General features: G+C 41.4%; 55 protein-coding genes and 1 pseudogene (1 of these 56 only partly in view). 22 read left to right on the top strand and 34 right to left on the bottom strand.

The window, feature by feature from the left end:
• The 7 genes from L4C44_RS16795 to L4C44_RS16765 form a co-directional block, all read right to left on the bottom strand.
• On the bottom strand, positions 1 to 57 hold the 5' end (the start) of the coding sequence (locus L4C44_RS16795) for a lipopolysaccharide biosynthesis protein (RefSeq protein ID WP_428805412.1). Its footprint begins 1386 nt before the window's first position; the window shows 57 of its 1443 coding nt (coding positions 1-57); it begins with the start codon at positions 55 to 57; the stop codon falls past the left edge of the window.
• A 3-nt stretch (positions 58 to 60) separates the two neighbouring features.
• A complete protein-coding gene (gene rfbA / locus L4C44_RS16790; RefSeq protein WP_428805411.1) occupies positions 61 to 936 on the bottom strand; it encodes a glucose-1-phosphate thymidylyltransferase RfbA in 876 nt (291 codons plus the stop codon).
• Positions 936 to 2033, bottom strand: a complete 1098-nt coding sequence (gene rfbB / locus L4C44_RS16785) for a dTDP-glucose 4,6-dehydratase (RefSeq protein ID WP_428805410.1) — start codon at positions 2031 to 2033, stop codon at positions 936 to 938. The genes rfbA and rfbB overlap by 1 nt, the downstream gene beginning before the upstream one ends.
• Positions 2033 to 3295 carry a UDP-N-acetyl-D-mannosamine dehydrogenase gene (gene wecC / locus L4C44_RS16780; RefSeq protein ID WP_428805409.1) on the bottom strand — a complete coding sequence of 421 codons (1263 nt, stop codon included), beginning with the start codon at positions 3293 to 3295 and terminating at the stop codon, positions 2033 to 2035. Before wecC ends, rfbB begins: the two co-directional genes overlap by 1 nt.
• Positions 3296 to 3316: 21 nt before the next feature.
• Positions 3317 to 4441 (bottom strand): non-hydrolyzing UDP-N-acetylglucosamine 2-epimerase, encoded by a 1125-nt coding sequence (wecB, locus tag L4C44_RS16775; RefSeq protein WP_428805408.1) that lies wholly within the window; start codon positions 4439 to 4441, stop codon positions 3317 to 3319.
• Positions 4442 to 4840: 399 nt separating this feature from the next.
• Positions 4841 to 5161: a hypothetical protein gene (locus L4C44_RS16770; RefSeq protein WP_086971904.1), complete on the bottom strand. Its 321-nt coding sequence runs from the start codon at positions 5159 to 5161 to the stop codon at positions 4841 to 4843.
• 134 nt (positions 5162 to 5295) lie between these two features.
• Positions 5296 to 6369: a helix-turn-helix domain-containing protein gene (locus tag L4C44_RS16765; RefSeq protein WP_428805407.1), complete on the bottom strand. Its 1074-nt coding sequence runs from the start codon at positions 6367 to 6369 to the stop codon at positions 5296 to 5298.
• 286 nt (positions 6370 to 6655) lie between these two features.
• On the opposite strand from L4C44_RS16765, the gene L4C44_RS16760 reads away from it, so the two are divergent.
• The 3 genes from L4C44_RS16760 to L4C44_RS16750 all read left to right on the top strand — a co-directional run bounded on the left by L4C44_RS16760 (position 6656) and on the right by L4C44_RS16750 (position 8286).
• Entirely contained in the window at positions 6656 to 7129 is a 474-nt protein-coding gene (locus L4C44_RS16760) for a hypothetical protein (protein WP_428805406.1), read from the top strand.
• A gap of 53 nt (positions 7130 to 7182) precedes the next feature.
• Complete coding sequence (locus tag L4C44_RS16755; protein WP_428805442.1) at positions 7183 to 7686, top strand: N-acetylmuramoyl-L-alanine amidase; 504 nt, start codon at positions 7183 to 7185, stop codon at positions 7684 to 7686.
• A gap of 264 nt (positions 7687 to 7950) precedes the next feature.
• Positions 7951 to 8286: a hypothetical protein gene (locus L4C44_RS16750; RefSeq protein WP_016784030.1), complete on the top strand. Its 336-nt coding sequence runs from the start codon at positions 7951 to 7953 to the stop codon at positions 8284 to 8286.
• Between the two features lie 590 nt (positions 8287 to 8876).
• Here L4C44_RS16750 and L4C44_RS16745 read toward each other — a convergent pair.
• From L4C44_RS16745 to L4C44_RS16720, 6 genes are all read right to left on the bottom strand, one after another.
• Positions 8877 to 11048: a polysaccharide biosynthesis tyrosine autokinase gene (locus tag L4C44_RS16745; RefSeq protein ID WP_428805405.1), complete on the bottom strand. Its 2172-nt coding sequence runs from the start codon at positions 11046 to 11048 to the stop codon at positions 8877 to 8879.
• A 218-nt stretch (positions 11049 to 11266) separates the two neighbouring features.
• Positions 11267 to 11707: a low molecular weight protein-tyrosine-phosphatase gene (locus L4C44_RS16740; protein ID WP_055320062.1), complete on the bottom strand. Its 441-nt coding sequence runs from the start codon at positions 11705 to 11707 to the stop codon at positions 11267 to 11269.
• A 152-nt stretch (positions 11708 to 11859) separates the two neighbouring features.
• Entirely contained in the window at positions 11860 to 12993 is a 1134-nt protein-coding gene (locus tag L4C44_RS16735; protein ID WP_123311747.1) for a polysaccharide export protein, read from the bottom strand.
• Positions 12994 to 13475: 482 nt separating this feature from the next.
• On the bottom strand, positions 13476 to 15593 hold the full coding sequence (locus L4C44_RS16730; RefSeq protein ID WP_428805404.1) for a YjbH domain-containing protein: 2118 nt from the start codon (positions 15591 to 15593) through the stop codon (positions 13476 to 13478).
• Between the two features lie 133 nt (positions 15594 to 15726).
• Positions 15727 to 16626, bottom strand: coding sequence for a serine/threonine protein kinase (locus L4C44_RS16725; protein WP_428805403.1), 900 nt, complete (start codon positions 16624 to 16626; stop codon positions 15727 to 15729).
• Between the two features lie 19 nt (positions 16627 to 16645).
• Entirely contained in the window at positions 16646 to 17188 is a 543-nt protein-coding gene (locus L4C44_RS16720; RefSeq protein WP_048663159.1) for an outer membrane beta-barrel protein, read from the bottom strand.
• Positions 17189 to 18269: 1081 nt separating this feature from the next.
• Between L4C44_RS16720 and L4C44_RS16715 the strand changes: the two genes are divergently transcribed.
• The 3 genes from L4C44_RS16715 (at position 18270) to L4C44_RS16705 (ending at position 21439) form a co-directional block, all read left to right on the top strand.
• Positions 18270 to 19190 (top strand): IS5 family transposase, encoded by a 921-nt coding sequence (locus tag L4C44_RS16715; RefSeq protein ID WP_428805402.1) that lies wholly within the window; start codon positions 18270 to 18272, stop codon positions 19188 to 19190.
• Between the two features lie 190 nt (positions 19191 to 19380).
• On the top strand, positions 19381 to 20613 hold the full coding sequence (locus L4C44_RS16710; RefSeq protein ID WP_428805401.1) for a sugar transferase: 1233 nt from the start codon (positions 19381 to 19383) through the stop codon (positions 20611 to 20613).
• A 1-nt stretch (position 20614) separates the two neighbouring features.
• Positions 20615 to 21439 carry a glycosyltransferase gene (locus L4C44_RS16705; RefSeq protein WP_428805400.1) on the top strand — a complete coding sequence of 275 codons (825 nt, stop codon included), beginning with the start codon at positions 20615 to 20617 and terminating at the stop codon, positions 21437 to 21439.
• A 169-nt stretch (positions 21440 to 21608) separates the two neighbouring features.
• On the opposite strand, the gene L4C44_RS16700 is transcribed toward L4C44_RS16705, so the two are convergent.
• Genes L4C44_RS16700 through L4C44_RS16675 form a run of 6 tightly spaced genes read right to left on the bottom strand, consistent with a single transcriptional unit; the run spans position 21609 to position 26982 of the window.
• The gene (locus L4C44_RS16700; protein ID WP_428805399.1) at positions 21609 to 22526 is read right to left on the bottom strand and encodes a glycosyltransferase family A protein; all 918 of its coding nucleotides are present in this window, start codon (positions 22524 to 22526) and stop codon (positions 21609 to 21611) included.
• A 7-nt stretch (positions 22527 to 22533) separates the two neighbouring features.
• Entirely contained in the window at positions 22534 to 22995 is a 462-nt protein-coding gene (locus tag L4C44_RS16695) for an acyltransferase (protein ID WP_428805398.1), read from the bottom strand.
• 37 nt (positions 22996 to 23032) lie between these two features.
• The gene (locus tag L4C44_RS16690) at positions 23033 to 24121 is read right to left on the bottom strand and encodes an EpsG family protein (RefSeq protein ID WP_428805441.1); all 1089 of its coding nucleotides are present in this window, start codon (positions 24119 to 24121) and stop codon (positions 23033 to 23035) included.
• Positions 24122 to 24148: 27 nt separating this feature from the next.
• The gene (locus L4C44_RS16685; protein WP_428805397.1) at positions 24149 to 25198 is read right to left on the bottom strand and encodes a glycosyltransferase; all 1050 of its coding nucleotides are present in this window, start codon (positions 25196 to 25198) and stop codon (positions 24149 to 24151) included.
• Positions 25199 to 25210: 12 nt separating this feature from the next.
• Positions 25211 to 25675, bottom strand: a complete 465-nt coding sequence (locus L4C44_RS16680; RefSeq protein WP_428805396.1) for a serine O-acetyltransferase — start codon at positions 25673 to 25675, stop codon at positions 25211 to 25213.
• Positions 25672 to 26982 carry a lipopolysaccharide biosynthesis protein gene (locus L4C44_RS16675; RefSeq protein ID WP_428805395.1) on the bottom strand — a complete coding sequence of 437 codons (1311 nt, stop codon included), beginning with the start codon at positions 26980 to 26982 and terminating at the stop codon, positions 25672 to 25674. Before L4C44_RS16675 ends, L4C44_RS16680 begins: the two co-directional genes overlap by 4 nt.
• 389 nt (positions 26983 to 27371) lie before the next feature.
• On the opposite strand from L4C44_RS16675, the pseudogene L4C44_RS16670 reads away from it, so the two are divergent.
• From L4C44_RS16670 to L4C44_RS16645, 6 genes and pseudogenes are all read left to right on the top strand, one after another.
• Positions 27372 to 28292: pseudogene (locus L4C44_RS16670) on the top strand (IS5 family transposase).
• A gap of 913 nt (positions 28293 to 29205) precedes the next feature.
• On the top strand, positions 29206 to 29640 hold the full coding sequence (locus L4C44_RS16665; protein WP_048612491.1) for a rhodanese-like domain-containing protein: 435 nt from the start codon (positions 29206 to 29208) through the stop codon (positions 29638 to 29640).
• A gap of 98 nt (positions 29641 to 29738) precedes the next feature.
• Positions 29739 to 30206 carry a protein-export chaperone SecB gene (secB, locus tag L4C44_RS16660; RefSeq protein WP_009847959.1) on the top strand — a complete coding sequence of 156 codons (468 nt, stop codon included), beginning with the start codon at positions 29739 to 29741 and terminating at the stop codon, positions 30204 to 30206.
• A 178-nt stretch (positions 30207 to 30384) separates the two neighbouring features.
• Positions 30385 to 31449 (top strand): NAD(P)H-dependent glycerol-3-phosphate dehydrogenase, encoded by a 1065-nt coding sequence (gene gpsA, locus L4C44_RS16655; protein ID WP_123311729.1) that lies wholly within the window; start codon positions 30385 to 30387, stop codon positions 31447 to 31449.
• 250 nt (positions 31450 to 31699) lie between these two features.
• A complete protein-coding gene (gene cysE, locus L4C44_RS16650) occupies positions 31700 to 32521 on the top strand; it encodes a serine O-acetyltransferase (RefSeq protein ID WP_009847961.1) in 822 nt (273 codons plus the stop codon).
• Between the two features lie 178 nt (positions 32522 to 32699).
• Positions 32700 to 33851: a murein hydrolase activator EnvC family protein gene (locus L4C44_RS16645; RefSeq protein ID WP_428805394.1), complete on the top strand. Its 1152-nt coding sequence runs from the start codon at positions 32700 to 32702 to the stop codon at positions 33849 to 33851.
• A 260-nt stretch (positions 33852 to 34111) separates the two neighbouring features.
• On the opposite strand, the gene L4C44_RS16640 is transcribed toward L4C44_RS16645, so the two are convergent.
• Together L4C44_RS16640 and L4C44_RS16635 are read right to left on the bottom strand one after the other, a co-directional pair.
• Complete coding sequence (locus tag L4C44_RS16640) at positions 34112 to 34750, bottom strand: TetR/AcrR family transcriptional regulator (protein ID WP_428805393.1); 639 nt, start codon at positions 34748 to 34750, stop codon at positions 34112 to 34114.
• A gap of 108 nt (positions 34751 to 34858) precedes the next feature.
• Positions 34859 to 36022, bottom strand: coding sequence for a nucleotide sugar dehydrogenase (locus L4C44_RS16635; RefSeq protein WP_428805392.1), 1164 nt, complete (start codon positions 36020 to 36022; stop codon positions 34859 to 34861).
• Between the two features lie 152 nt (positions 36023 to 36174).
• On the opposite strand from L4C44_RS16635, the gene rfaD reads away from it, so the two are divergent.
• The 5 genes from rfaD (at position 36175) to L4C44_RS16610 (ending at position 41270) form a co-directional block, all read left to right on the top strand.
• Positions 36175 to 37116: an ADP-glyceromanno-heptose 6-epimerase gene (gene rfaD / locus L4C44_RS16630; protein ID WP_428805391.1), complete on the top strand. Its 942-nt coding sequence runs from the start codon at positions 36175 to 36177 to the stop codon at positions 37114 to 37116.
• Between the two features lie 140 nt (positions 37117 to 37256).
• Positions 37257 to 38213: a lauroyl-Kdo(2)-lipid IV(A) myristoyltransferase gene (gene lpxM / locus L4C44_RS16625; RefSeq protein ID WP_428805390.1), complete on the top strand. Its 957-nt coding sequence runs from the start codon at positions 37257 to 37259 to the stop codon at positions 38211 to 38213.
• Positions 38214 to 38228: 15 nt separating this feature from the next.
• A complete protein-coding gene (locus tag L4C44_RS16620; protein WP_428805389.1) occupies positions 38229 to 39422 on the top strand; it encodes an O-antigen ligase family protein in 1194 nt (397 codons plus the stop codon).
• Positions 39415 to 40167, top strand: coding sequence for a glycosyltransferase family 25 protein (locus tag L4C44_RS16615; RefSeq protein ID WP_428805388.1), 753 nt, complete (start codon positions 39415 to 39417; stop codon positions 40165 to 40167). The genes L4C44_RS16620 and L4C44_RS16615 overlap by 8 nt, the downstream gene beginning before the upstream one ends.
• Entirely contained in the window at positions 40164 to 41270 is a 1107-nt protein-coding gene (locus tag L4C44_RS16610) for a polysialyltransferase family glycosyltransferase (protein WP_428805387.1), read from the top strand. The genes L4C44_RS16615 and L4C44_RS16610 overlap by 4 nt, the downstream gene beginning before the upstream one ends.
• Positions 41271 to 41274: 4 nt before the next feature.
• On the opposite strand, the gene pseI is transcribed toward L4C44_RS16610, so the two are convergent.
• The 9 genes from pseI to L4C44_RS16565 all read right to left on the bottom strand — a co-directional run bounded on the left by pseI (position 41275) and on the right by L4C44_RS16565 (position 49807).
• Positions 41275 to 42324: a pseudaminic acid synthase gene (gene pseI, locus L4C44_RS16605; RefSeq protein ID WP_081230179.1), complete on the bottom strand. Its 1050-nt coding sequence runs from the start codon at positions 42322 to 42324 to the stop codon at positions 41275 to 41277.
• Positions 42317 to 42874: a UDP-4-amino-4,6-dideoxy-N-acetyl-beta-L-altrosamine N-acetyltransferase gene (gene pseH, locus L4C44_RS16600; RefSeq protein WP_081230180.1), complete on the bottom strand. Its 558-nt coding sequence runs from the start codon at positions 42872 to 42874 to the stop codon at positions 42317 to 42319. Before pseH ends, pseI begins: the two co-directional genes overlap by 8 nt.
• Positions 42855 to 43925 carry a UDP-2,4-diacetamido-2,4,6-trideoxy-beta-L-altropyranose hydrolase gene (gene pseG / locus L4C44_RS16595; protein ID WP_146492006.1) on the bottom strand — a complete coding sequence of 357 codons (1071 nt, stop codon included), beginning with the start codon at positions 43923 to 43925 and terminating at the stop codon, positions 42855 to 42857. Before pseG ends, pseH begins: the two co-directional genes overlap by 20 nt.
• Before the next feature lie 3 nt (positions 43926 to 43928).
• Complete coding sequence (gene pseF, locus L4C44_RS16590; RefSeq protein ID WP_081230182.1) at positions 43929 to 44618, bottom strand: pseudaminic acid cytidylyltransferase; 690 nt, start codon at positions 44616 to 44618, stop codon at positions 43929 to 43931.
• Complete coding sequence (pseC, locus tag L4C44_RS16585) at positions 44618 to 45793, bottom strand: UDP-4-amino-4,6-dideoxy-N-acetyl-beta-L-altrosamine transaminase (protein ID WP_146492005.1); 1176 nt, start codon at positions 45791 to 45793, stop codon at positions 44618 to 44620. The genes pseF and pseC overlap by 1 nt, the downstream gene beginning before the upstream one ends.
• A complete protein-coding gene (pseB, locus tag L4C44_RS16580) occupies positions 45790 to 46803 on the bottom strand; it encodes a UDP-N-acetylglucosamine 4,6-dehydratase (inverting) (protein WP_017630612.1) in 1014 nt (337 codons plus the stop codon). Before pseB ends, pseC begins: the two co-directional genes overlap by 4 nt.
• Positions 46804 to 46884: 81 nt before the next feature.
• Complete coding sequence (locus L4C44_RS16575; RefSeq protein WP_146492004.1) at positions 46885 to 47964, bottom strand: glycosyltransferase family 4 protein; 1080 nt, start codon at positions 47962 to 47964, stop codon at positions 46885 to 46887.
• A 10-nt stretch (positions 47965 to 47974) separates the two neighbouring features.
• The gene (locus L4C44_RS16570; RefSeq protein ID WP_285953037.1) at positions 47975 to 48766 is read right to left on the bottom strand and encodes a glycosyltransferase family 2 protein; all 792 of its coding nucleotides are present in this window, start codon (positions 48764 to 48766) and stop codon (positions 47975 to 47977) included.
• Positions 48767 to 48775: 9 nt separating this feature from the next.
• Positions 48776 to 49807 carry a UDP-N-acetylglucosamine 2-epimerase gene (locus tag L4C44_RS16565; RefSeq protein WP_327785098.1) on the bottom strand — a complete coding sequence of 344 codons (1032 nt, stop codon included), beginning with the start codon at positions 49805 to 49807 and terminating at the stop codon, positions 48776 to 48778.
• A 132-nt stretch (positions 49808 to 49939) separates the two neighbouring features.
• Here L4C44_RS16565 and waaA point away from each other — a divergent pair, with 132 nt between their 5' ends.
• Both waaA and L4C44_RS16555 read left to right on the top strand, forming a co-directional pair.
• Complete coding sequence (gene waaA, locus L4C44_RS16560; protein WP_428805386.1) at positions 49940 to 51217, top strand: lipid IV(A) 3-deoxy-D-manno-octulosonic acid transferase; 1278 nt, start codon at positions 49940 to 49942, stop codon at positions 51215 to 51217.
• Between the two features lie 65 nt (positions 51218 to 51282).
• Positions 51283 to 51762 (top strand): acyltransferase, encoded by a 480-nt coding sequence (locus tag L4C44_RS16555; RefSeq protein WP_240698005.1) that lies wholly within the window; start codon positions 51283 to 51285, stop codon positions 51760 to 51762.
• Positions 51763 to 51764: 2 nt separating this feature from the next.
• On the opposite strand, the gene L4C44_RS16550 is transcribed toward L4C44_RS16555, so the two are convergent.
• Positions 51765 to 52484 carry a 3-deoxy-D-manno-octulosonic acid kinase gene (locus L4C44_RS16550; protein ID WP_327785034.1) on the bottom strand — a complete coding sequence of 240 codons (720 nt, stop codon included), beginning with the start codon at positions 52482 to 52484 and terminating at the stop codon, positions 51765 to 51767.
• Positions 52485 to 52579: 95 nt separating this feature from the next.
• Between L4C44_RS16550 and L4C44_RS16545 the strand changes: the two genes are divergently transcribed.
• The 3 genes from L4C44_RS16545 (at position 52580) to L4C44_RS16535 (ending at position 55133) form a co-directional block, all read left to right on the top strand.
• Positions 52580 to 53644, top strand: a complete 1065-nt coding sequence (locus tag L4C44_RS16545) for a glycosyltransferase family 9 protein (RefSeq protein WP_428805385.1) — start codon at positions 52580 to 52582, stop codon at positions 53642 to 53644.
• A gap of 1 nt (position 53645) precedes the next feature.
• On the top strand, positions 53646 to 54128 hold the full coding sequence (gene coaD, locus L4C44_RS16540; protein WP_146491998.1) for a pantetheine-phosphate adenylyltransferase: 483 nt from the start codon (positions 53646 to 53648) through the stop codon (positions 54126 to 54128).
• Positions 54129 to 54374: 246 nt separating this feature from the next.
• Positions 54375 to 55133 (top strand): glycosyltransferase family 25 protein, encoded by a 759-nt coding sequence (locus L4C44_RS16535; RefSeq protein WP_428805384.1) that lies wholly within the window; start codon positions 54375 to 54377, stop codon positions 55131 to 55133.
• A 75-nt stretch (positions 55134 to 55208) separates the two neighbouring features.
• Here the strand turns inward: L4C44_RS16535 and L4C44_RS16530 are convergent, their stop codons facing one another.
• The 3 genes from L4C44_RS16530 to L4C44_RS16520 form a co-directional block, all read right to left on the bottom strand.
• Positions 55209 to 56213, bottom strand: coding sequence for an NAD-dependent epimerase (locus L4C44_RS16530; RefSeq protein ID WP_428805383.1), 1005 nt, complete (start codon positions 56211 to 56213; stop codon positions 55209 to 55211).
• Positions 56214 to 56304: 91 nt separating this feature from the next.
• Positions 56305 to 57114 carry a bifunctional DNA-formamidopyrimidine glycosylase/DNA-(apurinic or apyrimidinic site) lyase gene (mutM, locus tag L4C44_RS16525; RefSeq protein ID WP_428805382.1) on the bottom strand — a complete coding sequence of 270 codons (810 nt, stop codon included), beginning with the start codon at positions 57112 to 57114 and terminating at the stop codon, positions 56305 to 56307.
• Positions 57115 to 57117: 3 nt separating this feature from the next.
• Positions 57118 to 57642 carry a hypothetical protein gene (locus tag L4C44_RS16520; protein ID WP_428805381.1) on the bottom strand — a complete coding sequence of 175 codons (525 nt, stop codon included), beginning with the start codon at positions 57640 to 57642 and terminating at the stop codon, positions 57118 to 57120.
• Positions 57643 to 57671: the final 29 nt, after the last annotated feature.

The following is a 57671-nucleotide window of genomic DNA, read 5'->3' as shown; positions in this document are numbered from 1 at the left end:
GCGTTCGATTGCACTCCATTTCAACCCCGTTGTGACTTGCTGTTTTAAGCCAGGCATCGATTAACCTTTCAACAAAGCTGATAAGTATTTTCCATAATCATTCTTGTTCATTAACTTAGCCTTTGCTTCTACTTCTATACGGCTCAACCAATTCTGACTATAGGCAATCTCCTCCAGACAGGCAATTTTATAGCCTTGCCGCTTTTCTATCGTTTCCACAAATTGAGCTGCTTCAAGCAGACTTTCATGTGTACCGGTATCTAACCAAGCATACCCTCTACCAAGCATTTCTACGTTAAGCTTACCTTTATTAAGATACATTTCATTTAACGTAGTGATCTCTAACTCGCCTCTATCTGAAGGTTTAACTTTTTTGGCTAGCTCAATCACCTGATTATCATAGAAATAAAGGCCAGTCACAGCATAGTGACTCTTCGGTTGATGAGGTTTCTCTTCAATAGAGATAGCCTTTCTATTTTTGTCAAACTCAACCACCCCAAAACGTTCAGGGTCTTTGACTTGATAGCCAAATACCGTTGCTCCTTTTCCTTTTTTAGCATTCTCAACCGCACTTTTTAATTTTGGAGTAAAGTTCTGCCCCCAAAAAATATTGTCGCCTAAAACTAAACAAACTGAGTCGTCACCAATAAACTCTTCACCAATAATGAATGCTTGAGCTAAACCATCTGGACTAGGTTGCACAGCATACTCAAGGTTAATTCCGTAATCAGAACCATCCCCCAAAAGTCGCTCAAAGCCTGCTTTATCTTCTGAGGTTGTAATAACCAAAATATCACGTATACCTGCCAGCATTAATACAGATAGGGGGTAGTAGATCATAGGTTTGTCATAAACAGGTAATAACTGCTTAGATACACCACGAGTCAATGGGTATAAACGAGTGCCGGAACCACCGGCTAATACTATACCTTTCATTATTTATTCGCCTTTGATTCAATTGCTTCTACACCCAAACGCTCACGTTGGTAGCTACCATCTTGTACATTTTGACACCATATAGAATTATCTAAATACCATTGTACTGTTTTTCGAAGACCTGTCTCAAAAGTCTCTTCTGGTGCCCAGCCCAGTTCACGTTGCATTTTAGATGAGTCAATCGCATAACGGCGATCATGACCTGGACGATCTTGAACGTACGTGATTTGCTCTGCATACGCTGACTCTTTCGGTACTAACGTATCTAAGATGTCACAAATCGTATTCACAACTTCAAGGTTTTTCTTCTCGTTGTGACCACCGATATTGTAGGTCTCACCCACTTTACCCTCTGTCGCCACCTTGTAGAGTGCACGTGCGTGGTCTTCGACAAATAGCCAGTCACGAATTTGGTCTCCTTTACCGTAAATTGGTAAATCTTTACCTTCTAGTGCATTAAGGATAACCAGTGGAATAAGCTTTTCAGGGAAGTGATAAGGACCGTAGTTATTTGAGCAGTTGGTTACCATGGTTGGTAGCCCATAAGTGCGCAACCACGCACGAACTAAATGATCACTTGATGCTTTTGACGCCGAGTATGGACTTGATGGCTCATACGATGTTGTTTCTAGGAACATTGGCAAGTCCGTCTCTTCAGGAACCTCATCTGGATGCGGAAGGTCACCGTAAACTTCATCGGTCGAGATATGGTGAAAGCGAAACTTCAATTTTGCACTGTCTTCAAGCGTATTCCAGTACTCTCGAGTCGCTTCTAATAGAGTATAAGTTCCGACAATATTAGTTTCGATGAATGCGGCAGGACCAGTGATCGAACGGTCAACATGCGATTCAGCCGCTAGGTGCATAACTGCATCTGGCTTGTGCTCAGCGAACACTCGGTCAAGTTCTGAACGATTGCAAATATCCACTTGCTCAAACGAATAACGTTCGCTCGAATCCACTTCGATAAGAGATTCTAAATTCCCTGCGTAAGTCAGTTTATCAACGTTTATTACACTGTCAGGTGTATTATTTATAATGTGACGTATAACCGCTGAGCCGATAAAGCCAGCACCGCCAGTAATCAAAATTTTCATCACCAGATTCCCTTTGTATCAATCACGAAAGAGTCATTGAGTTTAATTTTCTTAAACTGTTGGTGATCTACAAGCATCACATGAATATCTGTTTTAGTTAATGATTCATCAATAGTCACTAATTTGATCGTATCATGATCAATTGAATCAACATTTGGTTCAATCGCTAGTACTTGTCCTGTATGAAATGCTGCTATTGATTTCGTAATATCTAACGCAGGGCTTTCACGTAAATCATCAATATCTGGTTTAAACGCAAGGCCATAACAAGCAATAGTGACATCTTGAGCTGTTTTAGTTGGGTTAATCTGCAAAAAATCAGCCAATGCTATTTTAACTTTTTCAATTACCCATTCTGGTTTTTTATCATTCACATTTCGCGCAGTATGGATAAGTTTCGCTTGCTCTGGCGTTTTTGAAACGATAAACCAAGGGTCTACTGCAATACAGTGTCCACCAACACCAGGTCCAGGTTGAAGAATGCTTACGCGGGGGTGACGATTTGCTAGTGAAATAAGTTCCCATACATCAATATCTAACTCGTCACAAATCATCGAAAGTTCGTTTGCAAATGCAATTTGAACATCTCGCGATGAGTTCTCGGTCAACTTTGCCATTTCCGCAGTGCGGGCGTTGGTAATAACACAATCACCCATCACGAAGGTTTTGTACAGTTCAACACTGCGCTCTGAGCAGCGCTTACTCATGCCACCAATTACGCGATCATTTTGTACAAGCTCTGTTACCACATGGCCCGGTAAAACTCGCTCAGGGCAATGCGCCACATTTACATCTGCACTTTCGCCGTGTGTTTGAGGAAATGTTAAATCGGAACGTGCTTCACTTAGCCACTCAGCCATTTGTTCGGTAGCGCCGACTGGTGATGTAGACTCTAATATCACTAAGTCGCCTTTTTTCAATACCGGCGCAATTGCTTTAGATGCCGCTTCGATATAACGCAGATCCGGCTTTGGAATACCACATTCATTTTCAATCGGAAGAAAAGGCGTTGGTACTGCAATCAAAAAAGCGCCAGCTGCCTCTGGAGTCGTAACCGCTTTTAAGTAACCTTGCTGCACAGCTGCGCTGACTAACATATCTAGATCGGGTTCTACGATATGAATTTCACCACGATTAATAGTATCTACAGCATGTTGATTGACATCGACACCTATAACCTTTTTCTTACGTGATGCAAACATCGCAGCTGTTGGCAACCCAATGTAGCCAAGACCAACCACTGAAATTGTTTCAAATGACATAATTAATCTAACCTTAAGTTTTTAATCTTCTAATTCGTTCAAAATTCTTTCGCAAGCTTTACCATCACCGTACGGATTATGGGCAAAACTCATCGCCTGATAAGCGCTCTCATCTGTTAATAGCTCATTTAAATTATCAACAATCATGTCAATATCAGTGCCGACTAACTTAACCGTCCCCGCTTCAACCGCTTCTGGTCGCTCGGTCGTATCCCGCATTACCAATACAGGCTTGCCTAATGAAGGCGCTTCCTCTTGAATACCACCTGAGTCCGTCAAAATAATGTGCGCGCGGCCCATTAAGTAGATAAATGGTAGGTATTGCTGAGGCTCAATAAGATGAATGTTATCAATGTCCGCAAGAATACGATTTACGGGTTCTCGAACATTTGGGTTGAGGTGCATTGGATACAAAATTTGCGTATCCGGGTGTGCTTTAGCCGTAATAGCAAGCGATTCACAAATACGCTCAAAGCCGCCACCAAAACTTTCACGACGATGACCCGTCACTAGGATCAGCTTTTTGTTTTCATCTAAGAAAGGGAATTGAGCAGAAAGTGTTGCGTTCAAGTCTTTATCAGAGTCAATTTTGTCTTTCACCATCAACAACGCATCAATTACTGTATTACCCGTTACTGAAATATATTCTGGATTAAAGTTCTCTTTTAGCAGGTTTTCTTTTGACGTTGGCGTTGGTGCAAAATGATATTTGGTCAACGCGCCAGTTAGACGACGGTTGCCTTCTTCTGGCCAAGGCGAGTAAATATTGCCAGTTCGGAGACCTGCTTCAACATGCCCGACTGCGATTTGCTCGTAGTAAGCGGCTAAGCTAGCCGCAAACGTTGTTGCAGTATCGCCATGCACTAATACCACATCAGGTTTGAATTCTTCTAAAACAGGTTTAAGCTCTAATAAAATACGAGCGGTCACTTCGTTGAGTGTTTGCCCCGCTTTCATCAGATTCAAATCGTAGTCAGGCGTGATTTCAAATAGTTCTAATACTTGGTCAAGCATTTCACGGTGCTGAGCTGTTACGCAACACTTTGCTTCAAAACGATCATCGGCCGCTAGAGCATGAACCAAAGGTGCCATTTTGATGGCTTCTGGGCGCGTGCCAAAAACCGTGAGTATTTTTTTCTTAGTCATTCTATGAAATTTCCAACCGACAGGTGAAATGAAAAGAGGAGATTTTTTACAACTTTGAGCCTCAGCCAATGGAAAACTAGTGAGACATTTTTTATTCATTTTGAGACAGTCTATTTTCGACTATCCCCTATAAAACCTAGATTTTGCTGACTTTTTAAAAACCGCCCTAATAGGCCGCCAAAAGCAGCCTTTCTGTAGCTTGTAGTGTTTTTTCACTTGCACCCCACTCGCTTTTAGGTACGCTACCGCCCTTAGGTTTGGCTCCTACAGGCAATGCATCACAATTTCTCACTGTGTTTCAGGTTTATGCGTTTTTCATACGGTTTTAATTTGCTGCGTAGTCTAGCAAATCAAGTGCATATTGACCAGTTTGCAATTTACCTTATTCTGACAAGTGCCTCACAAAGCATTGACCCAGCGGGAGCATTGTACGTCTTGTAGATACTGAGTCCCTATGTGGTACCTGTTTTCTTGTGCTGCATCGCAATAGCGTTTCTCTATATCAATAAAAATATTGCCGTTGCGGTATAGCGACACAAAGCTTGGGTTGTTGTTTACCGCTAATAACGCTTTAATCTCTGTGCGTGTTAGCCCTTGTGGGTAGTGGTTAACCAGCAGTTTCAAGAACTCGCCAATACGCCCTTCCACTCGCGCTATCTCTTTTTCCAAAATGGTGACTTTTTCTTCCGTTGTCAGTTTTTTTAGGCTGATATCGTCCATTTGCCCTCTCCCTAATTCTACTTTTTGTCTCTTGACGTTTTTTGTCTATATTCGCGCTTGGTCTGCCTTCGCTTTTGGTTTTCCTGAGCTTTTGGCTGTGTCAACAAGCGCTTAGTCTGTGAATAATCGAATGATCACTGCTTAGAATCCGTGCCGGGCGATTTGGATTGAACTAGGGCCTTGATACGCGCTTCGAACGGGTTGGTGGTGCTTTTGGCTTGGTAGTCCGCGAGGGCCTGAGAGACAGGCGTGGGTTGTTGAGATTTGCTTTGGGCTTGATTGCTTTTGATTGGCTGCGCTTGGTTTGAAACCGTTGTGGGCGCATCTGCTTTTCTTGATCCTATGGCTTTTATCGATTTAGGTTTCTTTGAGGGTTTCACCGCTTGTGTTTGCTTAAAGACCGGCGATGAGTCTCGCTTCGCCTTGGCTTGGGCGCTTCTTCTTAGCCAGCCATTCACAAAATGGCCAATGTGCTCAAAGGGTTTGCGCTTATCGGGGTTGATGTATAGCCAGGCTTGCATGGCGTGCAGTTCTTGCAGCACATCTAACTTGGGGTAGGTGCGCTCTAATATGGTGGTGAACTCATGGTAAATCGGCGCGCTCCCCTCTTTGGTGAGCAGGTGAATCACGGCTTCACTCTTTGAGCTTCCTTGATTGGTACTTTCTGTTTGGAATGTAGTATTTTCTTTATCTTCGCAATGAAGGGGCTCTTCACAAGGAATGTCTGTTTTGTGTTCTTTATGAAAGATTATGTGTGCAGGATGATCACTCTCCGTGTTGGATCTTGAGTCACCCAGGGGAGTGTCTGAATGGTCTGTTTTCTTTGCGTGTTCTGTTTTCTGTGGATATTCCGACGAGGCTGGCGGTAAACCTGTTTGTTCTGCATTGGTGTTCTCTTGATTCGTTTGGTCTAGATCGGCCTGCTGAATGTGGCTGTCGCTGGGTAGGCGCAGCTGATATATATTGCTGCGCTGGCGCCCTGAATCATCAAACCGCTTTATCCGCTTCACAAACCCTTGTTTCTCGAGTTCGTTAACGTGTCGTTTCACGGTTCTTACCGACACTTCGCAATATTGTGCTAAGTAATTTAGGGATGGGAAACAGACGCCACGCGCGTCGGCGTTATCGGCCAATTTTAATAACACCAACTTGCTTATCGGCGAGCCGGTTTTTAATGGGATGAAAGAAAGAATTAGAGAAACACACATGGTTAACGCTCCTTGTTAATTAGTCATTCGTATAGAAATCCATTGATATACAGAGCATTAACAACACTTTTTGGCGCTTTAGGGGCGAAACGCCCATGAGATAAGTTGTAAGAAAAGATGTTTGGTTAAACGCCTCGGATAGATATGCAACACCAGTCTTATTGACCTGTAATTTTTCGAAGCACTTCTCACTTTTCTGTGTCCCTCCATTTTCGCGCTATTACCGCCAACCCCAATCAAGAATGTTGAAGTACATTGCCCTCCCCATGCAGCAATAAGGTGCTTAATGAAGGCGATAGTTTCTCTTTTTATTTCAGCGTACCAACCCGGAATGGCGAGCCTCGAGTGCCGCGTTAGTTCCCTGAATCAATCACGCCAGCTGTTATTTTTTAGTGATAGTGATGGGTCTGGCCAAGTACTGAGCTATGAAGCCGGCGGTTATAAAGAAAGCCAAATGGAAGGTTGTTATTTTAATGAGGATGAATGCGGTGACGTCCCCAGCTATGAGGATACTTGTTGGATGATCAGCCGAGCACGGCGCAGACAGCCTCTGGGTTATTACGTGATGTATTTACGTTATGTCAGCCACCACTCCGGCTATGCAAAAACCGTCGTCGCCAGTTTGCGACAACACATCGCACTGCACCCTAATTTTGAAGAATCGTTATCAACGTCTTTAATCACTTGGTTACAACAACACGAGGATTTATTTTGTCAAACACTCCACCAGCAACTGAACGAGTTCCACACCAGTCGTTAGAAGCACCTGCTGTTTTACAAGAGCCGGCTGACTTACAAGAACAGGGCGACTCTATAGAGCTCATCCCTTCGTTAGAGCCTTGCTTATCTCCTACTTCCTATTCTCTAAGCTTGGTTTCAGTTTTACTCCGCTTACCTTTTTGTCCGCCATATTCTTTTATCACTGTGCATTGTAGCGCCACGCCACCACAGCAAGATATAGACGTAGCCGAGATTCGCCGATGGCATAAAAAGAGAGGCTGGCGCGATGTGGGGTATCACTTTGTTATTCGTCGTAATGGCGATGTCGAACTTGGCAGGCCACTGTCACAAACCGGCGCGCATGTAAAAGGACACAACAAGGGCAATATTGGGGTTTGTATGGTCGGCGGCTGTAATGCCGAGCTGCAACCAGAAGACAACTTCACGCTTGCGCAGCGTAAGGCGCTGTTTGGTTTAGTGGCAGCCTTGCAAGAGCAGTTCTTGATTTCAGATGAGAATGTGAAGGGGCATAAAGATTGGGGCGTGAATAAAGCGTGTCCGGTTATGAGATTAAAAGCAGATGCGGGATGCGAGTAAACGGGATACGAAAAGCAGGAAGAGCAGTAGCGGGATTCGAGTAAGCGAGATGCGAAAAGCTAAAAGAGCAGATGCGGGATGCGGGATGCGGGATGCGGGTATCGAGATGCGAAGAGATTAAAAGCTTAAAGAGCAGATGAGAGTAGCGAGATACGAGTAAACGAAGAGCTTGAAAAGCAGATTCGAGTAAACGAGATGCGAAAGGCTTAAGAGCGGGAGTGACGAGAAAGGCGGTATATAACCATCAATAAATCAAGGAGCAGCATGACATTGTTCGGAAGAATATTCGGGAGCCAGTCTTCTATTAACAAAGGGTTAGATGCACTCACCAACACAGGAGATGCGATGTTTTTTACTGATGAAGAAAAAGCGAAGCACAAGCTGGCACTGCTTAAAGCGTATGAACCTTTTAAGTTGGTACAACGCTACATTGTGTTGTTGTTCACCATTCCTTATGTGGCACTGCATGTGATGGTAATTCTGGGTTGCATGCACGGCTACGATTGGAAACCCTTGGGGGAAATGACCAATGAAGCGTTTGGTTATCCGGTGTTAGCGGCGATTGGATTGTATTTGACGGGTGGCGTGGTTAAAAAATAGATTCGAGTAGCGAGTAAGCGGGATGCGAAAGGCTTAAGAGCAGATGCGGGTAACGGGTAAACGGGATGCGAAGAGCTTAAAAAGCAGATACGAGTGACGGGTAAACGGGATGCGAAGAGCTTAAAAAGCAGATACGAGTGACGGGTAAACGGGATGCGAAGAGCTTAAAAAGCAGATACGAGTGACGGGTAAACGGGATGCGAAGAGCTTAAAAAGCAGATRCGGGTGACGGGTAAAMGGGATGCGAAGAGCTTAAAAAGCAGATACGAGTGACGGGTAAACGGGATGCGGAGAGCTTAAAAAGCAGATACGAGTGACGGGTAAACGGGATGCGAAGAGCTTAAAAAGCAGATACGAGTGACGGGTAAACGGGATGCGAAGAGCTAGAGGATCAGATGCGGGTGACGGGTATCGAGATGCGAAGAGCTTAAAAGAATAGATGCGGGTAGCGGGTAAACGAGTAACGAAGAGATGAAGAGATGAAGAGCAGATTCGAGTGGCGCTTTTCGTATCTTGCCACTCGAATCTCGTATCTGCCTTTCTGCTCTTCGTTTACCCGATTACTCGCATCTCGTTACTGCTCTTTAACTTTATTTCTTATCGCTCGAATATGCGTAGTTGTAGTAACCGTAGCCGTACGAACTTGATGCTTTCTTCTCGATGGCGTTGAAGATAACACCTTTCACTTCGATACCGGATTGTTCAAAACGGTTACGAGCCACATCGATCTCTTTAATGGTGTTTTGGCCGTAACGAGCAACCATTAATGTGGTGCCAGCGAAGGCGCCAACAATACTTGGGTCGGTTACTGCCAGTACAGGTGGGGTATCGACAATCACCAAGTCATACTCTTTTGATGCCCATTCCATTAGCTCAGCAAAGCGTGGGTGCATCAGCAGTTCAGATGGGTTGGGTGGCACTTGGCCACGAGTAAGAATATCTAGGTTTTCTACTGGTGTAGTTTTAACTGCTTGAACAAACTCTTGCTTGCTGCTCAATACATCAGAAAGGCCGTTATCCCAATTCACACCGAAGCTTTGTTGTAGGTAACCTTTACGCATATCCGCATCAATCAACAGTACTTTTTGGCCTGTTTTTGCGGCTACTGCGGCAAAGTTGGTCGAGATGAATGATTTACCAATGCCCGGCGCAGGGCCAGAGATCATCAAGACGTTGTTTTTCGCTTCTAGCATCGCAAAGTGCAAGCTGGTACGAAGGCCACGCAGCGCTTCAACCGAAAGATCCGCAGGGTTCGATTCGGCAAGCAGTGCTTGCGTCCCCTTGGTTTGCTGCTTCTTCGATTTAAAGCGGTTAGTTAGCTCTATCTGCAAATCAGATTTTGGTACCGCGGCGTAAACTGGAAGGCCGATTTGTTCAATTTGGTCTGGGCTTTCCACACCACGGTGGAACGCCGCTTTCACTAATACAAACGCGACACTTAGCATGCCACCTAATAGTGTTGCTAATACAACAATCAACGGCTTCTTCGGTTTTACAGCACGAGCATAGGCTTGAGCGTCATCTAAAATACGAACGTTACCAACCGTACCGGCTTTGATGATGCTGAGTTCTTGAACCTTGTTCAATAGCTGGATGTAGATCTGTTGGTTTACTTCAACATCACGTGTCATACGCAGTACTTCACGTTGTGTTTTCGGTAGCTTTTGTACTTGCTTGTTCAGGCGCTCTTTCTCACCCAATAGCGTTTTACGCTTATCAAGCAGAGCTTTGTAGGCTGGGTGATCTTTAGTGAAGCGCTGGCTGATTTCACTCTCTTTAAACGTCAGTTCATTCAATTGCGCTTCAAGCTCTACCATTACCTTCAGGGTTGATTGTGCTTCTAAACCCAAGTCGATCGATTCGTTCTTTTGGCGGTAATTGTTTAGTACGTCTTCATAACCCGTCAGCTCAGATTTAATGCCCGGAAGATGGCTTTCTAAGAAAGAGAGGCTCTTCTCTGCTTCTGCTGAGTTACGCTTCACATTTTGTAAGAAGTAAATCTGACTAATGTGATTGAGGATTGCAGAAATCTGCTGCTTATTTTCACCTTCAAAGCTCAGCTTCAAAATACCGGTCTGCTTACCTTGCTCAGACAGAGACAACGATTTTTTCAACCATTCGATCGCTTCTAGTCGGCTACGTTGACTAATAGAGAATTCAAAATCGTTATGCGATTCAAAACCAGCCACAAACAAGCTGTAGTCATCGGCTGTTGCTAGCTCACCCACTTTGCCTTGCAAGATAACGCGTTCATCGTCACGAACCAGTTGGTAGGTGCCTTGCTCAGCATCGATAATCTGAATCGTGTGTGCGTAAGCGCTCGCATAGCTTGGCAAAGTAAAGCGGTTCACTGCGATGTGGTTGATGTCACCGGTTAAGCGAGCAAAACCCTTACCGACGATGGGTGCGTAGTTCGGTGATGTCACCGTCGTTAGGTTAAACTTATCAACCGTTTCACCTAAGATCATACGAGATTTGATGATCTCCACTTCTGTCGTCGCAGAAGATTCTTGAGAGAACAACTCGCCCATGTCACCGACCATCGATGAAATACCGCCAGAGCTCTTCTCTTCAATTTGAATCAGTGCATCGGCTTTGTATATCGGCGTTGAAAGCAATGCAAACGCAATACCAAACACAGCAAAAGCGAATGTGGTCAGCATGATTAGCCATTTAGCGTCCAGCAGAATGCCAAGCAGTTTTCCTAAATCGATCTCATCAGAGTTCTCTGTATGCGATTGCTGAGAGGTTTGTGTTGTCATCAGATTGCTACTTCCTAAACTAGTTTTTTGAAGAGAAATACGCTCCGCGCACTTCTCTTTTATATGATTCTATTGGTGGCTATGTATCACAGCTTTACTGGGTATACCTAAAATTTAACTGGGCATCTCTAAAACTTAACTGGCCGTCTCGAAAGCTTAACGAGCTATATAGAACGAGCTTTGGCTAACGCTTAACTTTCTTCTCTCTTATCTCTTCTCTAAAGCTTTTTTGCCCAAGCTTGTGCGGCTTCGTCAATCAGCTGATAAGCGTGTTCAAAGGCTTCACGGCTTTGACGGTAAGGGTCAGGAATGTCTTTTTGGCCAATCCACTGACCAAATAACATGGTTTTACCGCGTGCTTCTGGCGATATTTGAGTGAGCGCTTCTAAATGGCCCTTCTCCATCACCAAAATCAAGTCATACTGAGCACAAAGCTGTGGTGTGACTTGTTGAGACTGATGATTTTCAACATCAACCCCATTTTCAGCGGCAATTAAAATCGCAGTGTCGTCTGCAGGCTTACCAATTAAACGACTTTTCTCGGCCGCGATACCGGCAGAAGCCACTTCTTTGTTTGGAAGCAAGTTTTGTAAAACTCGCTCTCCCGTCGGGGAACGACAAATGTTGCCCACGCATACCACTAAAATTTTATTAAACATAATTCACTTATAGCGTTAGTTTTTCGTAAACCGAATGCACCTGTAAACTGAATGCACTTATAAACTGAACGTGCTTACAAACAAGATTTACTTCTAGATGTAAAAAAATCAGGTCACACGCTAAATGCAACCTGATAATTAATCTTCATTTATTACCAATTACGAACGCGCAACATACCTTCGGTTAGGTTGTTAAATCCATTGATGGTCGGAAGCAACTGTCCTATCACACGGTTCCAACGGCTGATTGGTGCGGCCGTTACGTAAACAATATCGTAAGGCTTTAAATCAAATTCGGTGCCAATCACTAAGGCTGATGCATCTTCGATGTCCAGTTGGTAGATGTCCGCCATGCGTTCTGATTTATCATCAGAAGTACGAATCACAAACACACCCGTTGCATCGGCAGTGAGTTCATTAATACCACCTACGTTGCTAAGCGCTTCGGTTAGGCTCATTCCTACGCGATCAATCTTCAGTAGCTTAGGCTCTTTCACCTCACCCATAACGAATACTTTTTGATTATCGTTACGCGGCACATGAACAATATCGCCTGCTTGCAGTAAGCGGTTTTGGGTTAGGTCACCACGTTGCATTAAGCCATAAAGCGAAAGGTTCTCTTCCACGCCATTGCGGGTTAATGACACATTACGCCAATCAGCATCTTCAGACAAACCGCCAGAACGGTTCACGGCATCCAGTAATGTTAGTGGGATATTAGTGATTGGCTGCTGGCCAGGTTTAGACACTTCGCCAGTAATGTAGGTTTTCTTAGAACGGAAAGCCGCTACGTTCACATCGACTTGAGGGCTTTCGATGTATTTCGCCAAACGTTCCGCTATATCAGAACGAATTTCACGAACCGTTTTTCCTGCCACTTCTACTGTACCAATGTACGGGTAGAAGATGGTGCCGTCTGCATGAACCCAGTTACCCGCTTCGGTACTACTACGGTAAGAGCCCGCAGGAATCGTCAGTTCAGGATGGTCCCAGATCGTGATGTTTAGGATATCGCCCACACCGACTTTGTATTCATACTTTGCGATATCTACGTCGAGTTCAGGGTTGGCTTGTGACACCGACAATGTACCCGTTTGGTAAGTCGATACTAGCTGCGCCGTCAGCGGATACACATTCACCACTTCAGAAATATCAGACTCTTGTTGCTCCTCAGAAGGCTGAATCACATTCTTACCACCAGTAGACAGGTGAGTACCTGGAGTCGTACACCCTACAAGCAATGCAGGTATAAGCGCGAAAAGGAGACGATTTTTATTGATCTTCATGTTAACCAAGTAATAGAGGTGGAATGTATTGTGATCCCCAAAAGGACACCAAAGGAAGTTAAGCGCGTAATTTTATCAGCTATGCGGCTTTAAATAGCGCTGACGTGGAAAAATAATAAGATCCAACTCTCATTTATCATCGAAAAATCAAGATGCTACCGCCCTTTGATCGTTCGTGACACCACACTGCATAGTCAATACCAAACGCAGCAAAAACGATGCTTGCATCCGGTCATTTTAATCCGTAAACATTATCCACAAATTGTGTTTATTATCAACCTAGTTGAATGGTTTAGGAGCAGATAAGAGCAGTATCGAGATGCGGGTAAGCGAGTATCGAAGAGCTCAAGAGCAGACGAGAGATTCGAAAAGATAAGAGCAGATACGAGACGCGGGTAAACGAAGAGCTAAGAGCAAGAGCAAAAGCAAAAAAAGAGCCAACACATGAGGTGCTGGCTCTTAGTTTTAGATGTTACGCTAAATTATTTTACTGCTTCTAAATATTTTAGGTAAGCGTTGCGTAAGCGCTGTCGGTTTTCATAGTAGTAACTTGCACCGATGCGGTTACGGTTGAAGTACTGCCTTTCAAGGTTGTGTTGCAAAGCAACATTTAAGCCTAAACCCTCGCCTAAATTATTGTGAGTCTCACCTACACGGGTTTGTAAGTTATATACAAATTGGTCTACCCCTCGTAATTGAACATAGCCAGGACTCATGTCGCGCCATAATGTTAAAGGAATCGCGATACCCAGAGTCACAAAGTCTTCGGCTTCACTGCTGCCTACCGCTTTGGTGGTCTGGTATGACGCATCAACTCTTACATCCCCCAACCAATGACTTGTGGTCACACGCACCCCTTCGTCGCCTTTCCAGAACTGACCAGCCTCTACTTTACCTTGCCAATTCCAATCTGGTCTTAAATAAGCATAATGACCAATCATTGGAGTTGCATCTAAGATGGCTTTCCCTCTTGAATCAAACTTATCTTGAGCAGAAAAGTTACCATATTCAGTACCTAGAATATGACGACCGCTGTTGCTCGCATACTGCGTTTCGTTCAAGAAGCCCTGGAAGTTTCCGTAAACTTGTCCGAATGAGAATTGAGTGGTGAGGTTGTAAGGCAATTGGAATGCTTGGTGGAAAAGAACCCTATCTACTTCATTTTCAAACGCGTCGTCGCCCCAAATTTCGCCCTCTTCAAAGTCATCACTCTCTGCCAGTGGCATTAGGTGTCGAACATCCAACGCGGCGCCTTTCCAAAGAGGTGTGTATAAGTTAGTGGCAAGCGCTAAAGAGTAGTCAAATACACCGTACTCTGTAGCGGTATTGTGATACAAAGCAGGAGAAACTATCACCTGCGTGCGGCCAAAGCCAGAACGAGCCACCTCTTTATCAAAGTTTGCTTTTGCATAACTCTTTTTCACATCTGATGTGCGAACAAGAAGGGTTTTGCAAGGTTCACCCGTTTTTACAAATTCACGATAACATGGGGCACTGGTGATCACTTCCATCATCGGCATGTCGTTCACCAAGTTAAACAGGCGAATGTTTTGTTGTTGGTAATTTTTAACCCCGAGGTCTTGAAGCATACCTTCTCCCACATAGGAAGAGATAATACCCAACGCAACACCCACACCATCGACTTGGTTGCGATTATAACGTCGGTTTTCCAGTGCAACGTTTAAACCAATATCATCAGCCGAAATTCTGACGTTAAGAAAGCCTTCATCAACCAGTGCTTTTTTAAGTTGAACCATACCGGCAAATTTATGATGCGCTTGTTCTACTGCGATCTTGTCTTCTAGGGTTAACTCATTCACTCGGCGAGATTCAGAGAAGCCCATTAAAGGAGCGGATGCAGCCACAGACCAAATGTCTATATCGGCATTACCACTGGTGTAAAACTGGTATTGAAAAGATAACTGCGTATCCAGTGGCAGGTAGTTTTCTGGTGTGAACACCTTCAAGCCAGCGTTAAATTGGTGAGAGTCGTGCTCTGCAATCAGCTGTACAAAATCCAACGGCTGATATTCTAAGCTGGCAAAGGGCCCGTTCAGAACGCCATGGCTCACCTCTGATTTACCATAACCGGCACTAAACCTTGCAGAGACAAAGTCTGGCTCAAAATCGGCAACCGCATAGTAGGTTTCAAAGTTGCTGGCCGCGCCACCGAGATCTTGAACACCTATAGCAAAATCGAACCCTGTCCAATCTTTAACGAACGGAAGTTGGTATTTAAACGATGCCGACAAGTCACGAATACCGTTACCACAATTAGGATTGTAGTTGGGTACATTTGTGTAGAGGTGACAGTCATAAGTTTTTGTGACAATTCGACCTGCAGCTTCAAAGCCCTCAAACAAACCAACACTAAACAAGATATTATCTAACTCGCTGGTTTTTCCTTTGTACGGTACACCTTGCCCATAGAGGTAAGAGATGTCGCCCGTGTCCATCACTTGAGCATTAGGCACAATGATTGCGCCGGTATAACTTTGGGACGACATCAAGTTATCGACGGCATAGGCATTAGAAGCGATCGCCACTGCACTAAGAGATGCTATGAGAGATGCGTTTTTAGAATAACTGAGTATTTTCATTGGGATACAATAGGTTTTAACCGTATTTGACAGTGACTATTTTTGTTAGTGACTACGTTTAATTGTGACTATGTTGATAGTAACAGCATACAAAAAAGGCACCGTGTGGTGCCTTTTATTATTGATACCTATACTAAGCGCCTGGGCCACCAGCAGAACCGCCGCCGCCAGTACCACCAGTACCACCAGTACCGCCAGTTGGTGGCTTAGTGCCTTCATCTGGATCTGGAACAGGTTCAGATGGTTTTTCTGCTGAATCTGGAATAGTCACATCCTGAGTAGGATCAGCCACCACACCTTCAATAAACGATGGATCTTCTGTTAGATCTAGGTAAATCTCACCACCACCCGGAGCTGTAGGGTAGTCAGGGTAGGTGTTGAGAACTTCCTCTGTAATTGCAACAGCTGCCTTAGAGAGCTCAGTTGCTGACTTATCAGAACTTACTACAAGTACGTCTGACAGTACCGCTGCTGTTGCTGACACTAGGCTAGCTTGAGATGCAGGAAGGTCTTCAATAATTTCTTGTGTACGACGTAGGAAGTCAGCTACAGAAGTAACACCATTGTTCAGCAAGCCATCTAAGCCAAGATCTGTAAGCACTTGGACACCTGTAGCTTCGGTATATGGCTGGCCATCTAGCTCTTTCTCAATCAAAGTTGAGATTGGAGAAGACGTCACAAGGTCGTCGTAGTTTGCTAAGCCTTTAGGGAACTTGTAGCTCACCTTGCTCATGTCTTTGCCGTTAGAAACATCTTTGGCGCCTGGTGTTGCGTTATATGTAAACGCACAAGTTTCAGGCTTGTTAAAAACGGTAAGCTCAGTGACTTCAGAAACACCATAAAAGTTAGTTGCCTCTAAAGTGCCCGTTGTTCCATCATCACAGCTGAATGTACCTTTCATACCCATTACTGCAGGGTCGAATGCCATAATATTGCGGTACGCTTGCTCAGGTGGCACGCTGTTGTTGTTGTCACTGCCACAACCACCAAGGATTGCACCAACGACTGATAACGCTAAAATTTTATATTTCACAATTTATCCCTACAAATGATTAAAAGCTATGAGACAAGGCAACATTAAATGAATCGATGTTAACACCACCAATACCATCATAGAATTGATACTCTAAACCAACCTTCATTGATGGTGTAATCGAGTATTCAGAACCGAAAGCGATTGTTGGAATCACGCCAGAATCATCAGACTCCACGCCTGGGCCGTTTGCGTTCCAGTCATAAATAGCGAAGCCACCTTTAGCATATAACGCTAGACTATCGTTTATGTTACCAGAGGCTTTAAGCAGCACATCAAAGGTACTTGCATCGTAACTACCACCGGCAATATCTTTAAGGTTATATTCACCAAGATAGTTGTAGCTGCCTTCTATAGACAAGGTGTCCAATAATTGATAACCCACAAACAAACCGTAAGATGTGTCTGAGTCGTCAATAGCCGTACGGCTCTCTACTAATGGTGCAAAGTTATCGGCAGTTACACTACCTACTTTAGCGCCTACGTATAAATTTTCAGCTCCAACAGCTGTTGCTGATAGCAACAACAAAGGTGAAACCCTAGCTAACCACTGCATTTTCATATAATTATATCTTCCATATTTCAAACTGAACTGAGGCTGATTTTCCTAGCAAATCTAAGCGATAGTCTAATCAGTTTTTGTATGAAAGCCCAAAAAGCAGACACTCATACACGCCATTCCGTACCAAAACTACTGACGCAAGTACACAATATTGAATGCTGAAGCTAGAAGCTACAGACAGCTCAATACTGTACTTTTTGAATTTCGCCAGATTTATCAATGTTGTTTAACAAGCACAAAGAACTTGAGAGTAGCTTGCTTTGTATGCAGCAAGCGAGCAGCTAGCATAATCTTTTCGTATGACACTACAAAAATGGTACTCAGAAAATACCAACACCAGAAGATTGCTGCATTGCTTTCAATATCCAACCAAAACCATCTAATCAATGATAGATAGCCTAAAAAGGAATTACTCTGATTAAACAACTAATTGAACATTATGATAGGTAATTACTGCTATCAAGTAAATGTATAATTAGTAAACGAACCACAACGATTCAAAAAAACGTCAGGATTGCGTCAGGAAGGGGTAAAAAGATGGATAAATCGCCCTCACAGGAGCTAGACAGCTCAAGTAACTACGTACTCAGAATAATATTGATACTGGCCAAGCCTACTCACCCCAAGATAAGATAAGATAAGATCAATTAATCATTAATAATCAGAACCTTGCCCCCACACATGACCATCATCTCTTTTACTATAGTCTTGTCAAAGAAGACTTAACACAGGAAAGACCTAAGCAGCCATGAGTTGTTGATTAACCTACTTCGATAAACATTACTGGGAGACTAATTTCAATATGGTCAAAAAAGTTGTCTTAATCGCGTTGAAGCCGATAACAACTACAGTAGAGTCATGCATAACTCTGCTCCAAGTGTTTAACACTGCTCTGGTGAATATCGAGAACTGAACCAGGAATAAGCTATTCCCTGTTCATAGCCGATGGCTATAATCAGATCGTCGCTTCTTGAATGAGTACCATCGATTTGAGCGACAAAGAGCTTTGTTGCGTAATTCAATGGAACTAAATCCAGAGCCTACGATCTGATCAGTTACATTCACTATCTCTCGTAACCTGATGCCTAAACCTCTTTACAAAACAACTAACTGGAAGCAGTACAACAAAGCCTTAATCAACCGTGGTTCTCTGACCTTTTGGATTGATGAGGAAACGATAGCTGAGTGGAAACAAAACAAACAAGGCAAGCGTGGTAGACCTCGCCGATTCAGCGACTTAGCCATTACTACCGCACTGATGGTCAAACGAGTTTTTTCTATGCCATTGAGAGCGCTACAAGGTTTTCTAGACTCTGTATTTAAGCTGGCTAACATCCCGCTTGTTTGCCCGCACTACACCTGTATAAGCCGCCGAGCTAAGGAAGTTGAGGTTTCATTTAAAACCAAAACGAGAGGAGCAATACAACACCTGGCAATTGATGCCACTGGCCTCAAGGTTTATGGTGAGGGTGAATGGAAGGTCAAAAAGCATGGTACGGATGGGAAGCGCAGAGTCTGGCGTAAACTGCATATTGCAGTAGATACAAGCACTCACGAGATCATTGCAGCCGAACTAAGTTTATCGACGGTTACAGATGGAGAGGTCCTCCCGAACTTACTGAAACAAACACGCCGAAATATCCTTGAGGTGTCTGGTGATGGCGCTTACGACACGAGAGCGTGCCATGCTGCTATTAAGATTAAGCGAGCCGTTGCGCTTATTCCCCCACGAGAAGGGGCAGCCTTCTGGGAACGCGGTCATCCTCGAAATCTCGCAGTGGGTTGCCAGAAGTTATACGGCTCAAATAAGTATTGGAAAGAGCGGTATGGATATCACAGGCGTTCACTCTCAGAAACCGCGATGTATCGAGTTAAACAGTTACTAGGAGGACGATTGAGCTTAAGAAATTACAATGCGCAGGTGGGTGAGACTTACGCGATGATAAAAGCGTTGAACAAGCTCACTGGGTTAGGTATGCCTGAAACTTGTCGTATTGACTAAGAAATACCCGAAACGGGGTTAGCTCTATCTTTAAATATAATTACGCAACAAAGCCGCGACAAAGTCTTGATGGTGCACTAAGACTGTGCCAATATTTGGCTAATAAATTGGGGACTGGGACATTTAAAAAGCGATATGATAAACTTAGAGCCCTTACTATTGCATTACTAGCTAACCCATAAAAGATAGAATGAAAAAATTAATCAAAAACTCACTATTCACACATGGAATAGCTCTATTCATCGCGATAACATATATGTTACTGACATCGTCATATGAGTGGGGAAATCTACCAAACACTGTTAAAAACAGCATGGGCATATGTCTAGCAAGCTATATAGTAACAGCCAATATACTTCCTCGAATCAGTAAGTACCTTTTGGTTGATCGAAAATATTACATCCTTCCAGTAATGTTAACGGTATATGCAATAACTTTGACTTTTATTCTCTTGACGCGCCTAGATTATTCAAGACCAGTGTTCATTCATGGTTTCATTATAAGCTTTTTAATATTTTATTCGCTTGGTTTGGCGCAAAGAGAACATAGAAAACTAAAACTAGCGGCAATAGATAACTTTAACTTCGATGAACTAAAAACAAATAGAAATATTCAGCTGGTTCAGGTTAGCAACTTTAACCTACTACCAGTAACATATGATGGTCTTGTTTTAGATCTCCATAAAGACTTGACAGGAAAGCAATCTAAATTCGTAGCCGATTGTAGTATAAATAACATCCCAGTATTCCATTCTGAAAGCATCAGAGAAATGGTGGAAGGTAAAGTGCAAACTTCACACCTATCAGAAAATAGCATTGGTACACTTCAACCTAATCCAATATATAGCTCATTTAAGAGGATGTGGGAATCAATACTCATTTTAGCAAGTTTACCTATAACTCTACCAATTATGGTCATAACAGCATTACTAATAAAAATTGAAAATCCAGGACCTGCTATGTTTATTCAAGAACGAGTAGGACAAGGGGGCAAGCCATTTAGAATTTTTAAGTTTAGAAGCATGACTGTACGCCCTAACGATGCCGCGTCTAAGTTCGCTACCGAAGAACAAGCCCGCGTAACTCGTATTGGTAAGGTTATTCGGAAAGTTCGTATTGATGAGCTTCCTCAATTTTTTAATGTTTTGCGAGGCGAAATGTCATTAATAGGTCCACGCCCAGAACAAGAATCATTTGTAAAGCTATTCGAAAAAGAAATACCGTTTTATGGCTATCGTCATATGGTCAAGCCAGGCATTACTGGCTGGGCGCAAACTGTACAAGGTTATGCTGATGACACAGAATCCACAACAGAAAAGCTAGCGCATGATCTTTACTATATAAAATACCTTTCATTCTGGTTAGATATGAACATAGTTATTAAAACTGTAAAAACAATGCTAACAGGCTTTGGAGCCAAATAATATGCTAGGCATAACCGATAGCGTATCCGTGTTGATGAGCGTCTACCAACATGAAAAAGCCGCTCACTTAGAGCATGCTTTACACAGCATTTGGACAAACCAAACACTGAAGCCTGATGAAATAATTCTTGTAGAAGACGGGCCACTTACTTGTGAACTCTATCGTGTGATCGATAGCTGGAAAAGAAAGCTACCAGAGCAATTCAAACCTGTAAAAATAAAAAAAAATGTTGGGCTTGCTTCTGCTTTAAATGATGGATTACAACATTGCAGCCATGAATTAGTAGCTCGAATGGATACCGACGATGAAAGCCTTCCTCGTAGAATTGAAGAGCAAGTAGCGTATATGACTGCTAACCCAGATATAGTTGCATGTAGCGCACAACTAGACGAGTATGATATCGGCTTAACGCGACAAATAGGACAACGACTTTTACCTCTTTACCCAGAAGAATTAAACCAGTTTTGTAAAACTCGATCTCCACTTAGCCATCCCGTTGTAATGTTTCGGAAAAGCATTGTTGAAAGTATTGGTGGCTACCCATTATTCAATAACTCGCAAGATTGGGCTCTGTGGTCACTCTTGATTGTAAATGGGCATAAAATAGCAAATATCGATTCTAAGCTGTTAAAAATGAGAACTGACACCTCCTTATTAGAGCGAAGAGGTGCAAAATACTTGAGTAATGAAATAAAGCTGTATAGATATCAAAATAGAATTAAGCTAATAACAAGAAAAAAAATGCTAGCAAATATCGCACAAAAATCTGTTCTTAGACTCTCTCCTAACTTTGTTAAAAGATATTTATATAAAAAATACAGGTAGTGATTAATATCATTTACCCATCTATATTGCTCCCCATCGTTAAAATAAATAACACAACAGTAGATTTTATATTTCGTAAATTCAGGAAATAAAATCTACTATTTCTGACAGCTCGAATTAATATCCCACCAAGAAAAACATTAGATAAAGCTCTGGGTACTGTCGATGTCTAAATGTTTTTCGTTTTTATTTCCAAATCTATGTTGATTTGATATCTGTACCTCAATAGATAATCCGCTAACCCGACAGGATAAAGTAACAAAGTTAGAATCTTAAAATCATTATTTTCAAATGGATTAGATTTTGACAGGATACATCCCGTAATATAAGTTGCCACTGCCTTATACCGCTCCTTCTTTGTCGGAGCCATCCCAACTAGTTGCTTTTTATACATGGTATAGCCTCGAGGATTTTTGACAATCAACTTTCTTTTATTTTTGGTTATGCCATCTTTACGATATTCGCAAATCATAATTGATTTATGTAACACCTTATATTTATAGATTTCATCAATCTGATCAAAAACATAACTTAATGGAAAGTAGCTCTCTCCTTCTATGCTAGGGTAGGTAAAGTTTCTGGCTATATTAGTTTTGAAAACATGCGCGTACTCAGGAGGGATGCCAAGATTATAGCGAATATGTCGTTGTGTCGATTGCTTCAAATCTCGCGGAATTGAAACACCCTGCATTGAAGATATACCATCTTGACCTCTCAATGAAAAAATCCCACAAATAGAATCATCATCCTTAATAGACATATACTCTTGAGCTATTATGTCAATAGCATTTTCAGTCAATACATCATCAGAGTCTAAGCAAACCCAAAGTGGTGTAGTTGTTAAACTAAGACTCTTATTAATCGCTCTACATTTACCACCGTTAGGCACTTTATAATACTCAATATCTATGTCACTGATTATTTGCCACTGACTAACCAGTTCTTCAGTACCATCATCTGAACCATCATCAATAATTTGCCATACAAACTGTTGGTCTGACTGATTCTTCAAACTATTATAACAATCAACGAGTTTCTGTTTTCTGTTATAAGTTGGAGTAAAAACAGTTATCAATTTACTAATCATATATTACCTATAGGTTTTTAATTTTCTTTGCTGGCACACCAGCATACAGTGCATTGGAACTATCCAGATCTTTATTAACCACGGATCCTGCAGCTACGATTATGCCTTCCGCAATATCTACTCCAGGCAAAACGGTCACATTAGCCCCAAGCCAAACATTATCACCGACAGTCACTGCCTGGTTAACATGCCCCTTAAGGGTTTTATTAGTATGCCAATTTTTTGTATCATAGCCAGTAGACAAAATCGTCGTTCCATAAGACAATGTAACATTTTCCCCTATCCTTATCTTCCCCGCTCCATGCAAATACACGTTGCCATTTATTCGAGTACCAGCGCCAATATAGACATTTTTGTGTTTAACAATAGTAGGTGTATCATAAAGTATCACACCATCAAACAAACTATAATGCACTACCTTATAAATATATGTTTTTATTTTTGTTATAAGTCTAATAATAGAATACACATTTCAGTCCTTTAGTTTTCAACCCACTCATAATATGTTACATGCTAATAAATATTGAGTATGGAAATATACCATGAGAATCAGTTAATAACCCTCTAAAAAATAACAATGTATAGAATAGTGATAAAGCCGCCATAGATAAAACTCGGCTCTCTTTCTTAAACAAAACACACAAAGCTATAGGAATTCCAATTGGAACAAATATAGTATAATAATGCAAAAGTCTTGTGATTAAACCGACGTTGTAAAAAACATTTGCTAAAATAAGAGCTACCAGAGATACACTTATAAATAAAATATCTAGTTGAGGCATTCTCTCATATTTTAGTTCTTCATTATCAATTATATGATAAGAAAAAATTAACATGATAATAATAAATTGAGTAAAAACAATTCTAATACCTAGCCCCTTCCCCCCGTGAGATATAACTCTAGAATCCGTTAGAAATGAAACATAGTGCTCTGGAATAAAGTAAGCCGCTATTTCAAAGATATTTATGAATATATGACTTGAAAATATGAAAGGTATGGAACACAACCACAAAAATATAAATTTATATGAACTAAATTTTAACTGGTTAAAGAAATAGACAGGTAAAAAAACGATAGCTGAATAATGAAAACTAAAAGCCAATAATAATATAAGGAGAAAAGCGAGGAAGTTTCTATTCAGGATATACTTAACTGAAAATAAGACAATGGCAACAGCTAACGACTGCCTCATCACATTGTGAAAGGCAAAAAACTGCCCGAAAGACAAAAAGCCAAGCCAAGCTAAAAACAAGCAATTACTATATCTGTAGATAAATATAGAAACTGAAAGCATAACAAAAACCGAAATAAACAAAATCATTATCGATGCATCTTCTGAAAATAAAGAAAACATTTTATTTATCAGAATGAAACTTGGTTCCAGCGTCTCTATATATTCATGAGCTGGATTGTTACTTGACAAGCTATATATCCAGTAGTATTCATTTGTGTCTACACCTACATATATAGACCTTAACCCTAATAGGGCCGATGTTAATACAAATATAAAAAAAGTTGATACCAACTTAGTCCGATCATTCAAGTCTGGACTTAATAAAAACAATGAAAACAACAAAAAAACATATATAATCATCACAACATCACACTGGTTACTGTATAGCTAAAAAATACCCTTTAGCTTATCAACGGCTTTAGTCCAAGAGTGTTTCTCTAAAAACTCATCAGCATATGCTGAATTCCAACTTTCTAGTAGTAGAAGCTTACTTCTTAGGTCTGCCATATCAATATCAACCACTTCACCTAAATTATAATGAGCCACAGCTTCACCAACAAAACCAACATCAATAGCTAATATAGGAACTCTTTGAGTTGCCGCTTCATATAAAGAATAGCTGATAGATTGATCGTCCAACCCTCTCCAATAAAAATCAATATACTTACCTATCTCATCAGCATTGTAATCAACAAACTCATCAATTAGTATGATATTTTTGTTTTTACTAATTTTAGTCGCTAAGTCTATATTAGTATTAATATGTGTTTTTAAATCTCCCACCATAACAAGATACAGTTCAATACCAGCTTCTTTTGCCTTGTTAACTAAATCAGGCGCATAATCAATATGTAAATATTTATTTCCTGAATTTGTAGGGCAAAAACCAATATATACCTCCCCCTTATCTCGAAGCCCTTCAAAAACACTAATTAGCTTACCATTATTTGACTTTTTATTACGTCTATAGTTAGACTGCCTCACCCCAAAACAAATGTAGTCTATTTTATTTGCATATTGTGGAAACTGTTTGACTGCTACCGGAACTAATAATTCATCCATAACATAGATTTTTTCCGACTTTTTCAACAAATAATTTCTTTTAATCTTAGTTAAGAAAGGATAAAACTCTTTTGTCTCCTTATCTATGTTGTGACAAAACCAAACTATTTTCACGCTGAAGAAACTGAGGATAATAAATGTCAAATATCTTGATAAAAACAGAGCTAAACTCAGCAAAATATTACGATTATCGTTCATATACCTAACTATCACGGCATCAGGCTTATTATTACTAAAAATCAAATACATCAAATAAAATGGAAATAATACTCCCTTTACAGGGTTGGGTATAATATTCAACCCAACAAGCTCACCATAACGCTTAAGGTATTGAGTTTTATCATCATCAACCATACAATAAATAGTTTTATACACTTCTAGTCCTTATTATTTTGAGATGACTTTAGCAGGAACCCCTACCGCCACAGAGTTATCAGGAACATTCCTAGTTACAACAGCATTCGCACCAACTATGCAGTTTTTGCCTACCGAAACCCCACCCAAAATCACAGCTCCCGCGTATATAACGGTATTATCACCTATCTCAGGATATTCATCTAGGCTCTGACTCGAACGACCCAAGGTGACATTTTGAAAAATAGTAACATTTTTACCAATTTTAGTGCCGGTACCAATAATGATACTCGCTGGATGTTTCAAGGTTAATGATGAATCAAAAACAGTACTATATGAAATAAAAACGCCATACTTTCTTTGTAGCCTTAAAGCGACAATTGCACCTAAATTACTGTAGTTCTTCACCTTACAAAAACAAAGAAGCTTAATATATATCCTTACTCTTGTATCTACAGTTGCGAATATTATATTAAATACCCTTTCTGAGACTCTCATTTACATCCCTTCCTTTGCGCTCGACTTAAAGTAACTAAGACTAAAAGAGAGGCAGACAAATAAAAAATTGATAAATAAATACTAATAATAGAGACAAACCATACGCTATCTACTTCTAAATTCTGAAAAACCAAATATACTAGAATCAAACCAATCACTCGACATGAGTGTAAAACCATAAAATAAAACTGAGAACCAATTATATTTATCACTTCCATCAAAGGTGATGAAGTAAATTGAAACAGTAGAAATGGAGCTAAAATAGTGGCGTACTTTCCTGCCATTAGCCACTCAGGACCAAATGCAATCACAAATAAACGTTCAGATAGCAGAACTATTGCCAAAGCAATCGGAATACCCACCATAAATAGTTTCCTCTGAACCATTAGAGTTATTTCTTTTATATTGTTCAGATCTGTTCTGTTTATATTTGCAATCTCGGCATAAAAAGCATTCGCTACCGATTTGCCAATTAAGCCCATAGGCAATGAAATAGCCATTAAAGCAAGACTTAACTGACCTGTAACTTCTTTGTTATACAACGCAGCCATCATCAATACAGGAGCTTGAACGGAAACTACCATTAATATCTGAGAAGGTAACCGAAACCATACAAATCCTTGATAATACCTCCCCATAAACAACTGTTTTTCTGTGCATATTTTTTTCGAATATAGGAGGTAATCATTTTGAACACTCCGATATAGATTAGCAATACCAGCACTCTGGCTCAGCATCTGGCCAACCATTAACCCTATAGGTTTAAATGCTAGTAATCCCAATACAATTTTTGTTGCACTACTAATTATGGACTGATTTAACTGAGACTTAGCCATCGCCTTGTATTGCCTTTTCCGCGTAGCCCACAAGCTAAATAATTCATAAAAAGCAGCTCCTGCAGAGCCTAAAACGATGAGCGGCCACCACTTATAAAGAGCTCCCATAGAAAAAAAAGCGAGTAACTCTTCTCCAATTAACCACAAAACAATAGCAAGTAAACCAGAGCCTAAGGCAATTAACTTGGCACAAAGCGAAAACAAGTTAAAGGCAGCTAAATCATGCCTTGGCAACGGTAAAGCTTGCACATATCGTAAAGTCAATATTTGAGAGAAAATTGCCGTAAAAGAAATATACAATGCCAAAACAGCGTAATCTTCAGGTGTATAAATGCGTGTAAGGAAAGGGATGCTACCGATGCTAATGATTCGAGCTAGTCCTGAGCCAATTAACAACGTTAATATTCCTTTAAAAATACCGCCTTGCTCCCCAGACTGCAGACGCTTATTTAATTTTCTAAGAATATTCACTTTTTAACTTTTATTAATGCATAAATTTATACTGCTAACTCTAACACATTTGAATGATGTTGTGGATAAAATAAGGCTCTGTTGCTTAAGTCGATGGCACTAACTCAAGTAGATACCGACCTGATACAACAACACCCACCAACGGGCCAGATTGACAACAAACCCAAGTAAAACAAAAGTTTAAATCAAAGGTTAAGTTCGAAAATTTTAAGAACTCAACTATTACTATCCCGCTAATGGTAGTCGAGTTTTATCTCTGCAGTTAAGAGCATTGTAAGTCTTTCTAAACTCAACATTTAAGATGGCTAATGGCTTTGTTGCGTAATTCAATGGAACTAAATCCAGAACCTACGATCTGATCTGCTAAGTCCACTCTCTCTCGTAGCTTCATGCCTAGACCTCGTTACAAAACAACCAACTGGAAGCAATACAACCAATCACTCATTAACCGTGGCTCCCTGACCTTTTGGATTGATGAAGAAGCGATAAGTAGCTGGGCGCAAAGCAAACAGAATAAGCGCGGGAGACCACGTCGGTTCAGTGATTTAGCTATCACGACGGCGCTTATGGTCAAACGAGTTTTTTCTATGCCATTGAGAGCGCTGCAAGGGTTTATCGACTCAATATTTAGGCTTGCTCATGTTCCATTAAGTTGTCCTCATTACACCTGTATCAGTCGTAGAGCTAAGCAAGTTGAGGTCTCATTTAAGACAAAAGCGAGAGGAGCGATACAACATCTAGCTATTGATGCGACTGGCCTTAAGGTTTATGGCGAAGGTGAATAGAAAGTAAAAAAACACGGGACAGATGGCAAACGTAGAGTCTGGCGAAAGCTGCATATTGCCGTGGATACAAGCACTCATGAAATCATTGCAGCCGAGCTAAGTTTATCGACAGTTACAGATGGAGAAGTACTCCCGAATTTACTGAAACAAACACGCCGAAGTATCCTTGAGGTGTCTGGTGATGGCGCTTATGACACGAGAGCGTGTCACGATGCGATTAAGATTAAGCGAGCCGTTGCGCTTATTCCTCCAAGAGAAGGGGCTGCTTTCTGGGAAAGGGGTCATCCCCGAAATCTCGCAGTGGGTTGCCAGAAGTTATACGGCTCAAATAAGTATTGGAAAGAGCGGTATGGATACCACAAACGTTCACTCTCAGAAACAGCGATGTACCGAGTTAAACAGTTGCTAGGAGGACGATTGAGCTTAAGAAATTACAATGCACAGGTGGGTGAAACTTACGCGATGATAAAAGCGTTGAACAAGCTCACTGGGTTAGGGATGCCTGAAACTTGTCGTATTGACTAAAAAGCATGCGAAACGGGGTGGCTCTATCTCTAAATTTAATTACGCAACAAAGCCATGGCTAATATCGAGCTAAAAAGTTAAGGTTTCATTTAAAATTAAAACAGAGATTCGATATTGCATGTGATTACTTTTACTATAACTGTCTAGGTTGATGACGTAGATGAATGGAAAGTAAAAAACATGATACTGTTCGAGAAGTGCATGATATGCATGGAAGCTACATATAGTAGATTCAAGCTCCCATGTCGAACAATCAATGAAACACCCCGCGTGATAGCTTGAAGTAAAAGGGGTTTACATAATGCCGTGCAATTAAAGCGAGTTCCCCCTCCCCTCATCCGACTGAGAGAACAACTGCGCTTTGAGAACATAAAGACATCTAGGTAGTCTGAAGCTCAGCTAATCCGACAAGAAGACAAACAATGTTATAGCCATAAGAAACGGTAACATATCGGGTGAAACAACCATTATACAGAAATCAAGTCTCGAAGTTACAACGCTTAGATTGACGATATTTATACAATGTTCAGTACACTGAACAAGTTTACGGAACTAAATATCTCTTAAACTCCGCATATGTTTAATGCCTTGTTACTTTATTACCTGTAAATAAAGTAACAAGACCGCAACGTTCTTCAACCTTCACATCTAAATCTGATTGATGCTCAGCAAAGATACTGATTGTAGGTAGAGTACGTTTAGTGCTCTCAAAATAGAGACACTACCGTCCTTTGGTCACAAAGCGAAAACCACACTACGCATTTAAAATGTAAATTCTTCTATTATCTATGTATATAATCAAAAAAATCCAGTTATGTGCGCGGGTAAGCTAACTCTATGTACACCAAACCCCAAAACTCGCTATACTCCTGACCTATAGTTTTTCGCCCAATAACGAATAAGAGTTCAAGACATGCAAGAGTTAGTTCCATTTGTTCAAGAGAATATGATTTTAGCCATCGTATGGATCGGCTTGGTTGTTGCCATCATTGCGAACGTTATCAAGACATCAAATGCAGCCTACAAAGAGATCACGGCAGCGCAAACCACACACATGATTAACCGTGAAAACGGTGTTGTGGTTGATATTCGTACTAAGGATGAGTTCAAAAAGGGCCATATTACGGACGCAGTTCACATTTTACCGTCAGACATCAAAGCAAATAGCTTTGGTAGCCTTGAAAGCCGCAAAGCAGACCCAATAATCGTAGTATGCAAGACAGGTCAAACTGCTCAAGAAAGCGCTAACTTACTGGTTAAAGCAGGCTTCGAAAACGTAAGCGTGCTGAAAAGCGGATTAGTGGCTTGGAGCGAAGCTAACCTACCTTTGGTTAAAGGTAAGAAGTAGTTCAAGGCAAGAAGTAAACTGACCGATAAACTAACTTTCGGGCTTTGTTCGTCAAACATAATGAACAAAGCCTAATTTAAATTTTTAAGGACAAGAAAATGGCTGAAGCAGCACAACAAGACGCACAACAGAACTTCGCAATCCAACGTATCTTCCTAAAAGACGTATCTTTCGAAGCGCCAAACTCTCCAGACATGTTTCAAAAAGAGTGGAACCCAGACGTAAAACTGGACCTAGACACTCAAAGCCGTGAACTTGGCGAAGGCGTGTACGAAGTAATTCTACGTCTAACGGTTACGGTTAAGAACGCTGAAGACACTGCATTTCTTTGTGAAGTTCAACAAGGCGGCATCTTCTCTGCAAGTGAAATGGAAGCTGGTCAACTGGCTCATTGCCTAGGTGCATTCTGCCCGAACATCCTATTCCCATACGCTCGTGAAACCATTTCTAGTTTAGTGGTTAAAGGTACGTTCCCACAACTGAACCTAGCACCAGTAAACTTTGATGCTTTGTTCATGAACTACCTACAAAACCAAGCTCAGCAAGCTGAAGGCGAACAGGCTTAAGTCTCAAAGTAGAACTTAACTCTAACGATTCAAGCGCTAGTTAGCTTTTAAATGCACATCGCAACTTCTGCGATGTGCATTTTTTCTTTACACTGTACTAAGATTGAAAGCTCTGCTTATTTTAGTGGAAAGCTTTTTCAAAACTCTTCGATTTCCCTCATTATTTTTAGGTGGAAGCATGACAGAAACAACTCACCCGACTAACACGACAGACGCTTACGGTAAAGACAGCGCTTACGGCAAAGAGATTGCCATGACTGTCATTGGCGCAGGTTCTTATGGGACATCTTTAGCGATATCTCTAGCGCGTAACGGTGCCAATGTTGTTCTTTGGGGACATGACCCTGTTCATATGAATCGCCTTGATTCAGAACGTGCGAATAATGAGTTTCTGCCCAATATAGACTTCCCAGAAAGCCTAATCATCGAGTCAGACCTTGAGAAAGCGGTAACAGCAAGTCGCGACCTTCTCGTTGTCGTTCCTAGCCACGTGTTTGGTATCGTTTTGAATAGCCTTAAACCTCACTTAACTACGAACTCTCGTATCTGCTGGGCAACGAAAGGGTTAGAGCCAGAGACTGGCCGCCTACTCAAAGATGTCGCACACGATGTGCTTGGTGATGGGTACTCGTTAGCGGTTCTATCCGGGCCTACCTTCGCCAAAGAGTTAGCTATGGGTATGCCAACGGCTATCTCTGTTGCTTCACCAGATGAAGTTTTCCTAGAAGAGCTTCAAGAAAAAATCCACTGCGGCAAAACATTCCGCGTGTACGCAAACTCAGATTTCATTGGTATGCAGCTTGGCGGCGCCGTTAAAAATGTCATCGCAATTGGCGCTGGCATGTCGGATGGTATTGGCTTTGGTGCTAATGCACGTACTGCGCTTATCACTCGCGGCTTAGCCGAGATGAGTCGATTGGGTGCAGCTCTTGGTGCACAACCAGAAACCTTCATGGGAATGGCTGGACTGGGCGACCTAGTACTAACATGTACCGATAACCAATCGCGAAATCGCCGTTTTGGTTTGGCGCTAGGCTCAGGTAAAGACGTCGACACGGCTCAAGAAGAAATTGGCCAAGTTGTCGAAGGTTATCGCAACACCAAAGAAGTTTGGTTATTATCAGAACGCATGGGCGTTGAGATGCCAATTGTTGAACAAATTTATCAAGTGTTGTATCAAGGGAAAGATGCACACCTAGCAGCGCAAGATCTACTTGCTCGAGACAAGAAGTCAGAAAGATAGAAAAGCGGTAGAGAGATTCGAGTAAACGAGATGCGAAAAGAGTAAAAGCGGATACGGGATTCGGGTAATCGAGATGCGAAAAGATGAAGAGCGCCTTCAAACGTTCGATGACAATGCTTTTCGTTACTCGTATCTCACGACTCTAATCTGTTCTTTACATCTCGTTCTTCGTATCTTGATTACTCGCATCTGTTCTTATAGCTCTTCTCATCTCGCTACACGTATCTGGTTTAAAGGAATGGATGGTAAAATGAAACACTGTGAACAACAAAAAGTTTGGCAATGCATTGTGAAGGAAGCTCGACAGCAGTCGGAGCAAGAACCTATGCTTGCGAGTTTTTATCATGCCACTATTATCAATCATGAAAGTTTAGGCGCAGCCCTTAGCTATATCCTAGCAAACAAGCTAAAGACGGCTTCAATGCCAGCAATGGCGGTGCGTGAAGTGGTTGAACAAGCATTTAAGCAGGACCAATCGATTATTGATGCTGCCGCTTGTGATATCTGCGCGACGGTAAATCGAGATCCTGCGGTCGAGATGTACTCGATGCCTCTGCTTTATCTGAAAGGCTACCATGCTCTACAAGGTTACCGAGTCGCTAACTGGCTATGGAAGCAAGGCCGTATAGCACTTGCTACCTACCTACAAAACCAAATCTCAGTCGCTTGCCAAGTAGATATCCATCCAGCTGCACGCATCGGCAAAGCAATCATGCTCGACCACGCAACAGGCATTGTTATTGGTGAGACCGCTGTCGTTGAAAATGATGTATCTATCCTTCAAGACGTGACCCTTGGTGGTACGGGTAAAGAAGGTGGCGATCGTCACCCTAAAATCCGTGAAGGCGTAATGATTGGTGCCGGCGCTAAAATACTCGGCAACATTGAAGTGGGTGAAGGCGCTAAAATTGGTTCTTGCTCTGTGGTTCTACAAGCCGTACCACCTCATACAACAGTCGCTGGCGTTCCTGCAAAAATTGTCGGCAAACCAAAAACTGACAAGCCGTCTTTGGATATGGATCAAGGGTTCAATGGTCGCTCTCAGAACTTCATCCATGGTGATGGGATTTAAGAGCAGATTCGGGATTCGAGTAACCGAGATACGAAGAGCTTAAGAGCCGATGCCTGATTCACGCAACGAGATACGAAGAGCTTAAAAGCAGATGTGGATTCGATTCAGCGAAATTCGAAAAATTAAGAGCAGATGCGAAAAGATTTAAAAACAACTGTTGATAATGAATAAGAGCAAAATGACGATAATGATGAAACAAATTCGAGCCATTAGCCGAACTCTTTTGATATCTGCCAGCCTTTGTGTTGCTCTTATATCTGCATCGTCATTTGCCGCCTCTCAGGGAGAACTGAAAGGCGTATCGAGTGAAATATCTCGCCAACAGAAAAACCTGTCTTCTCAACAGAAAAAACTCGATAACCTACAAGCAAGCCTCAAGAAACAAGAGCTATCCATCGCTTCGCTTGAAAAAGCGATTCTAGACAGTAAAAAGCAACTCAATACGGCCAATGCAAATATTGCCAGCTTAGACACCAAGATTAAATCGCTTACTGCTCAGAAAAAAGTCCATACCGATAAGTTAGAGCAACTGATTCAGACTTACTACATGACTAGTCGAGCTAAAGCTTCTTCTCACATCCTCAACACAGGTGTGGAAGAAGATCGCATCAGCCACTATTACCAACACCTTGCCAAAGCTCGCTCCGCAACAATCAAAACGATTGAACAGACACAACTTGAGTTAGAAGAAAGTCATAAGCAGCGTCAACTTGAGCAAGAACAAATTGCGACCTTGTTAAAACAGCAAACCATAAAACGCGACAAGTTATCTCAAACGCAAACGCAGCGTAAGAAAACGGTTGGCAGCATCAAGAAAAACATCTCGGGTGACAAAAATTACTTGGCAGAGCTTCAGCGAAATGAAACTCGTCTGAAAGCTGAAATTGCGAAAGCAGAAAAAGCAGCTCGAGAACGACGTAATGCAGTCCCGATGGATGGCCTAGCAAAACGCAAAGGTAAGCTCCCTTGGCCGATCAAAGATAAAGTTCTACATAGCTACGGTTCTCGCCAAACGGGTCAAATCAACTGGAAAGGCATGGTGATCAACGCCAAGTACGGTCAGCAGGTGAAATCGGTTTACTCAGGCACGGTGGTATTTGCCGAGTATCTGCGCGGTTATGGTTTAGTGGTTCTTCTCGACCATGGTAAAGGTGATATGACGCTCTATGGCTTTAACCAAGCACTACTAAAGAAAGAAGGTGACAAGGTTAAAGCGGGTGAAGCGATTGCGCTTGCTGGTGACACTGGCGGCCAAACGCGCCCATCACTGTATTTTGAAATCCGTAGAAACAGCCAAGCTCAAAATCCAAAGAGTTGGTTGGTTAGATAAAGCAGATGCGGGATGCGAGTAACCGAGATACGAAAAGCTTAAAAGCAGATACGAGATTCGAGTAACCGAGATGCGAAGAGCATAAGAACAGATACGGGATGCGGGTGAACGAGATGCGAAGAGCTTAAAAGCCGATACAAGGTTAGAGTAAAACGTGACATTAAAACGCTGGCCTCGTCGTCGCTCTACCCTGTTTTTCATTTACTCGTATCTGCTTTTTCCCAATCTTCGTATCCCGAATCTCGTTTACTCGTATCTTTCTACTTTGAGTTCAAAGCCCTTACACCATCTTCCAACAATGTCAGCTGTTCAAAACCTTGTGCTGTCGCAATTGGTTTAACGGTCGCGATCATCTGCAGCATTCCTTGATGAACGACTTGCTCAGTAATTTGAGCTTTTGGAGACATCGCAGACTGATACGCCAACCAACCCGATGCGATCAAGTGAAGAGAAGTAACCATCGATTTCATTTCCGAATCCGTAGCTTTAAGCAAGTTCAACTCAACAAAGGCTCTCATAATATCTACAAGATTCGTTTGTAGCTTTTCTTGTACGGCCATGTAATCAAGGTGGAGTTTTTCATCACGTGACAATATTTCAGGTAGATTTGCATAGAAGAAACGGTACTTCCACATCAGAGTGAAGATAGAATCTAAGTAGCTCTTTAGTAGCGTGAGGCTTTCTTGCTGCCCTTGAATAGGTGTGAATCTTTCAAGTAACTCTGTTGAATAGAGAGTAAAGATGTCACGGACAATTTCTTGTTTGTTGCGGAAGTGGTAGTAGAGGTTGCCAGGGCTAATCTCAATATGTTCAGCAATATGATTGGTCGTAATACTACGCTCACCGTGCTCATTAAAAAGCTCTAGAGCAGCGTAAACAATCTTGTCACGTGTTTTCATTAGTAATTAGTATCCCTATCCGTTTAGTGGTTCAGTATATCGCCACTAAACGGATAGATCGAGCTGTTAACATCTGGTCTAATTAGCATTAGCTAAAAAAGAGCAGTATCAATCGCTGCCAAACAGATCTCGTGTGTAAACCTTATCTGCAACGTCTGCGATCTCTTCTACCATTCTGTTAGAAACAATCACATCTGATACGGCTTTAAACTCTTCTAGGTCAGAATAGACTTTCGAGTTAAAGAAGTGCTCTTCTTCCAAAACCGGTTCGTACACGACCACTTCGATACCTTTAGCTTTCAAGCGCTTCATAATTCCTTGAATCGACGACGCACGGAAGTTGTCTGAGCCTGCCTTCATGATCAAACGATAAATACCAACAATTTTAGGCGAACGCTTAATAATTGAATCCGCAATAAAATCTTTTCGGGTGCGGTTAGCATCAACAATGGCACCAACAATGTTGTTTGGTACATCTTGGTAGTTAGCTAATAGCTGTTTGGTATCTTTCGGTAGACAATAGCCACCATAACCAAACGAAGGATTGTTGTAGTGATTACCAATTCGAGGATCTAAGCCCACACCCTCAATGATCTGGCGAGAATCCAAGCCATGCGCTTCCGCGTAAGAATCAAGTTCATTGAAATATGCAACACGCATTGCTAGGTACGTATTAGAGAAAAGTTTTACTGCTTCAGCTTCCGTAGAGTTGGTGAACAAAACATCGATATTGTCTTTTTCAGCGCCTTCCACCAAAAGATTAGCAAATACTTTAGCGCGTTCAGAACACTCACCAACGATAATTCGTGATGGGTGTAGGTTATCATACAGAGCCTTACCTTCACGTAAAAACTCAGGTGAGAACATAACGTTTTCACAACCTAGCTCTTCTCTGATCTGTGCAGTGTAACCAACAGGAACCGTTGATTTGATGACCATTACAGCATCTGGGTTCATTTTCATAACATCTTTGATAACAGATTCAACGGAGGAAGTGTTGAAATAGTTACTTTTAGGATCGTAATCAGTTGGTGTTGCGATGATAACGAACTCGGCATCTTTGTATGCTACTTTGTCTGTTGTCGCTCTAAAGTTAAGCTTCTTACTCGATAAAAAGTGCTCAATTTCACTATCAACAATCGGCGATTGCTTTTTATTAAGCATCACCACTTTGTCTTCAATAATATCAACAGCTACAACTTCATGGTTTTGTGCCAATAACATCGCATTTGACAAGCCAACATATCCAGTACCGGCTACTGCAATTTTCATATTAATACCTATAACTTTGAGCCATTTACTCAATTTAATTCATAAATTTACTGGTCATATCATACTCTGATTGAAGAATTATTCCACTAGCCCGCCTTATCCATTCCTTGCTATACTCGAGATAGATTTGTATTCAAAAGAGTTAGAAAATTATGATTATCGTAACGGGTGGTGCTGGCATGATTGGCAGCAATATTGTTAAGGCGCTCAATGAAGCGGGCCACAACGATATTCTAGTCGTCGACAACTTAAAAAATGGTAAGAAATTTAAGAACCTTGTAGACCTAGACATCACTGATTACATGGATCGTGATGACTTTCTAACTCAAGTAATGGCTGGTGATGACTTCGGCCATATTGAAGCGGTTTTCCATGAAGGAGCGTGCTCTGCGACCACTGAGTGGGATGGCAAGTACATGATGCTTAATAACTATGAGTACTCAAAAGAGCTACTTCATTACTGTGTTGAGCGTGAAATTCCGTTCCTATATGCCTCTTCCGCTGCAACGTACGGTGAAACTGATACTTTCATTGAAGAGCGAGAATACGAAGGTGCATTGAATGTCTACGGTTACTCTAAGCAACAATTTGATAACTATGTTCGTCGCTTAACCGCAGATGCTGTAGCGCATAACGAGACATTGCCTCAAATTACTGGTTTCCGTTACTTCAATGTTTACGGTCCTCGTGAGCAACACAAAGGCAGCATGGCATCGGTAGCATTCCACCTAAACAACCAAATGAATGCCGGTGAAAACCCGAAGTTGTTCGCAGGTAGTGAAACCTTTAAGCGTGACTTTGTGTATGTGGGTGATGTAGCGGCGGTAAACCTATGGTTCTTAGAAAATGGTGTTTCTGGCATCTTTAACTTAGGCACTGGTAATGCAGAATCTTTTGAAGAGGTTGCTAAGGCAGTAATCCAGCACCATGGTAAAGGCGAAATCGAAACGATTCCTTTCCCTGAGCATTTGAAAGGTGCTTACCAAGAATTCACGCAAGCTGACTTAACTAAACTTCGCAATACAGGCTGCGATATCGAGTTTAGAACAGTGGCAGATGGCGTCGCTGAGTACATGAAGCTCGTAAACGCATAGCTGTAAGCTTTATATTTCAGATTAAGACTAATAGTGCCCCCTACTTTTTGGGGGCATTATTAGACAATCCAATAAACGTAATCATTCCCTGAGTGACCGATATAAAGTTAACTCTCTGATTTAAATAATGTAGTGAACGAATGACCACACAACGTAATGATTTTGATCCAAAAGCTTACAATCCTGAGTTTGAATGGGGATTTCTGGCACCTAAATACTGGGGCACTTGGATTGCTGTTTTGTTATCGTCTTTAGTCTGCTTCTTGCCTAATAGCATTCGTTTAGCACTCGCTAAATTTATGGCTAAGCAAGCTGTAAAAATCAAGAATAAGGCTAACCGCCGAGCTCGCGTAAACCTTGAGATGTGCTTTCCTGAGCAATCTGTAGAACAGCGTGAAGAAACTCTCTATCAGTCATACGTTACTTCCATCTCATTTTTGATGGGATTTGCTTCACTGACACTCAAGAGTAAAACTTGGCTAGAGAATAACACCTCGATAAACGGCCTGAGTAACCTAACCGATATTACGGACAGCGGCGAGAATGTGATCTTGCTGGTACCACACACATGGGCTATCGATATCCCAGCGGTATTATTGGCATCACGCAATTTACCTGTGTCTGCGATGGCGAAAGCACAAAAAAACAAACTCAGTGACTGGCTAATGCACCGACAGCGCGTGCAATACGGCGGCCGAGTTTACGACCGTAGCGGAGGCATCAAGCCTTTCATCAAGTCAGTACGTGATGGGTATCTGGGTTACTATCTCCCTGATGAAGACCTTGGCCGTGAGCACAGTGTCTTCGTTGATTTTTTTGCTACACAAAAAGCAACAATTTCTGGCCTTGGTCGATTATCGAAACTTAGTAAAGCTAAAATTATTCCCTTGTTTGCTCAATATGATAGTAATACTGGTCAATACACGTTGGATTTTTACCCTGCCCTGCCATTCCCAACAGGAAGCGAAGAGCAAGATGCACGTATGATGAATCAATGTATTGAAGACTACGTGAACAAAAAACCTGAGCAATATATGTGGATCTTAAGACTGCTTAAGACTCGTCCGGAAAGTAATGTAAACCCTTATAATAGCTAGTATGTAATAATTATAATGAATCTTATCAAACGTAACCTATCCATTTTGTTGATACTGCCTTATTTTATTGCAGTAACAGGCATGCTTGTATTAGATGGTGGTGATAAAAAGCTTATTCCATTTATTATACTTAGTATAATTATTAGTGTATTTTTTTATAAAAAAAAACTAATCATTAAAAACCTACAATCGCCATTTATATGGTTATTATCTCTATTATGTGCATATACAATATTTAGTTACTATTACCATGGTTCAAGCTCAAGAGAAATAAGGGCTCTCATTGGTTCTACTTTATTTCTTATGTTCTTTCCATATCATATCCTAAGCCACAGAGTTCTTGCTTGGATTGTATTAGCAGGCAGTGTTGCTGTATTTTTAAACAGTTTATACTTTAATGTATATATAGGAATTTCGCGTGATGCCGGTTATATAAACCCCATCCCTTACGCGACCTCATGTGCACTAATCGCCATTGTTTCTTTTTCATTATTATTAGAACGGCCCTCTTTAAAAGAAAAAATCATACCTTCACTAGCTTTTATATTAGCTTTGCCTCCAATAGTTCTCAGTGAAACTCGAGGCATTTGGTTAGCTATAATTATAAGTATTTTAGCTATTGTTATCTTTAAGTGCATAAAAAACCCACCAAGCCGAAATAAAACAATAGTTGTATTGACCACTACAACAGTATTATTACTTTCTGGAGCTTATTTATTTAAAGAAAAAATCACAGAAAGATATGTCCGCACTGTTTATGAGGTAGAACAAATCCAATCTGGCAATTATTACTATTCTATCGGACAAAGATTTCAATTATGGGGAATAGCCCCCCAAATAATAAAACAAAAGCCATTACTTGGTCATGGAAATGAAATACCCAAGTTATTACAAGATAAGTTAAAAAATAACGAAATATCTAACCGAACTTTTCGTCTTGCTTCACACCATTATCACAATCAGTTTATTAATAAAATGGTTAAGTCTGGGCTTGTAGGGCTAATGCTCGTAATTGGGCTTCTATTTTATCCACTAATAATGATAAAAAAATTACCACTAATCGATGCATATATAGTAATTGGTTTAGTTAGTCTATTTTTCATTGCTGGGTTAACGGATGTTCCTTTTAATCACCCTCAACCCCTGATGTTGTATTTGTTATTTCTAGTCCCTATTTGCTCAAGATGTAAGAGAGTTGCCAATGACTAAAATATTTGTCATAAATTTAGAATCTTCCACAGAGAGAAAAGATAACATTAGTCGTCAACTAGATGAACTATCTCTTCCTTTTGAGTTATTTTCTGCGATAGATGGTCGAAAATATCCTCCTCACCCGCTACTTAAACGCTATAATGATGAATTAAGCCAAACATACAGGGCAAAAACACTTAACGCTGGTCAACTAGGATGCTATGCAAGTCACTTTTTACTCTGGGAAAAATGTATAGAGCTAAATCAACCAATAATTGTTATTGAAGACGATGCTTTGTTATTTAAAAAGACATTTTTAGACTTTTTACAAGACATTCCTGAACTACCTGAATCCATCGAATGTATTCGGTTATTTAATAATAAGCGTCGAAAGTTCAGTTCATATTCTACATTTGAATGTTCATCGACTAGCATCCACAAATTCACAAAAGGACATATGAGTACAACCGCTTATTATCTTACACCTCAAGGAGCGAATAAATTATTGTTACACTCTAAGGAATGGTACATGGCAGTTGATATTTATATGGACCGTTTTTGGGAAAATGAAGTCGAATGCTACGGCACTGCAGCTCCTTGTTTAACGAACGATCCTAAGTTTGACTCTGAGATTGGCTATGCTAAGCGTACTACTACTCGAAGTTTTATTAAGAAGTGTAAGCGTGAATACTTCAATTTAAGCGAAACTATTCAACGTCACTTACATAATTTCAAATTCAAACTGAGTAGAAGTAAATCATGAACTCAACACATAAAGATATTTATGTCTGCTCGACGGTAAGGCACTTATTACTCAGCTTATATAAAGCACAAGATGAGATTAATCCATCGACCATCATTTATTTCTATGATTATCAAGATGTAGATCCTAAAGACATAGACACAGAACAACTCCCTACAAAAATAGAGTTAGTGTTAATGAATAGGGAATCGTTAGTTAATCATATAAAGAAGATTGGATATATTGGTAAATGTATTTTATTTTGCTCTCTTCGTGGTTGGTCAATACCAGAACCATTAAAAAGAATATTGGTGTCTTCAATATATGAAAGCAATAACAACGTAGACTTAAAGGGCGGGATAAATAAACTCTTCTTATTCAATGACAATAATAAGATGTCTAGGTTATTTCGCCTTCTAGTTAAATCTTACTCAATGATAGAAGATGGAATGGGTAATTACGTTAAGCACCAGATTGATGACAAGCCCAAGCAATTATTTCGTTTGCTATCAAATCAACCGCCTAAGCATTACGTATTTGGTGAAAGAAAGCAATGTGACCACATTTATGTGATACACCCAGAAAAGTTACCAAAATCAGTACAACACAAAGGAAGAAGACTTGTTTTATCAAAAGATAAAGCAAAAATATCAAAAATTCAACAATGCTTCAAATTTGACAGTACTAATAATTTCGACAATAAAACATTGATCATCGCCACACAACCCATATTTAATAAATTAAAAGGTAAGCTTAAAGACAATGGTTTCTTTTATGACATCTATAATAGGTTAATATTAGAAAGTAAACATAAAGGTTTAACCCCAATTTTAAAGTTACACCCAAAGGAAAGCGAGTCAGATTATTTATCTTTCAAAGAAAAAGGAGTGAGATTTTTATCTAATAAACTACCTTTGGAAATTTATCTACTATCTAGCAAAGATAAGGTTAACATAATATCAATTAACTCTTCAGCCGGAATGGGGATCGAGGAATATTGTGAAATATATAAATTAATCCCGGACAGCAAAGTTCACGACTTAGAAAATATATTAATTGAATTAGAAAAAAAACAAGATAGCCTTCAAGATTTTATATCTCTACAGCTATCTAATATCAAATAACTAACTATATAAATAAATTCAAGGATAAAGGAGTTCCTGAATTTATCTTAGTTAGAGCTTTTTTCCCCAGAACCTCTTCATAGTATTTTGGTGGTAAGCCAAAACCAGGCCTGATACTCCGAATGTTTTCGGGAGTCAACAATTCACCTTCCGCTATGTCTTTTACCACATATAAAGAGCGACGAAACTTAACATTTCCCTTTTCCGCTTCTGTTCGCTCGTAGTTGACTTGCCCCATAGCTTGCCAAGCTGTTTTCGTATCTTTACATAATGCCGCTAACTCATGAGGTTCAAGAGAAAAGCTATCATCTGCGCCACCACCGTTTCGATCCATCGTGACATGCTTTTCTATCAAACATGCACCTAGAGTCACTGAGGCAACCGCAGTAGCATTGTCAATCGTATGATCAGAAAGACCTGACAAGACTTCGAATCGTTGTGCTATATCGGCAATAGTTTTTAAATTGTACTGTTCAGCCGGCGCTGGATACCCACTTACACAATGCAGTACAACTAGCTCAGTACATCCATTATCCCTCGCTGTTTTTACTGCTTCTGCAATCTCTTCCTCGTTGGCCATGCCCGTTGAAATGATCATCGGCTTACCGGTTTGAGCAACACGCTTGATCAAAGGTAAATCAACCACTTCGAAAGATGCTATTTTGTATGCGGGAGCGTCTAGCTCCTCTAATAAATCTACAGCGGTAAAATCAAATGGTGAACTAAATATCGTAATACCTAACTCTTTTGCTTTTTCAAACAAAGGTTTATGCCATTCCCAAGGCATATGCGCTTCTTTATACAACTCATATAGAGTTTGGCCATCCCATAAGCCGCCATGAATTTGAAACTCTTCCGAGTCACTATCCATAGTGATAGTTTCATGGGTATAGGTTTGAAGTTTAATCGCATCAGCACCTGCTTTTTTTGCTTCTTCCATAATCTGAAAGGCACGGTTTATATCACCATTATGGTTAGCAGAAAGTTCAGCAATAATATATGGAGGACAATTAGGACCAATTTCTCGATTATCGATGTATATGTTTTTATTCATTTTCTTCGTATACTCTCAATTTATCTTTCATAAGGTTTCTAATACCTTTCCACTCATGTGAAAAGATACCCAAATGTACTACATCGTGATATTCAGTCCCATTGAAGAAAGCATCTCGATGAGTACCTTCAACTTTAAAGCCAAATTTGGAATGTAACTTCACCACCGGTTGATTAAAGCCTAAAACCTCACAGCGTAATTTATGCAAATCTAATTCAGTAAATGCATGCTCTAGCGCTCGATATTCCATCAAAGAACCTGTGCCTCTTACCGCATTGGGCGATGCATAGAATGCCCAAGAAGCGATTCCAGGAATTCGATCTATATCAGTAAATCCAACAACACCTGCTGGCTCTCCATTTAACTCCGCTAGAAAATATTCTTTTGAACTATCCTTACACATGCTAGAAAACCATGACTTGTGCTCGTCCATAGTGATTTCATGAGAGGTGTACATGTTTTTTCTAACATCTGGAGAGTTTCTCCAAGCGAGAATTTCTTCTAAATCACTTTCTTCAAGTAGCCTAAATTTAATCACTCTTTGTTTCACGACAAAAGCCCTCCATTGTTTGAACGACCTTATTCGCACCTAAGCCATCAACTTCAAAATCACTAAAAGGTTTGATGTAATCCCACCTTTCACATAAACGCGCTAACTCAAGTGCATAAGTATCTGTACTCGTCGTTATACCTTCACCCAAGTATTCAACAAACCCTAAATCTGACAAGTAATTTGAAAGTATTACTTGATTCTCCGCTACAGAAACTATCGAGGCAGGAACCCTAAGACAAAAACGCTCCCAGTTACTGACTCCTGAGGCGCCAATTGCATACTTGCTATTACTTAACGATAAGTCAAAACTCTCTAAATTTTTGTATATAGATACATTGCTATTTTGATTAAGCTTTAACAAAGCATCAAAACGAGGGTTGATTCTCCCCGTTATCAAAATAGTATTAAACGGGAGCCTCTTAAACTCATTTGCTGCAAGAATAAACTTCTCGCACTCATTTGTAGGATCTGTTCCACCAAAAAAGACTAAGATTTGATTAGATATTGAATCTCGGGGCGAATCCCGCAATGTTGAAAAGCTCTCTCTTAAAAGAGCATATTCAGGACCAAGGAGCTTGGTAGCAGTACAATTTAAGTATCTTTTTGAGATGTTCGGCCATAGATTTTGGTCAAGAATAATATCACTACAGTGTTTACGGTTAAGGTCATCAATCGATAAAATAGCGCATGACAGCTTACCAATAATGATACTTTCCCATTCATGGTCCAGCGCATAGTGGTCCACAATCACCCACTCGGAACAATCCACTTTAGATAAAAAATCATTTGCATCTTCTTCAACGCTACGTTGAAGCCAAGCTTTATAATCAGCGCTATGGGAGGGCGTCATTTGTAGGCAAGAGGGAGTCAACTCTAATACGTCAAAGCCTCTATCACAGATGTACGCAATCATGTCTCCAGGCTGAGGAATACAAGCAAAGCATATAGAAAAACCTTTACTCTTTAATACATCAGCAAGCACCAAACAACGCATGACATGGCCACTACCGATAAATAGTGACGCATCTACTCGGAAGGTAACCTTCATTGTTTATCCTAACCTCAATGCTGAGAAAAGAGATTCAGCCAGTTCCCAGTCTTCTTGGTTATCAATATCTTGAACGCGTTTTCTCGGTAAGAGCACAGCCTTAGAGTGGCTAGAAAACACCGATAATTTATTCAAGAAAGCATCTTTACGACCCCAATAAAATTGGCCAGCATCGTGATACGCTTCTTCCAAGTCTTGTGATCTTACCTGTTCGTTTTCAGGAGAAAACATCGAAACAGAACCTTGCTCATCAAGCTTAATTGCACGCTGAATCGGAAACGGAAACGACGTAGCACTAAATGTAAATTGCACACTAGTCCCCCTAAGTAGCTCGTAACCTTTCTGAAGATCTTCAGGTAAAACAAACGGGGCGGTAGCGTACAAACAACAAACATCACCAATATCCCAGCCATTGATATCGCACCAAGTTATTGCATGGTGCATTACATCCATGGTGGTAGCATAATCATCTGAGATATTTGAAGGCCGTAAAAATGGTACTTCAGCACCATATTTTTTCGCTACCTCAGCTATCTCAGCATCATCCGTAGAGACAATAACCTTATCAAAACAATCCGAAGCAAGTGCAGCTTCGATTGAGTAAGCGATCATAGGCTTACCATGAAAGTGCTTAATATTTTTACGAGGAATACGCTTGCTGCCACCACGTGCAGGAATAATAGCAACGTTCATTATTTACCTGTCAAAATTTCGGTTACTACACGAACAACGGTATTTTGCTGTTCTTCCGTCATACCGTGGAACATTGGCAGTGAGATTGCTTCTTGATAGTAGCGTTCTGACTCAGGGAAGTTCCCTTCAGAATACCCCATCGCCTGATAATATGGCTGCGTATGAACAGGAATGTAATGCAAATTAACGCCGATACCATTTTCACGCAGCGCGTCAAACACTTGTTTATGAGTTAATGGTATCTCATCTAACTTCAAACGAATTACGAATAAATGGAGACCTGAGTACGTGTTTTCCAGTTGATAAGGAAGAACTAAAGGTAATTCAGATAACATTTGATTATAACGCTTAGACAACACATGGCGCGCCGCAACAAATTCATCAAGACGTTGCATTTGCGTGACACCCAATGCCGCTTGAAGTTCTGTCATGCGGTAGTTAAAACCTAAATCAACCTGTTGGTAATACCAGCCACCGTGAGAAGCTTCCGTCATCATTTCAGGATCTCGTGTAATACCATGACTGCGCAAGAGAGCCATTTTATCCGCTAGCTCTTTCTGGTTCGTTAATGCAGCACCACCTTCAGCCGTTGTGACAATTTTTACAGGGTGAAAACTGAACACTGTAATATCAGAATACTTACAATTACCGATAGGTTGTTCATGATATTGACCACCAATAGCATGAGAAGCATCTTCAATGACTTTAAAGCCGTATTCTTTGGCTAGCTTAGCAATGGATTCCATATCACAAGGCTGACCACATAAGTGAACAGGAACAACGACTTTAGGTAGAGTTCCAGTAGCTTTAGCAGTAATTAGCTTTTGCTCTAGCTTTTTAGGGCACATGTTATAAGTTGCTGAATCAATATCAACAAAGTCAACTTTAGCTCCGCAATAAAGACCACAGTTTGCAGATGCTACAAAAGTAATAGGAGATGTCCAAAGCCAATCTCCTTTGCCTAAACCCAAAGCGAGACAAGCAATATGTAGAGCGGAGGTTGCACTATTCACTGCTAACGCATACTGAGCACCAGTATGTTCTGTTAACGTTTTTTCAAACGCAGGAACTTGTGGTCCCTGAGTTAGGAAATCAGATTTAAGAACATCAACTACACTATCAATGTCTTGTTGACTGATATCTTGCTTGCCGTATGGAATCACTGTTTTACTCACACTGTAAATTTAGGGTCAACATGTTCTTTGATTAAGTCGCGTAGACCTTCAATCGTTTCCCACTCAGTATTGGTGCCTGAGTTGTATTTAAAGCCAAACGGTACTTTTTCAGCTTTATGATGATTCATGTACTCATCTTCTGTGTATGTAAAAGAGACAGAAGGAAGGATCGCGTAATAACGACCTAAATCAATTGTATTGAGAGAATCAGTATCAGTAATCATTTCTTCATGAAGTTTTTCACCTGGCCGAATGCCAACAACCTTAGTTGCCATGCCAGGCGCAATAGCTTCAGCGATGTCTAGAATTTTGTATGAAGGGATCTTAGGAATAAAGATCTCACCACCCAAATGGTTTTCAAGTGCATACATGACCATATTCACGCCATCTTGAAGAGAGATATTAAAACGCGTCATCTCTTCATGTGTAATTGGCAGTACACCTTCTTCTTTTTTCTGCATAAAGAATGGAATAACCGAACCACGAGAGCCCATCACATTGCCGTAACGTACGACACTAAAACGAATGTCTTTTGAACCTTTAATATTATTTGCAGCAGCAAAGAGCTTATCTGAAGCAAGCTTTGTCGCACCATACAAGTTAATTGGTGCACATGCCTTATCGGTCGAGAGAGCAACGACATCTTTCACACCACACGCAAGAGCTGCACTAATCACATTCTCTGCGCCATCAATATTGGTGCGAATACATTCAGTTGGATTGTACTCAGCAGTATCTACTTGTTTGATCGCAGCGGCGTGGATAATAACATCAACATCTTCACACGCTTGAATCATACGGTTACGATCACGAACATCACCAATAAAGAAGCGTAATTGTGGAAAATCCTTGTGAGGATATTGCTGCTTGATTTCAAACTGCTTCAGTTCATCACGAGAAAAGATAATGATCTTCTTTACGTCTTGGTATCGTTCCAGAATTGTTTTGATAAATTGCTTACCAAACGACCCTGTGCCACCTGTAATTAATACTGTCTTGTTATTTAGCATACTCAACTACTCTAATATATCTCTTTTGATCCTATGTCCTCTGACTTAGAACCTTAAATTCATAATTAATATCTAGCTACTTTATCTGACTAGTAACTTCTCAAAAAATTCCAGATGCTTCTTAACTGTCACTCGAGAACTGAAGCTTTCATCTAGGCGCTTCTTAGCCGCTTCACTCATGGCGGTGCACTTGGCCTTATCTTGCGCGAGTTTGTCCATAGCCTCACCCAACGCTTTGGCGTCACCAGTCGGGACGATATAACCTGTCTCGCCATCTACAACGAGTTCAGGGGCACCTCCAGTGGTAGTAACAACAGAAGTTGTGCCATTTGCCATTGCTTCAACAATCGTACGCGGTAGCCCTTCTCCGCTGATCGATGGCTGAACTTGAAAGTCTGCCATACACATAATTGATGGGATGTCAGTACGGTGGCCGATGTAGTGAATTCGCTCACTCATAGGGCTCGCTTTCATCTCATCAAAGTGAGGCTCATAGCCACTACCCGCTAAGATTAAGTGGAAGTTCGGTGCTGTAATGTATTTGGTCGCCTCAAGTAAAACAGAGATACCCTTACTTGGCCTTACATGCGCTGCAGTAATCGCGACGACATCATCTTCATTCAAGCCAAACTCAGAGTGCTCAGTTGGTGGTACTTTATACCAATCCAATTCATGCCCTTTGTATATGGTAACAACGTTATCTTTATTCTTCCAAACGCGCTTCACCACATCTTGTCGAACCGCTTCTGAAACACAGACAATACCGTCTACACGAGGGTGAAGTTGCGTTAAATAAGCACTTGGATCATGTCGATATAAACCTCCAGTAGTGCCTCGATAAACGACTAATTTAACGTTGAAACCAATACACGCAAACGCCGCATTAGGTATCGTCTTTGAGTTAAAAGCATAGCAGATGTCGTAATTGTGCGTTTTCAACTCATGGCGGATCTTTTTAATGGTATCAAAACAAATTTTACGCTTTGGATAACCATCAACGACTCGAATGCCGCACTCTTCTAATTTTGATACATGCTCAGACTCACCTTGGGTCATGATAGTGACTTGGTGACCTTGACGCGCAAGCTCAATAAAGATCGCGGCCTCAGGGCGTAAACTGTTCCATGCATGTAAGTAAGATGCACAAACTAAAATCTTCATCTCTCGGTTCCTATTTGGCTTGGTCTTTTGAGCAGTCATCTGAGCGGTTTTCAAGAATCCACAAACCGACATATTTATTGAAATTCACTTGAGCGTAAGTCATCGCCATAATAAAGCCGACACTGCCATCCATAAAGCCACGGCGAATGATATACACAAGGAAGAACGTCCATATAGCTCTTAGTAGAGCTAGGAATAGCCCGTGCGATTTCTTGCCTTTACGATAGTATTTTTGGGAGCCAAGCCAAGCATACTGCGATGCTTTATCTAGGCCGTGGCCGTAGTCACGATGGGTGTAATGAAGAAGAAACCCCTTCAATACTCCTGTAGAACCTTGCTCCGGAACGACTGTCTCGTGCACTTCGTCCAACGTATATCGGGAGCCTTCTCTCTTGAAGAGTCTCAACACTGCACGAGCACTGCGGCCATGTTTTAGAGTCGTACCATACAAAGTCACTCCCCAAGGAAGTTTATACGCGGTATGTTTGATTTGATCTTGTTTTAATAACTCAACAAGAGCCTTGCCCATTTCTAAGTCGAGAGCCTCATCCGCATCGATTGATAACACCCAATCACATGTCGCTTTATCTAGCGCTCGTTGCTTTTGTTTACCAAAGCCAGGCCAATCTGTGATGGTCACGTTATCTGTGTATTTTTGACATATCTCAACCGTTGCGTCTGTTGAACCACTGTCTAAAACGATCAGCTCATCAGCAATATCAACCACAGATTTAAGGCAAGTTTCAATTCGGTCTTCTTCATTCTTGGTAATAACAATGACAGACAGGGTATGTTTTCTCATTATTCAGCCCTAGAATTTCCAATAGTTTAATGATTTACGGATCTTAAAGTTACGAATCCAATTTTTTGGCTTGTTATCTTGCCAACCGCTTTCTAACACTTCAGTAATAGCATCCAGAACTCTAGCTGAAGATTGTCCATCCAAATATGGCGTTATCGACGGACCATAATTAGCAATGGCTTTATCTCTTGCTTCATCAGGTAGCATCGCTTGCTTAATTGCTGACTCTAATTGCTCGGCTTGAGTAATGTTAATAAAGCTTGCTTGAGGGTCTCGATTATTTACCGTGACAACAGGCTTATTGAGCAACAAGAATTCCTGAAATATCGATGAGTTATCACACACCATCACATCAGCACGATGTTGCATTTCAATCACTCGGTCATTATCGAAAAAGAGAAGGTTATCCCCTTCCAGTGCTTGATATTTCGCTCGTGTCTCTTGATTCATTTTAGGATGCAATGTCACTAACCATTGCCACTGGCTTTGTTGGCTTAGGCGCTTAAGCTCTTCATAAACCAATTCAGCACACGATAAGCTTGGCGAAAAAGTGGAAGCGAATAGAATTTGAGGTCTCTCATGACGGTTCTCACCAGCTTGATAATTAAACAAGCTATCTAGCTTCAGCCATCCGGTCTCTTTTACTTGAAAATAGCCGCGCTGTTTAGCTAGTGGTTCCAATGAACTCGTTCTTTCATGGCCTTCGGTGCAATACAAATCAAATAGACCACGCTCAGGATATAAGTTCCCTCGCTTACTCTCATTCAAACCGTGAAACACTTGCACCTTCAACCCTGGAATAAATGCAGGAATGCGATCCCCTGGCACTAAAACGGCCGAAGGATTGTAGGCAACAGCTTCTGTCAAAGACACACGCTGCTCTTGCTCTAATAAAAGATGTTCAGAAGCATCCTCACCAACCAGCAACCATTTAACGTCATGACCAAGTTGCTTCGCGTAGTTATAAAATGGGCGAAGAATAGCAAATGAGTAGTTTTGCTCGACATAGAGCAAGAAACGATAGGATTGATCGGTTTGCATAAGCGATGAGATAGAGTTCACCATTTCCGTTTGAAAGTGTCACTAAGCATTTAATTATAACGCTCTTTACTTTCGAGATTGAAGAAAATACTCTTCTGATTACTGATTTTACGCTCTGGTGTCACTGTTCTTATGCTTATACGACTTATATACACTCTTATATTGTCATTGGCCTCTCCACTGCTTCTCTATGGGCTTTATAAGAGCAAACCCGGAAAGCCAAATTTTGGTAAGCGCTGGAAAGAACATTTCGGTATCACACCGCAAACTCAAGGTAAAAGCCCTATCTGGATTCATGCCGTGTCGGTGGGTGAATCTATTGCTGCGATGCCTGTCATTAAACAATTGAAGCTGCGAGATCCAAATCAAGCCATCATTGTTACCACAACGACCAGCACAGGTGCTGAGCAAATAGAGAAGCTTGGTGATTTGGTCGAGCACCGCTACATGCCGATTGATTTTTCTTGGTGCATTCGAGGTTTCTTGAAAACTGTTCAGCCTAAACAGATGTTAATCATGGAAACCGAATTATGGCCAAACACACTGCACTGCGTCGCGAAAGCTGGAATCCCCATTTCGGTACTCAACGCTCGCCTATCTGAACGCTCATGCCAGCGTTATGCTAAATTCCAAGCCGTTTTTGACCTCTTAGCCAAAAACCTCTCTCAAGTACTTTGCCAATACCCAAGTGATGCTGAGCGTTTTATACGATTAGGGTTAGATAAAGCATCTGTGCATGTGACTGGGTCGATCAAGTTTGATATTGAAGTCTCAGCTGAACAAGTATCCAAAGGCAAAGCGTTACGTGAACAAATTGGCTTTGAACGCTGTGTATGGATAGCTGCCAGCACTCATCAAGGCGAAGATGAAATTATCTTAGACGCTCATAAACAGCTCCTTAAAGACAATCCTAATACCTTGCTGATGATCGTGCCTCGCCACCCAGAGCGGTTTAACCAAGTGACGGAACTGGCTAAACAGCACCAATTCAACACCATCACTCGAACGAGTCAGCAACCAATCACCTCTGCTATTGAAGCGTATATTGCGGATACGATGGGAGAAATGTTGGTATTACTCGGTGGCGCTGATGTCTGTTTTATGGGCGGAAGTCTTGTAGGCGATAAAGTAGGTGGTCATAACCTACTAGAACCAGCAGCCCTACAGCTACCTTTGCTTAATGGCCCTAGCTACTTTAATTTTAGCGAAATTACCGACAAGCTACTTGAAGCTCACGCTGTCAGTATTTGTCATAACAGCAATGAGATTGCAGGCCAGCTCAAAGAACTATTCTTACAACCTAAATTACGTAAAGATAAAGGCTTAGCGGCTTATCAAGTGGTTGAACAAAACCGAGGGGCGTTGAACAAAACCTTAAAAATTACAACCATCAACCAAGTTACTAAGTAGCACCTAAAGGAAAAAATGATTATAGTTTGGTCAGGTTTTTAAAGCTCTGAGGTTATATGTTCTATATGATTGGTTCAGCTCTATTTCGAGCACTGGAGAAGGCACATATAAAAGAGAAGGAAGCGAAATATAAAAGACGCTACTCTATTGATAGTACCTTTGATTTGAAACGAAGCCACGTTAGGTTTTATGGAAAAGGCGACATTATTGGTGGTGCTGAGTCCTATGTTGGTCACAACACGGCTATACAAGCGATGCCTGGTTATACAGTAAAAATAGGAAAAAGGACTCGTATTAGCCACAACGTAAGAATGTACACATCATCAACAGAAACTCAACAAGATTTCACGCAACGTCCTCTAAAAAACTATTTTGGTAATATTGATATTGGCGAAGGGGTCTGGATTGGAGCTAATACTGTAATCCTCCCAGGAGTAACCATCGGTAGCAATGTTGCCATTGGAGCCAATAGTGTAGTTACAAAAGATATACCTTCAAATACTGTTTACGGCGGTGTACCTGCTAAATTTATAAAGAACAAATAGTTTTATTCATTTACCTTGTAGCCCTGAACTAAATACTCCCAATCCGACTCCTGCCATTGAATCTGGCGCTTGTTCACTTCTTTTAAGAACGAGCGCTTTAAGCGATTCAAGTTGCCTTCTTTCCAGTCATCACCCGCTTGATGACCACACTTATCAAAGTCAATAATCCACACGTTTTGTGAAGTATCAAGCAAGATATTATGAATGTTGAGATCGGTATGATTAACCCCAGCATCGTGCATCTTGCGTACCTCTTGGCCAATTCGACGATAAACATCCGCATCTATTGGATCAGAAACCAAGACATCAACCAAATCTTTCGCATTGGGAATCCGTTCCGACATCAGATCAGCACGATAAAATAGTCCACTTTTCGTCGCCCGAGCAGCAATAGGCCTAGGTACATTCACACCTGCGTTTGCCAAGACCTTGAGAACATTAAGCTCCATCGCACAGCGCGTGCTTTCCCAATCAGAGAAACGATATTGGTCTTCGACTAACTTCCCAAACAAGCCGCCACGGCGATAATGGCGCAGTGCAGCCTGTATTCCATCAAGCTGAATAAACCAGGTGGTACCACGCCCCTGTGCACTCCCTGAAATAGCCTCACGTTGCTGCCAGTATTCAGCCTCAAAGATCTGAACCATCTCACCCTCCGGCACTTGCGCCAGAAGTTCAGGGTCATACCAAATTGTTTGGTTCTTAGTGTTAATAGTTTCCATCTATGAGGCCTTTGGGTCGCTTTTCGTCATTGCTATTTTACAACTAATGCGAGTATCTGCATAATTCTGATGTTATTCACTTTTTCGGACTCTTTATGCCACTGTTCTCAACTGCACCTCAATCTCTTTGCATACTTCGCCTCTCCGCGATTGGCGATGTTTGTCATGCTATTTCGGTGGTTCAAGCCATCCAGAAGCAGTGGCCTGAAACGAAAATTACTTGGATAACCGGGAAAATAGAAGCCATGCTGATCGGCGATCTACCCGGTATTGAGGTGATTGTTTTCGATAAGAAACAAGGCTTCAAAGGAATGCGTGAATTATGGCGCCAACTGTCTGACCGTAAATTTGATGCACTTCTGCATATGCAAGCAGCACTCAGAGCCAGCGTGCTATCTTGGGGGATAAAGGCGAAGTGCAAAGTGGGATTTGGCAAAAACCGTACTCGTGAAATGCAGTCACTCTTTACCAACCACCATCTACCTATTTCAGATAAGTTTCATGTTTTGGATAACTTTGCCGAATTTGCTCGCTACATTGGTGTCCCCTTCGATAAGCCTCAATGGGATATCCCTTTAACACCTGAAGATGAACAACTAGCAATTAGCACCATGGCAGGCAAGCCGACCTTGGTTATCTCCCCAGCTGCAAGCAAAGATTCACGCAATTGGTTAACTGAGCGATATGCCGCTATTGCTGATTATGCTGTCGAGCAAGGTATGCAAGTGGTGTTATGTGGTTCTCCTGCACCAAGAGAAGTTAACCTCGGTAACGACATCGAAAAATTATGCCTGTCGCCAGTCACTAACTTGGTTGGCAAAACGAACTTGAAGCAACTGACTGCCGTACTCAAACATGCAACAGTTGTATTGGCACCGGATACTGGTCCAGCCCACTTAGCAACCACACAATCCACGCCTGTAATCGGGTTATACGCACACAGTGACCCACGAAGAACTGGGCCCTACAATGATCTTGGTATCGTGGCCAGTGTGTACCAACAGCACGTAGAGGCGCAACAAGGCAAGCCAGTCGAAGACCTTCCATGGGGAACTCGAGCAAAAGGCGATGATTTAATGAAAGACATCACGCTCGACATGGTAAAACAAAAACTAGACAAAGCCTTAAACTCTATTAAAACACCAAGCAAGGACAGCTAATATGACCACACACGTTATCTACCCTGGCACTTTCGATCCGGTAACCAATGGTCACCTTGATATTATCGTCCGTGCCGCGAGCATGTTTGATCATATCACCGTTGGGGTGGCCGCGAGCCCAAGCAAAAAGACCATGTTTAAGTTAGAGGAGCGAGTAGAGCTGTTGCGGGATGCAGTGTCTCACTTGCCTAACGTGTCTGTTGAGGGGTTTTCTGGGTTACTGGTCGATTTTGCGAAGCAACAGAAAGCTAACGTATTGGTGCGTGGCCTAAGAACAACCATGGATTTTGAATACGAATTCGGTCTCACCAGTATGTACCGAAAACTCCTACCCGGACTTGAAAGTGTCTTTTTAACCCCATCAGAAGAGTATGCTTTCCTCTCTTCGACAATAGTTCGAGAAGTGGCTATTCATGGTGGGGACATTAGTCAGTTTGTACCACAAAAAGTTGCAGCTGAAATTAAGCTAAAGACAACCAAGTAATTCTCTTTATCTACAGCGAAAAAAATAGCGCTCGTTGAGCGCTATTTTTATTAATACCTATAACTTAATCCACCCCTAGCACGATCTATCTGACACGACAGAGCCACTAACAGTCAATCAGCCATACTGCCTCAACATTCTTGAAGCCCGTCACAACCATAATCGCTAAATAAGTGAACCATTATTACAAAAAGCTAGGCGAGTGTTAACATAGTTCACTACAAACAAAAACATCAATATAGCTCTATGAAATCATACTGCATTACCTTAAAAGCGAATCATTGTAGGCAAAAATCAACAGCCGACGCCCTTAAGGATGTTCAGGTTGATTTTGAGTTTTTTATTGGAGTGGATGCGCGAACCGATGAACACCCTCTACTAAAAAGAATTCACGATAGAGCTTTTTTACATAATATGGGCAGGTCCCATGCCATTGGAGAGGTTGGATGTTATGCAAGCCATTACCTTATTTGGCAAAAATGTATAGAGCTTAATGAGCCAGTTTTAGTCTTCGAAGATCATGCCGAGATTGATATCAACATATTTCGTAATGCTCTGACTATCGCCGAGCAGCATATTGAGCAGTGTGGCTTTATTCGCTTACAAGACAGTAAAAACAAATTACATTACTCAGTTGATAGGCACGATACCCAACACCTTGTAAAGTATTTGAAAGTTCCTCAAGGAACCGCCTGTTACGCGATATCTCCCAAAGCTGCACAAGCTTTCATCGAACAAAGTTCAAATTTCAATTATCCAGTCGATGTATTCTTACGGAATACTTGGGTCCATAAACACCCCATGTTTGGTGTTTCTTCTGCGGGATTACAACGTAGTAAGCAACCATCAATTATTGGTAATCGTAAACATAAAGGTCGAAAAGACTATTCGGTAGCTTTCATGAAAGCTACTAACAAAATAAAGAATATGACGCTCAACCTAGCAACTAATTTTTACCACCTCTCCATCTTGGATAAAAAGTACTGGCCAAAATTATCTAGGTAGCGAAGCTAAACACTAACGTTCTTCAAAAAAAATAGCGCTCATTGAGCGCTATTTTTTATTCGAAACCATCAATTATTACAGCGAGTAATAGGCTTTATACCAATCAGCGAAAGCTTTCGCGCCTTCTTGGATTTTAACTTGAGGTTTGTAACCAACCGCTTCAAACAGATCTTCAGTATCAGCATAAGTTGCATACACATCACCTGGCTGCATTGGCATGAAATTCTTTTTCGCTTCAACACCGAGAGCGCCTTCTAACGCTTCGATGTAGTCCATTAATTTAACTGGACTACCATGACCGATATTAAACACTCGGTATGGTGCTGAGCTGGTCGCTGGTGATCCTTGCTCAACCGTCCAATCTGGCTGTTTAGCTGGAATACGGTCTTGCACTCGAAGAATGCCTTCAACAATATCATCGATATAAGTGAAGTCGCGCATCATGTCGCCATTGTTGTAAATATCGATCTCTTTGCCCGCTACAATTAAGTTCGCAAACTTGAACATCGCCATATCAGGGCGGCTCCAAGGGCCGTAAACGGTAAAGAAACGTAAACCTGTCGTAGGCACATCGTATAGATGAGAATAGGTATGCGCCATCAGCTCATTCGACTTCTTAGTCGCAGCGTACAATGAAATCGGGTGATCAACACTGTCTGCTGTGTGGAATGGCATTTTTTGGTTCAAGCCATACACCGAGCTTGATGATGCGTACACTAGGTGTTCAACCTTGTTGTGGCGGCAGCCTTCAAGAATAGCTAGGTGACCAACCAGGTTGCTATCGGCATACGCCATCGGGTTATCTATTGAGTAACGAACGCCAGCTTGCGCCGCTAAGTGAATCACACGGTCAAACTTTTGCTCAGCAAACAACGTTGCCATACCTTCTCTATCAGCAAGATCCAACTCGATAAAGGTTAGGTTTTCATGCTCAATGCGCTTTAGGCGATCATGTTTTAATGAGACTTGGTAGTAGTCATTCAAGTTATCAATACCGACAACCTCATGTCCTGCTGCACATAGTCGCTCTGAAACTGCAGAGCCAATAAACCCGGCAACGCCAGTTACTAAATATTTCATTCTACTATTCTCAATTCATATCATTAGTGTAATTGTAGCTAATAGCCTGCCTATCTACTAGCGTAAAAAAGTGAACATAAGTTCAGTTTTTTTATACTTGGCACTCTTCACAGAAAAACGTGTTCCTCTGCCCTATTTTTAACTCTTGAATAAGAGCTTCACAATTAGGGCACTTTCCGCCTGCTTTGCCATACACTTGTAGCTCTTGAGCAAAGTATCCAGGTTTACCATCCGCCTGTGCGAAATCTTTTAGGGTAGTGCCGCCTTGCTTGATGGCGGTGGCGAGCACTTGTTTGATCTCTTTGGTCAACAAGACCCACTCTTCTTTTGTCACTTTGCTTGCGGGACGCAAAGGGTTGATACGTGCAGAAAATAGCGCTTCGTTGGCGTAGATATTTCCGACACCCACCACCACTTTGTTGTCCATGATGAATTGCTTGACGGCAACCTTACGCTTTTCTGCCTTCTCGGCTATGTAGTCAGCATTAAAGTCATTAGTTAGCGGTTCAGGGCCAGATCCAAGTAACACTGGATGTATTTCATCAGGAGCAGACCACAGCCATGCACCAAAGCGGCGAGGGTCGTTATAGCGCAGTACTTTGCCGTTGGTGAGCTTAAGATCCACGTGATCGTGTTTTGCTGCCGGGAAATCGGCATCTAACACGCGCAGTGAGCCAGACATACCAAGGTGAACAATGGCAGTGCCGGTATCTGTTTCAATCAATAGGTATTTTGCGCGACGCGAGATAGATCGAATCACCTGCCCTTCTAATGCTTTGAGCTCTTGTGGGATATCCCAACGCAGCTTAGGCGTGCGAAGGGTAAGCGTTTTAATGGTCTCGCCGACTAAATGAGGTGAGATCCCCATACGGCTTACTTCGACTTCGGGTAATTCAGGCATAATCTAGTCGTCCGATTTAGAGGAGTGGTTAGCGTTAAAGCTTGGAAACAGGTAGCTCTCTTCAATAGACACCGCCAACCACTGATCATTCCAGTTTTTTAGTAACCAGAACTCAGGCAATTGATAATAGGTAATACGCTGGGGTTCTTCTCGGTCTTGATACCATACTTCAATGGTGTGCGGTGTCTTTAACCGAGGCGTAAGGTCTGTGTAGGTCTGTGAGTCGACTTCCGTGCCCACAAGCTCTTTCCAACGTTGTGACAACTCTTGTGCATTGGTGGTTTGGGGGAAGTCTGTACCTTTGAACTGGTAAACCCATTGATTGTCTTGTTGAATGACAGACCACTTAGCAAAGTGCAACGCTTGAAGCTTTGCTTTTGGGTTCAGGAGATAAGGATAAGGGCTATCAACCTGCGGTTCAGGCTCGATAAGGTATGCTTTGATCAATGTTGGAAGGTTTAACACGCCGATAAAAGCGATCACACTGAACATGAGTATGTTGTTCCACCGGCGTCCACGATATCTCATCTGATTCTGCTCATCTAACCTATTGAACA

Source organism: Vibrio satsumensis (assembly GCF_050337435.1).
In the GTDB taxonomy this organism is placed as follows: Bacteria; Pseudomonadota; Gammaproteobacteria; order Enterobacterales; family Vibrionaceae; genus Vibrio; species Vibrio satsumensis.
The sequence above is the reverse complement of the archived record's forward strand: the minus strand, read 5'-3'. Positions and strand labels throughout refer to the sequence as shown.

What these genes read in the sequence shown, in the direction of transcription:
- rfbA (WP_428805411.1), bottom strand. Translation starts at nt 936, where the DNA reads ATGAAAGGTATAGTATTAGCCGGTGGTTCCGGCACTCGTTTATACCCA.
- rfbB (WP_428805410.1), bottom strand. Translation starts at nt 2,033, where the DNA reads ATGAAAATTTTGATTACTGGCGGTGCTGGCTTTATCGGCTCAGCGGTT.
- wecC (WP_428805409.1), bottom strand. Translation starts at nt 3,295, where the DNA reads ATGTCATTTGAAACAATTTCAGTGGTTGGTCTTGGCTACATTGGGTTG.
- wecB (WP_428805408.1), bottom strand. Translation starts at nt 4,441, where the DNA reads ATGACTAAGAAAAAAATACTCACGGTTTTTGGCACGCGCCCAGAAGCC.
- L4C44_RS16770 (WP_086971904.1), bottom strand. Translation starts at nt 5,161, where the DNA reads ATGGACGATATCAGCCTAAAAAAACTGACAACGGAAGAAAAAGTCACC.
- L4C44_RS16765 (WP_428805407.1), bottom strand. Translation starts at nt 6,369, where the DNA reads ATGTGTGTTTCTCTAATTCTTTCTTTCATCCCATTAAAAACCGGCTCG.
- L4C44_RS16760 (WP_428805406.1), top strand. Translation starts at nt 6,656, where the DNA reads ATGAAGGCGATAGTTTCTCTTTTTATTTCAGCGTACCAACCCGGAATG.
- L4C44_RS16750 (WP_016784030.1), top strand. Translation starts at nt 7,951, where the DNA reads ATGACATTGTTCGGAAGAATATTCGGGAGCCAGTCTTCTATTAACAAA.
- L4C44_RS16745 (WP_428805405.1), bottom strand. Translation starts at nt 11,048, where the DNA reads ATGACAACACAAACCTCTCAGCAATCGCATACAGAGAACTCTGATGAG.
- L4C44_RS16740 (WP_055320062.1), bottom strand. Translation starts at nt 11,707, where the DNA reads ATGTTTAATAAAATTTTAGTGGTATGCGTGGGCAACATTTGTCGTTCC.
- L4C44_RS16735 (WP_123311747.1), bottom strand. Translation starts at nt 12,993, where the DNA reads ATGAAGATCAATAAAAATCGTCTCCTTTTCGCGCTTATACCTGCATTG.
- L4C44_RS16730 (WP_428805404.1), bottom strand. Translation starts at nt 15,593, where the DNA reads ATGAAAATACTCAGTTATTCTAAAAACGCATCTCTCATAGCATCTCTT.
- L4C44_RS16720 (WP_048663159.1), bottom strand. Translation starts at nt 17,188, where the DNA reads ATGAAAATGCAGTGGTTAGCTAGGGTTTCACCTTTGTTGTTGCTATCA.
- L4C44_RS16715 (WP_428805402.1), top strand. Translation starts at nt 18,270, where the DNA reads ATGCCTAAACCTCTTTACAAAACAACTAACTGGAAGCAGTACAACAAA.
- L4C44_RS16710 (WP_428805401.1), top strand. Translation starts at nt 19,381, where the DNA reads ATGAAAAAATTAATCAAAAACTCACTATTCACACATGGAATAGCTCTA.
- L4C44_RS16705 (WP_428805400.1), top strand. Translation starts at nt 20,615, where the DNA reads ATGCTAGGCATAACCGATAGCGTATCCGTGTTGATGAGCGTCTACCAA.
- L4C44_RS16700 (WP_428805399.1), bottom strand. Translation starts at nt 22,526, where the DNA reads ATGATTAGTAAATTGATAACTGTTTTTACTCCAACTTATAACAGAAAA.
- L4C44_RS16690 (WP_428805441.1), bottom strand. Translation starts at nt 24,121, where the DNA reads ATGATTATATATGTTTTTTTGTTGTTTTCATTGTTTTTATTAAGTCCA.
- L4C44_RS16680 (WP_428805396.1), bottom strand. Translation starts at nt 25,675, where the DNA reads ATGAGAGTCTCAGAAAGGGTATTTAATATAATATTCGCAACTGTAGAT.
- L4C44_RS16665 (WP_048612491.1), top strand. Translation starts at nt 29,206, where the DNA reads ATGCAAGAGTTAGTTCCATTTGTTCAAGAGAATATGATTTTAGCCATC.
- secB (WP_009847959.1), top strand. Translation starts at nt 29,739, where the DNA reads ATGGCTGAAGCAGCACAACAAGACGCACAACAGAACTTCGCAATCCAA.
- gpsA (WP_123311729.1), top strand. Translation starts at nt 30,385, where the DNA reads ATGACAGAAACAACTCACCCGACTAACACGACAGACGCTTACGGTAAA.
- cysE (WP_009847961.1), top strand. Translation starts at nt 31,700, where the DNA reads ATGAAACACTGTGAACAACAAAAAGTTTGGCAATGCATTGTGAAGGAA.
- L4C44_RS16645 (WP_428805394.1), top strand. Translation starts at nt 32,700, where the DNA reads ATGACGATAATGATGAAACAAATTCGAGCCATTAGCCGAACTCTTTTG.
- L4C44_RS16640 (WP_428805393.1), bottom strand. Translation starts at nt 34,750, where the DNA reads ATGAAAACACGTGACAAGATTGTTTACGCTGCTCTAGAGCTTTTTAAT.
- L4C44_RS16635 (WP_428805392.1), bottom strand. Translation starts at nt 36,022, where the DNA reads ATGAAAATTGCAGTAGCCGGTACTGGATATGTTGGCTTGTCAAATGCG.
- rfaD (WP_428805391.1), top strand. Translation starts at nt 36,175, where the DNA reads ATGATTATCGTAACGGGTGGTGCTGGCATGATTGGCAGCAATATTGTT.
- lpxM (WP_428805390.1), top strand. Translation starts at nt 37,257, where the DNA reads ATGACCACACAACGTAATGATTTTGATCCAAAAGCTTACAATCCTGAG.
- L4C44_RS16620 (WP_428805389.1), top strand. Translation starts at nt 38,229, where the DNA reads ATGAATCTTATCAAACGTAACCTATCCATTTTGTTGATACTGCCTTAT.
- L4C44_RS16615 (WP_428805388.1), top strand. Translation starts at nt 39,415, where the DNA reads ATGACTAAAATATTTGTCATAAATTTAGAATCTTCCACAGAGAGAAAA.
- L4C44_RS16610 (WP_428805387.1), top strand. Translation starts at nt 40,164, where the DNA reads ATGAACTCAACACATAAAGATATTTATGTCTGCTCGACGGTAAGGCAC.
- pseI (WP_081230179.1), bottom strand. Translation starts at nt 42,324, where the DNA reads ATGAATAAAAACATATACATCGATAATCGAGAAATTGGTCCTAATTGT.
- pseG (WP_146492006.1), bottom strand. Translation starts at nt 43,925, where the DNA reads ATGAAGGTTACCTTCCGAGTAGATGCGTCACTATTTATCGGTAGTGGC.
- pseF (WP_081230182.1), bottom strand. Translation starts at nt 44,618, where the DNA reads ATGAACGTTGCTATTATTCCTGCACGTGGTGGCAGCAAGCGTATTCCT.
- pseB (WP_017630612.1), bottom strand. Translation starts at nt 46,803, where the DNA reads ATGCTAAATAACAAGACAGTATTAATTACAGGTGGCACAGGGTCGTTT.
- L4C44_RS16575 (WP_146492004.1), bottom strand. Translation starts at nt 47,964, where the DNA reads ATGAAGATTTTAGTTTGTGCATCTTACTTACATGCATGGAACAGTTTA.
- L4C44_RS16570 (WP_285953037.1), bottom strand. Translation starts at nt 48,766, where the DNA reads ATGAGAAAACATACCCTGTCTGTCATTGTTATTACCAAGAATGAAGAA.
- L4C44_RS16565 (WP_327785098.1), bottom strand. Translation starts at nt 49,807, where the DNA reads ATGCAAACCGATCAATCCTATCGTTTCTTGCTCTATGTCGAGCAAAAC.
- waaA (WP_428805386.1), top strand. Translation starts at nt 49,940, where the DNA reads ATGCTTATACGACTTATATACACTCTTATATTGTCATTGGCCTCTCCA.
- L4C44_RS16555 (WP_240698005.1), top strand. Translation starts at nt 51,283, where the DNA reads ATGATTGGTTCAGCTCTATTTCGAGCACTGGAGAAGGCACATATAAAA.
- L4C44_RS16550 (WP_327785034.1), bottom strand. Translation starts at nt 52,484, where the DNA reads ATGGAAACTATTAACACTAAGAACCAAACAATTTGGTATGACCCTGAA.
- L4C44_RS16545 (WP_428805385.1), top strand. Translation starts at nt 52,580, where the DNA reads ATGCCACTGTTCTCAACTGCACCTCAATCTCTTTGCATACTTCGCCTC.
- coaD (WP_146491998.1), top strand. Translation starts at nt 53,646, where the DNA reads ATGACCACACACGTTATCTACCCTGGCACTTTCGATCCGGTAACCAAT.
- L4C44_RS16535 (WP_428805384.1), top strand. Translation starts at nt 54,375, where the DNA reads ATGAAATCATACTGCATTACCTTAAAAGCGAATCATTGTAGGCAAAAA.
- L4C44_RS16530 (WP_428805383.1), bottom strand. Translation starts at nt 56,213, where the DNA reads ATGAAATATTTAGTAACTGGCGTTGCCGGGTTTATTGGCTCTGCAGTT.
- mutM (WP_428805382.1), bottom strand. Translation starts at nt 57,114, where the DNA reads ATGCCTGAATTACCCGAAGTCGAAGTAAGCCGTATGGGGATCTCACCT.
- L4C44_RS16520 (WP_428805381.1), bottom strand. Translation starts at nt 57,642, where the DNA reads ATGAGATATCGTGGACGCCGGTGGAACAACATACTCATGTTCAGTGTG.